Raw genomic sequence first — 57,671 nt, forward strand, 5'->3', positions numbered from 1 at the left:
GTCGCGACCTGGTCGAGACGGCAGTCACCCCGGTCGATGAGGTCCTTCAGCCGGCCCGGGGTCGCCACGACGACCTCGGCGCCGCCGCGCAGCGCACTGGCCTGGCGGCCGATGGGCATGCCGCCCACGACGGTGGCCAGACGCAGCCTCACGGCGCGGGCATAAGGGGTCAGCGCATCGGTGACCTGCTGCGCCAGCTCCCGGGTGGGCACCAGGATCAAAGCCAGCGGCTGGCGGGCCTCGGCGCGCTGTCCCGCGGTGCGGGCCAGCAGCGCCAGGCCGAAGGCCAGGGTCTTGCCCGAACCGGTACGGCCACGGCCCAGCACGTCACGACCGGCCAGGGAGTTCGGCAGGGTCGCGCCCTGGATCGGGAACGGCACCGACATCCCCAGCGCGGTCAGCGCGGCGAGCAGCTCGGCGGGCATGTCCAGATCGGCGAACGCCTCCACCGCGGGCAGCGCGGGAGTGATCGTCTTCGGCAGAGCGAACTCACCCTGCACCGCGGCGGGCCGACGGCCATAACCACCCGAACGACTCGGGGCGGCGGACCGGCCGGCGCTGCGGGCGGAGCCCGGGCTGCTGGTGCGGGTACGGGAGAAGCGGTCGTTCGTGCGTGTCCGGTTCATAACGGGACCTTCCTCGATGCGGCACGTATCAAGGAATTTTCCGTACGGAATACAACGGTACGAAGAATCGCAAGAATGAGCCGAATGAAAACGAAAGCGAAACCGCCCGGCGGGAATACCCACAGGAACGGACGCTGATGTCAGCGGCGCGCTTCGGACGAGAATCCGGGGCGTCGGCTGAGGAGAAGCTCTGACGGATGGGAACATCCGGAGCCTGGGGTGGGCGCCTGCGGCACACGGCGGGGCCGCGGGCCCCTGGAAGCCGGGCCGGCACAGGACGGGCTGCGCCCGGAAATGCGACGAGCTGGGGCCCGCACCCCAAGGTGCGGGCCCCAGCTCGTACTACGCGTCAGCGTCAGGCGGGAACGATGTTCTCGGCCGTCGGGCCCTTCTGGCCCTGCGCGATGTCGAAGTTCACCTTCTGGCCTTCCTGAAGCTCACGGAAGCCCTGGGCGGCGATGTTCGAGTAGTGGGCGAAGACGTCAGCGCCGCCGCCGTCCTGCTCGATGAAACCGAAACCCTTTTCGGCGTTGAACCACTTCACGGTGCCAGATGCCATGTCAATTCTCCTTTGGGGCAGTACACCGGAGCCCGCACCGTGCGGTCTCCGTGTCGCCGCGATGATTGCCCCGCCCGGAAAATGACCCGGAAATACAGAAGTGCTCCCGCCGGAAAGATCCGACGAGGGCACTTGAAGTTTTGGGAACCACAACTGCAACTGAGATCGACAGTAGCACGGCAGGATGGTCCGTGCACGGTGAAACATTCCGGTCGACTTGTTGCCGTAGAAATCCTGTTGGCGCGTCCCGCCGATATCTCATGCCACGGCGACAGATATTGATTCACTCGGAGTGCAGCGTTTTTGCACGGGCCGGTGCGCGTCGGGCGGCGCCCACCCGCCGGTCCGCCGGCTCAGGCCCGCTGCGGCATGGCCTCCTCCCGGCCGTCGACCTCCAGGGTGCAGCGGGGGGTACCGGCCGTGTGGGGCAGGTGGACGCGGACGCGCAGGGGCGTCGGCGGGTCGGTGGCCAGTTCGCCGTCCAGGATCCAACTGCCCGTGCGGGCGGCGCGGCGGCCGAGCTCCTTGCCGTCGACGAGCAGCTCGATCAGGTGGGGGTGCGCCCCGTGGACGGTCACCGTGACCGAATGGCCGGCCCGATCGGCGCTGAATTCGTGGTGCCTGGCCATCGTCGTCTCCCGTCGCCCGCGTCCCGCCCCCTCCCCTCCCAGTCTCCTTCCCCGCGGACGCCCGCGCCGGACGGCGGACGCCCGGTCGCCGGTCGCCCGGCCGTGCGGCCCGTACGGATCAGAGACGGACGGCCCGCCGGAGCGCTCCCAGGTCGACGAACTTGAAGTCGGTGTCGGTCCGGTCCTCCCCGTCGGAGCCGGGGGTCGCCGGCGTGTTGTGCCCGTCCTGGACGACGAGCAGGCCGCGCGGGAACCGCTTGCCCAGGGGTTCACCCGTCACGGCCGCGCCGTCGCTCTCCTGTGCGCCGTCGACCGCGCCGGGCCCGGTACCCGCGGCGATGCGGAAGCCCCGGACGAAGGCGTTGCCGCGGTCGCGGTCGAAGGCGGCGAAGGTGTCGTCGCCCTGGCTCGACGCGAGGAGGTAGCCGCCGCGCGCGGGGTGGCGCGGGTCGCGCCAGATGGTCAGGCCCTCCACGTCGGCGCTGATGTGCCGGCCGCCGAAGCCGCGGTCGGCGCCTGCCGTGCACTCCTCGGTCTGCGGGTCCCAGGTGCCCGGCACCCCGAAGGAGCGGACCTTCTCGATCAGGCGGGCCGGTGAGCGCAGATCGGCGTCGAGCTTCCAGATGCCGACGTCCTCCTGGCCGGCGTAGAGGTCGCCGGTGTCGGGATCCACGACCATGCCCTCCACCTGGGGCAGCTCGCCCGGTTCGCCGCACGGCGACCACCGCGTGCCGTCGGGCAGGGTGAAGGCGGAGGGCAGTACGGCCGTGCGGACCGTCCGGTAGCCGACCTTGCCCTGGGCGGTCGACGTGAGTTCCGCCAGTGCGAGCGCGGTGGTGTTGCGGCGGCTGGCGACCGCGAAGGCCCGGCCGCTGCGCGGGTCCGTGTAGGCCGCCAGGCCGTAGGCGGTCCGCTGTTCGTTGACCTCGTCCTGCCCGGTGGAGAACACCAGGGGTGCGGCGGCCTCGTCCGTGACGTCGACCAGGGGCGCTCCGCTCCGCCCGGGGTCGATCCGGTAGATCCGCAACCGGTCGCTGCCCCGGTCGGAGACGACGGCCACGTCGTGGCGCCCGCCGGGGAAGCGGAGGCCGGCGATCAGGTCGACGTTGTTGAAGCGTCCCGGCTTGTCGCCCTCCCTCGGCGGCGGAGGGGCCGGCAGGGACTGGACCTGGCGGCCGTCCAGGTCGTACACGCGCAGGCCGCCCTCCTTGGCGGTGGCGATCACCAGGCTGCGGTCGGGGTCCTGGGTGTTGCGCCAGATAGCGGGGTCGTCCGCGTTCGCGTTCCCGCCCGCCTCGTCGTCGAAGAGGGAGGGCGTCTCCACGGAGGCCGAGACCTGGGGCAGGGGCGGTGCGGCGCCGCGGTCCTCTCCGGCCTGCGCCGGCCCGGTCATCACACCGAGGACCACGATCGCCGCCGCGGCGATGACCGGCGTCCTCTTGCCCGGGATCACGCTCATGCTGTCTCCTGCTGGTCGGTGGGGGTTCGGCGCCGCCCACGCCGGTCGGAACCGGGAACGGGCCGTTCCGTGACGGACGCAGCCATCCTGGGCCACGCCCGGGGTGGCCACCGCGAAGCGGGCATGACGCGAGCATGACCACGGAATGAACCCCCGCGGCGGTTCGGGCCCGCACTCCGTCACCCGGATGCCTTGCCGGGTGATACCCGCATCCGCGCGGTCAGAGCCTTGACTGGACGCACTGTACGGAACGGTTCGAGGAGTCTGGGAGGCCTGATGGCGATCGTGTGGACGCGCGCCCTGACCGGTGCGGTCGCGGTGGTGCTGGCGTTCGGCGCGGCGGGATGCTCGGGGGACGGGGATCCGGGCAGTGCGGCCTCGAAGGCGGCTTCGGCCGTGGAGTCGGCCGGGGCCGCGGTCTCCTCCGCGGCGTCCGGGGCGGCGGACGCCGCCGCGTCCGCCGCCGCCGTGGCGAAGGACAGGCTCGGCGAGGTCAAGAACGGGGTGGACGCCAAGGCCGAGGTGACGCTCGGGGCAGTCGCCGCCGACGGGGAGGGGTACGCGACGGTGCCGGTCTCCGTGCGGAACACGGATGCGGCGACGAAGTCGTTCGCGGTGCAGGTGAACCTGAAGGACGAGGGCGGGAACCTGCTCGACACGGTCGTCGTGACGGTCTCGGACGTGCCCGGCAACGGCACGGGGCAGGCCACCGCGCGCAGTACGCACAAGCTGTCCGGCACGGTGGTGGCCGAGACCGGTACGGTCCTGCGCTACTGAGCCGCGCGGTCCGGCGGGACGGGCGCGGCGGCGTCCGCGCTGCCGTCCGCAAGGCCGTTCGCAAAGCCGCGAATCCGGGGAATTCACCCGAACGGCCGCGCTTCGGTGTCCCTCCCCCGACCCGTCCCCAAGGCTGGGAAGGCGCCTGAACCGGCGTTCCCCCCCCCAGCCAAGGAGGCCCCCGTGGCCCAGCAGACGACACCCCAGCCCTCCCGCCCCGGCGCCGACCGGGCGTACAACGGCGAGAGCGCCTGGGCGGCAGGCGGAACGATGTTCGCCGCCGTCCTGCTCCTCGTCGACGGCGTTCTCAGTGTGATCAAGGGCATCGCCGGGATCGCCAAGGACGACGTGTACACGCGACTGGGCGACTACACGTTCAAGTTCGACGTGACGGGGTGGGGCTGGATCCACCTCATCCTCGGCATCGTCCTGATCATCGTCGGGGCCGGGCTCTTCAAGGGAGCCCTGTGGGCCCGCACGATGGGCGTGGTACTGGCCGGCATCAGCGTGATCCTCAACTTCATGTGGCTGCCCTACACCCCGCTCTGGGCCATCATCTCGATCGCCATCGGCCTGTTCGTCATCTGGGCCCTGTGCACCGACGGCAGTCGTACGGCTTCCCGCCACGCCTGACCTCGACCGCCGGGCGCGAACACGACCACGCCGTCCGCATCCCCGCGGACGGACCCCCCGAGAGGACGGCGGCCCGGCCCGCGCGCGGACACCGGCCGCCGTCCCGGCCCGGCCTCCGTCCGGCCCGGCCGCCCGTGCGCGCCCTGGAGGGCCGATGCCGATGCGCCGCTACCCGCCCATAGCCGAGCACGGCCTGATAGGAGACCTCCAGACCTGCGCGCTCGTCTCCTCCGACGGCGTGCTCGACTGGTTCTGCACACCGCGCTTCGACGCGCCCAGTGTCTTCGCGGGCCTGCTCGACCACGACCGCGGCGGATACTTCGCCATCACCGCGGCGCCGCCCGGCCCGGTCGGCGAAGGGCCCCTCCCCGCGGCCCCGCCCCCCGTCACCGCCCGCCAGCTCTACCTGGCCGACACCGCCGTCCTCGTCACCCGCTTCCACACCCCCGACGGGGTCGGGGAGGTCGTGGACTTCATGCCGGTGCACGACCCGCACACCGCCACCGACCGCCACCGGATCGTGCGGTTCATGCGGGTGGTGCGCGGGACGGTCACCTTCGCGCTGGAGTGCCGCCCCCGCTTCGACTACGGCCGGTGCGAGCACTCCCTCGCGCTGGACGGCGACGGGGACACCGCGGGCTTCGACGCGGTGGACGCCGCCGCGTACCTCCAGTGCATCGGCCCCGTACGACTGGAGGCCGACGGCCGGGACGTGCGCGCCGACGTCACCCTCGCGGCCGGGGAGCACGCGGCCGTGGTCCTCACGGTCTGCGCCGCCGCAGGCGCGCCCCCGCCGCCGGCGGACCTGGCCGGCCTGGTGGAGGAGTTCACCGCCGTGCGGCGGTTCTGGCACGGCTGGATCGCGCGCTGCACCTACCGGGGCCGCTGGCAGCAGATGGTCAACCGCTCCGCCATCACCCTCAAGCTCCTGACGTACGCCCCCACCGGCGCGCCGGTCGCCGCCTCGACCATGGGACTGCCCGAGCAGGAGGGCGGGGAGCGGAACTGGGACTACCGCTACACCTGGGTCCGCGACGCCTCCCTCTCGGTCCGCGCCATGCGCGACCTCGGCTTCACCGAGGAGGCGAACGCCTTCCGCGACTGGCTCGGCCTGCGGCTCCAGGAGGGCCGCGCGCCCAACGGCGAGCCCCTGCAGATCATGTACCGCGTCGACGGCGACCCGTACCTGCGCGAGGAGGTCCTGGACCATCTCGAAGGGTGGCGGGCCTCCGCTCCGGTGCGCGCCGGGAACGGCGCCGCCGACCAGCTCCAGCTCGACATCTACGGTGAGGCGGTGTACGCCCTCGCGCAGTCCGGCCACGTCGCCAACGTCATCGGCTACGACGGCTGGACGCGCTGCGCGGAGCTGCTGGACTGGCTCTGCGAGAACTGGGACCGCCCCGACGAGGGCATCTGGGAGACCCGCGGCGGCCAGAAGGACTTCACCTACAGCCGCCTCATGTGCTGGGTGGCCTTCGACCGCGGCATCCGCCAGGCCACGGCCACCGCCCGCCCGGCGGACCTGACCCGGTGGACCGCCGCGCGCGACGCCGTGATGGAGCAGGTGATGACCAGGGGCTGGAGCCACGAGCGGAAGGCCTTCGTCCAGCACTACGGCTCCGACGTCCTGGACGCCTCCCTGCTGCTGATGCCGCTCGTCGACTTCATCGCGCCCCGGGATCCGCGCTGGCTCTCCACCCTCGACGCCATGGAGGGCGAGCTCGTCTCCGACAGCCTGGTCTACCGCTACGACCCGGCGGCCTCGCCCGACGGCCTGCAGGGCTCGGAGGGCACGTTCTCCCTGTGCAGCTTCCTGTACGTGTACGCCCTCGCCCGGGCGGGACGGCTCGAACAGGCCCGCTACGCCTTCGACAAGATGCTCACCTACGCCAATCACGTCGGGCTCTTCGCCGAGGAGATCGGCCCCACGGGCGAACAGCTCGGCAACTTTCCCCAGGCCTTCACCCACCTCGCCCTCGTCACGGCCGCCCTGGCGCTCGACACCGAGATCGACCTGGCGGTCAGCCGCCGGGACATCGTCTAGTGCGGTCACCGCACTAGCCGCCACGGCCTTACGCAACTGCGGGCCGGGTGTCGCGCAGCGCCGTGTACACCGACCAGGTGACCGAGACCATCGGGACGGCGACGACCGCGCCCACCACGCCGGCGGCGATGGCACCCGCGATCACCGAGATCGCCACGACCAGGGGGTGCAGCCGCACCGCCCAGCTCATCACCAGCGGATGCAGCAGGTGTCCCTCGATCTGCCCGATGACCACGATCAGCGCGACCACCACGGCGGCCGTGACGGGTCCCTTCGCGGCCAGGGCGACGACGGCGGCGACCGCCAGCGCGACCGGCGAGCCGACGAGGGGCACGAAGGCCGCGAAGAACTCCAGCAGCGCGAGCGGCACGGCCAGCGGGACTCCCAGGAAGTACAGGGCCACCCCGACCAGGACCGCGTTCGTCGCCGCGACCAGCACGATTCCGTGGGTGTAGCCGGTGAAGGTCCGCCAGGCCGCCCGCCCGGCGACCTCGACCCGCTCGCGCGCCGCGCCGGGCAACTGGGCGCAGAACCACGACCACTGGCGGTCGCCCCCGTGCAGGAAGAAGACCGAGGAGAAGACGGCGAGGGCGATGACGGTCAGGACCTCCACGAGGTGCCCGGCCCCGCTGAGCGCCGTACTGACGAGGGTGGACCGGTGGCTGGAGAGGTACTGCCCCATCCGGGACTGCACGTCCGAGAGCGCTCCGGGGGCCAGCCGGAAGGGCGGCCGCTCCAGCCACTTCTCGATGCTGTCCAGGCCGGTGCGGAACTCCCGCACGAGGGTGGTGCTCTCCCCGGCCACCGCTTCGCCCACGAGCGCCAGGCCGCCCGCCAGCACGACCGTGCTGGCGACCAGGCAGACGGCGACCGCCAACGGCCGGGGCATGACGCCTGCCAGCCGCCGGGCGGGGACGGCGAGCAGCGCGGTGATGACGAGTCCGAGGAAGAGCGCCACGGCGATCTCGTGGAACCGGCCCCGGACGGCGAAGAGCGCGTAGACGGCGGCGCCGACGACCAGCAGACGCCAGGCGTGGGCCGCGGCCGTGCGCAGGAAGGCCGACACCGGGGGCATGACCCATGGCTGCCACCGCGACGGCGTCCCGGCACGCGCCGGGCAGCGGATTCGCCCGTCCGGGGCGGGTGAACGCGTGGCCGGGGGCGGTCTCCGCGACGGACGACGGCGGCGGAGCGCTCAGCTGCGGCGCCAGAGGGCGGGGACGTTCGGGGGCTCCCAGCCGGGCGCGGCGGTGTGCGCCTGGACGCAGGTGTAGGCCGCCCCGGCGTAGGTGGCCCGGTCACCGGTCCGGTAGGAGGTTCCCGGTGCCCAGGTGCCCCCGGGCGGGGTGCTCGGTCCGGGCGGGGTCGCGGTGGGCGAGGGTGACGGTGTCTGCGGGACGTCCAGGACGAAGTCGAAGGTGCCCTCCTTCGCCGGGCCGGCCTGGCGTACGTTCATCAGCAGCCGCGCGTCGAAGATCGAGTCCGTGGCGTTGCGCGGCTCCCCCGGGAAGTACAGCTGGGTGGTCAACACCGGCCGGCCCGGGGCCTGGACCTTGACGTGGAGGTGCCGGGTGCGGCCCGGGTAGAGCCCCGGCACGATGGTGGCCAGCCGGAACGCACCCTGGGCGTCGGTGAACTGGTGGCCCCGGAAGGTGTAGCCGGTGTTGTCGTAGGCGCCGTTCACGTCGGCCTGCCAGAAGTCGAGCAGGGCGCCCTCGACCGGCAGGCAGGCCCGCCCGAAGACGTAGCCGCTGACGGTGAGCCGGGTCCCCGGGGTGGACGCGCTCACCAGGGAGGTGCGCCGTGGGGAGTTCGGCTTGAAGTAGGGGCCCTCCGTCTGGGGCACGGTGGGGTGGTCGCCGCCGTCGCAGGCCGGAGTCGGTTCGGGTGCGGCGCCGGCTCCGCGCCGGTCGCGGGCCAGGGCCGCTCCGCCGCCGATCAGCAGCGGGGTCGTGGCGGCGACGGCGGCGGCCTTGAGGAAGCTCTTGCGGCTCAGGCGGCTCGGCCGGTCGGCGGGGGTGGGGGCGGGGGTGGGGAGGTGTCCGTCCGGCAGTGCGGACCGCGACGGCTCGGTGTCCCGTTCTTCGGGGCTGGGCACGGGTCGGCTCCTTCACACTCGTGGGGCGGGGAAGGCGGGGTACGGGTCCGGGCCCCCGGGCCGCGGTGGGGCGCGGCCCGGGGCGGGGGGCGCACACCCGCTCGCCCGGACCCGTCGGCGTCAACCTACGGTTCCCGTCGCGGCGGCCGCGATGGACGGGATCCGGGGATCATGGTGAATTCCTCCGCCGTCCGGTTCGGCCCCCGCGCCGATGCCCGCCCGGTAGTCCCCGGGCGTCAGGCCGGTCTCGCGCCGGAAGAAGCGGCAGAAGTACGCCGGGTCGGCGAAGCCCGTGTCCCGTGCCACCTGGCGGATCGTGAGGTCGGTACGGGCCAGCAGCCGCTTGGCCTCCAGTGTCTGCCGGCGGCGGATCAGCCGGCCGGGCGTCTGGCCGGTGGCCTCCTTCACCAGTGCGTGCAAGTGGCCGGCGGACACTCCCAGCTCCTTCGCGCAGGAGGCCACGGAGGACTCCGTACCGCCCGGGGTGGCGATCAGGCGGGTGAAGGCGGCGGCCAGCTCGGCGGCCCGGCCGGCCGCGGCGGGCCCGCGGCCCGGGGCCGGTTCGCAGCTGCGCAGGGCCCGGACGATCAGGATGTGCAGGTAGGCGCGCAGCACCCCGGCGTACCCCTCGCGCAGGGTCCGGTACTCGTGCTCCATCTCCGCGAGCAGTTCCGCGATCCCGTCCCGGGGGTCGCGCAGGCCCAGCCAGGGCCGACCGGCCAGCAGGTCCAGCGCGGCGGCGTCGCCGGGGTGGGAGAGGAGGAAGTCCTCGTTGAAGAGCATCACCTGGCCGGTGAGCCCGTCGGCGTCCTCCCAGTGGTGGACCTGACCGGGCGTGATCACGCAGAGGTGCGGCGGGTCCAGCGTGCGGTGGGAGAGGTCGAGCACGTGCGCTCCGCGGCCGCCGGTGACGTGGACGATCTCGTAGAAGGCGTGCCGGTGGGGGAAGTTCGCGCGGGAGAGCGGCCCGATGGAGTCGAAGGACCCGATGGCGAAGGGCAGGAGGTGCGGGAGCGGGACCTCCAGCCGGTGCAGCGGCAGTCCGCCGGTCCGGGACGTGCTCACGGGGTGATCCGTAACGGGTTCATCGGGCCAGTCTGCGACCGCTCCCGCTATTGGTCCAGACCAAAGATCGGCCATCGGCCCGGGCGGGCGGCGGCCGGCCCGTTCACCCCGCGGACTACGGACGGCCGGTCGCCGGCCCCGCCCCGGGCGGGTCAGCCCGCCGCCGACGCGAAGCGGCGGACCACCTCGATGCTGAGGTTGTCGTGGACCGTGAAGAACGGGGACGCCGCCAGTTCGGTGCCGCCCGCGGCGTCCTGGGCCACGACCCGGGCCCGCCGGGCCGTCCGGTCGAGCTCCGGGGCGTGGTTGCGGCCCAGCCGCACCCGCCGGGTGACGCCGTCGGCCCGTACGTCCAGGAACGCGTCCCAGGTGCCCGGAGCGATCGGCCCGCCCGCGTCCACCACGGCCAGGTCCACCTCCACCCGGAAGCCGGCCGTGTCCAGGCCCTCGCCGAGCTCCGGGGAGGCGACCGCGACGGTCCCGGCCGTGTGCTCCCGGCCGCTGTCCCGCTCCCGCAGCACCAGCTCGCTCGCCATCCGCTCCGTGCCCAGCGACTCCACGTACACGTGGCCCGTCAGCCCGACCCGGCCGCCCTTCCAGGACATCGACGCGAGGTGGTGGCGGGCCCGGAGCTTCGCCGTGACGTCGAACAGCACGTCCGGCAGGCCCGCGGCCGGATCGCGGAACAGCGGGTAGCACCGGTATACGCGGCCGTTCTCGACCAGGTCCACCGGCGGTTCCTCCGCCGGGTCGTACTCCATCAGCCGCTCGAAGGCCCCCGGCCGGCAGCTGACGAACGCGTAGAGCCGGATCCAGTCGATCCGGGACAGCTCCTCGCCCATGTCAGGGGTCCAGTGGCGCTGGACGAGGGTCCGGCCGCGGGCGTAGACCTCGGCGGTGAACACCGGGTACGCGTGGCGGGCGGCCACTGCCGGCTGGAGCGCGGTGGCCAGCAGGCTGCGGAAGTGGCGGGCCAGCATCCGCCGACGGCCCACCGGGTCCTGCACCCGCTCGGCCACCATCGCCATGACCCGCTCGATGTGCTGCACCGTCTCGTTCGCCGACCGGCTGCGGGAGGTGATGTTCTGCCCGTCCTCCCGGCGGCGCAGGAAGTAGCAGTCGTAGTCGCCGACCACCGATATCTTGCGGGCGGCCAGGTAGACGGCGGTGACGAAGACCTGGTCCTCGCCGTACCAGAGGTCCTCGGGGTAGCGGACGGCCGCGGTGTCGAGGACCTGGCGGCGGATGAGCTTGGCACTGTGCAGCGACCGGTAGACCTCCGAGGTGTAGAGGTCGGCCTCCTGGGCGTGCCGGAAGGCCTTCTCCGACACCGTCCGGCCCAGTCCCACCTGGCGGGCGAGCACCACGTCGCTGCCCTGGGTGTCCGCCATCCGCAGCAGTCGCTCCAGGGCCTCCGGGCCCAGGTGGTCGTCCGCGTCCAGGGCGAACACGTACCGGCCCCGGGCCAGGTCGAGGGCCCTGTTGCGCGGGGCCCCCGGCCCGCCGGAGTTCGGCTGGTGCACCACCCGCACCTGCGGGTGCAGTGCGGCGAAACGCTCCAGCTCCGCGCCGCCGCCGTCCGTGGACCCGTCGTCGACCGCGATGACCTCCAGCCGGTCCATGCCCAGGCTCTGACCCGCGACCGAGTCCAGGCACTCGGTCAGGTAGGGCATCGCGTTGTAAACGGCGATGATCACGGATATGTCGGGTACACGTTCGCGGGACATGCAGGAGATTATGAACAACGCCCGCCCCGTCCGGGCCGCCGGGGGGCGCGGGGCTCCGCCCGCGCCGGCCGCCGGTCAGCGGCCCGGGCGGTGCGCGGTCGGCGGTGCGCGGTCGGCGGTGCGCGGTCGGCGGCCGCGGATCGGGGCGGGCCGGGGATGGCCGGGAGCGACCTAGATGATCCCCTGGGCGAGCATCGCGTCCGCGACCCGCTCGAAGCCGGCGATGTTGGCCCCGGTGACGTAGTCGCCGGGGCTGCCGTAGCGCTCGGCGGTCTCGTGGGCGACCGCGTGGATCGACCGCATGATGCCCGCCAGCTCCTCTTCGACCCGCTCGGCGCCCCACGCGATCCGGCCCGCGTTCTGGGCCATCTCCAGCGCGCTGACCGCCACACCGCCGGCGTTGGCGGCCTTGCCGGGGCCGAAGGCGACGCCGGCCGTCTGGAAGAGGTGCACGGCCTCGGGGGTGGTGGGCATGTTGGCGCCCTCCGAGACCGCCTTGACGCCGTTCGCGATGAGGGTGCGGGCGTCGTCGGCGCCGAGCTCGTTCTGGGTGGCCGAGGGGAAGGCCACGTCCGCCGGGACTTCCCAGACCCGCCCCCCGGGCACGAAGCGGGCGGACGAGCCGCGCCGGGCGGCGTACTCGCTGACGCGCCCGCGCTCGACCTCCTTGATCTGCCGCAGCAGTGCCAGGTCGATGCCCTTGTCGTCGACCACGTAGCCCTGGGAGTCTGAGCAGGTCAGCGGGTTGGCGCCGAGCTGCTGGAGCTTCTCGACCGTGTAGAGGGCGACGTTCCCGGAGCCGGAGACCACGGCCGTGAGGCCGTCCAGCGACTCGCCCCTGACCTTCAGCATCTCGGCGGCGAACAGCACGCTGCCGTAGCCGGTGGCCTCGGGGCGGATCGCCGATCCGCCCCAGCCGATGCCCTTGCCGGTCAGGACCCCGGCCTCCCAGCGGTTGGTGATGCGCCGGTACTGGCCGAAGAGGTAGCCGATCTCCCGGCCGCCGACACCGATGTCGCCGGCCGGCACGTCCGTGTGCTCGCCGATGTGCCGGTGGAGCTCTGTCATGAAGGCCTGGCAGAATCGCATCACCTCGGCGTCGGACCTGCCGCGCGGGTCGAAGTCGCTGCCGCCCTTTCCGCCGCCGATGCCGAGGCCCGTCAGGGCGTTCTTGAAGATCTGCTCGAAGCCGAGGAACTTCACCACGCCGATGTCGACGGAGGGGTGGAAGCGCAGGCCTCCCTTGTACGGGCCGAGCGCGCTGTTGAACTCCACCCGGTAGCCGCGGTTGACGTGGACCCGGCCCCGGTCGTCCGTCCACGAGACGCGGAAGACGATCTGGCGCTCGGGCTCCACGAGCCTTTCGAGGAGTCCCGCCCCGGCGTACTCGGGGTGTGCGGCGAACACCGGCGCCAGGGTGTCCAGCACCTCTCGTACGGCCTGGTGGAACTCGGGCTGGCCGGGATTGCGGCGCTCGATGTCGGCCCGCAGTGCGTCCAGCCTGTCCTTCGCGACGGTCACGGTGGTTCCTCTCGGATGGAGCCGGGCGGGCGTACGGGCCCGGCGGGGAGCGTAGCCTGCGTCCTGGTTCCAGGAGGGTGTTACAGCCCCGCCCCGCAGGTCCGGACAGGGTACGGGGCTCCTCCGTCGTCGCGGCGGACACGCGCGCCGGGGCGGTCCGCACCACCCTGCCGCACCGGCGCAAGACGGTCGCAAACGGCTGTCGCTCCCCCGGGGCCGGGTGGTCCTGCCAGGATGGGTCGAGCGTCGTGATGCCCCCTGCCGGAAGGCCGAGTCGACCATGCCCGAGGCCAAGGGGCCCAAGGTCCCGCCGTCTTACCCGCCGAAGACACCGCCGCCGCAGAAGAGGCCGGTGGAGCCGCCCCGGCCGAGACCGGACACCCTGCGGCGAGACCGGGCCCCCTGCGGGACGGGCGCCTCAGGACGGAATCGACAGCGACCAGCCGACGACGTCGGCGAGACGCCCTCGCCACAGCCCGTAGTGCATCGTCTGGTTCGGCGCTCCCGTCAGGAAGGTGGCGTCCCGCAGGTGGACCCACCGCGGGAGGGGGTCGGTGTCGTACTCCTCCCGCTGCTCTTCGAGGACCTGGTTGATCAGCCGGGGCAGCCGGGCGAGCGACTCCGCTCCGGCGCCGGGCAGGTCACGCAGTGAGGCTTCCCACTCCATCGCGTAGGCGCTGCGGCTGATCACCTGTCCGTAGATCACTCCGCCGGGAATGTTCAGCGACACACCGAAATGGGACCGGTTCTCCTCGTCCTTGTTCACCAGGTTGATCAGCATGCGCAGCTCGAGGTCCAGGAGCGGTTCCACCGTCTCCGGGGACCACAGCCTGCGCTCCCCGCCGGCGCTCGCTTCGGGCTCTTCGACCATCAGGCATCCTCTCGGCAGCGGCCGCCCCGCGGGGCGGCCCCCAGGACTGGAACCCGGGCTCCCCGTCCGGCTGCCCGCGCACGCACGACCCATGCCACCGGCGCCCCGTGCGGCCGAAGCGCCCGGGGGAACGCGGGCCGCGCGGCGGCGGGGGCGGCCCGTGCCGGTTCGGTGCTCGGGGCGGGCCGCCCGGGCGGTCTCTATGATCGAGCCGTACCGGTCGTGGCGAGTGGAGGAAGTTGCACGTGTTCTCGGTAGACGTCAAGCGCACCGAGCAGTCCTGTGTGTTCGCCCTGCGCGGCGAGCTGGACTTCGACAGCGCCGTTCAGCTGCAGGAGGCGGCCGACCTGGTGCTCACCGGGCCGCAGCAGCCGCGGCTGGTCGTGGTCGACTGCACCGCGCTCGCGTTCTGCGACTCCTCCGGGATCGGCGGCCTCGTCAAGATCTACCAGCGGCTGTCGGCCCACGGTGGCGCGCTGCGGATCGCGGCGGTTCCGGGCTCGGTGGCGCGGGTCCTTGCGCTGACCGGCCTGGACCGGGCGATTCCCGTGCACCCCACGGCCGAGAGCGCCCTGTCCGCCGACGGCGGCGCGCGGGGGCCCGACGGCGGCGAGGGCGCCCCGCCCGCGGCGCGGCGGGCGGGCGAGAGGTCGACAGGGCGATGAACCACTCCCATTCCCACTCCCATTCCCCGGAACGGCTCCCTGCGGCATCCGGCTCCGCACAGGCCGTCGTCGGCAAGGACAATGGGACAGACGAAGACATAGTCGCCTTGTTCGGGCAGTCCGCGGGCATCTTCGCCTCCCTGGCCGGACCGGCCCACGTGGTGGAGGACGCCAATGCGGCCTTCTTCACGGCGATCGGCGCCGAGGGCCGCGCGCGCACCGGCGTGCCGCTGGGGCAGCTCCTCCCCCGCGACGTCGGCGAACGGGGTCTCCTCTCCCTGCTGGACCGGGTCTACCGGTCCGGCGAGCCCCGTACCGGACCGGACACCCGCATGGTCCTGGGCGAGGGGGCCTCCCGCCGGGAGGCGTTCTTCGACTTCGGCTACGAGCCGAGACGGGACGCGGGCGGCAACGTCACGGGCGTGTTCGTCACCGGCGTCGAGACCACCCAGGTCAAACAGGCGCAGCGGCTGACGGCCGAACACCGGGCCCTGCTGGAGCAGATCGCCCGGCAGGCACCGCTGGACCAGGTGCTCGACGGCATGGCCCGTACCATCGAGGACCTCGCGCCCGAGGAGGTCCTCGTTTCCGTCCTCCTCGCCACTGCCGACGGCCGCCACCTGCGCCACGGCGCGGCCCCCAGCCTGCCCGACTTCTACAACCAGGCCATCGACGGCATCGCCGCGGGCGAGGGCGTCGGCTCCTGCGGCACCGCCGCGCACCGGCGGGAGCCGGTCATCGTCAGCGACATCGCCACCGATCCCTTCTGGGACGACTTCCGCGACCTGGCCGGCAAGGCGGACCTGGCGGCCTGCTGGTCCACCCCGATCCTGGCCCGGGACAGGTCGCTGCTGGGCACCTTCGCGATGTACCACCGCGCGCCCCGCGCACCGCAGGAGTCCGACCTGGCGCTGGCCCGGGTGTTCGCCGACACGGCCGCCCTCGCCATCGAGCGGCACCAGGCCGAACGGGCCCGGGCCGCCGCCGAGGCCCGCGAGGAGGCCGCGCGCCGGGACCTCGCGTTCCTGCTGGCCGCCAGTACGTCGCTCTCCGCCGACCTGGACTACAGCGAGACCCTGCGCCGCCTGGCCGCCGCCTGCGCTCCGGCGCTCGCCCCGCTGTGCACGGTCGACGTCGTCGACGCCGGCCGTGTGAAGCGGGTCGCCGCCGTCGCCCCCGACGCCCGTGAGGAACGGCTCCTCGCCTCGCACCTCCCGGTGTACGACGCAGTCGACGACGCCGTGGTCCGGGTCCTGGCGACCGGGCTGAGCGAAGTCGCCCGCCGCGCCCCCACCGGCCCGGGACCGTGGCAGGACCTGGGGGTCACCGGCTACCTGTGCGTCCCGCTGCTCGACCGCGGCGAGGCCTTCGGCGCCATGACCCTGCTGACCACCGGTGAGCACGCCGTCGACGGCCACACCGTCGCGCTGGCCGAGGAGCTCGCCCGCCGGGCCGCCTCCGCAGCCCTCAACGCCCGCCAGTACACCCAGCGCGCGGCCCTCGCCCGCGACCTCCAGTCCGGCCTGCTGCTGCCCCGGGTCCCGGCCGTTCCGGGCACCGACATCGCCGCCCACTACCACCCCGCCGGCGAAGGGCTCGACATCGGCGGCGACTTCTACGACGTGTTCCCCCTCGATGACGGCACCTGGGCGTTCATGCTCGGCGACGTCTGCGGACGCGGAGCCACCGCCGCCACGACCACCGCCCTGGTCCGCCACACCGCCCGCGCCGTCGCTCCCCTGCTCCCCGGTCCGGAAGCCGTGGTCCGCGCGGTCAACAAGGCGCTCCTGGACCGGCCCAGCAGCCACGGGACCGGCTTCGTCACCCTCGTCTACGGCCACCTCACCCCGGTGGCCGGCGGCGGCCTCGACCTCACCTTCGTCCGGGCCGGCCACACCCACCCCCTCCTCATCGGCGCCGGGCACACGCCGCGGGCCGTCGCCAGCGACGGCCTGCTCCTGGGCATCACCCGCGCCCCGGACCTCACCGCCCGCCACATCCGCCTGCAGCCCTCCGAGAGCCTGCTCCTCTACACCGACGGCATCACCGAAGCCCGCGGCGGCGACGGCGAGCAGTTCGGCGAGGAACGCCTCGCCGAAGCGCTGGCCACCACCCCCCGCCCGCACACCGCGGCGGACGTCATCACCTGCCTGACCCGCGCCGTGCGGGCCTTCACCGGCGCAGGCGGCATCGACGACGACCAGGCCGCCCTCGTCCTGACCGCGACCGCGGCGTCCGACCGCTAGTGCTGTGACCGGGGGGCGGGTCGGCCGACCGGGAGGCCTTCGGGACGGCCCGACCGGGGCGCGCGGGAGGGGCCCGCGCCCCGGTCGCGTGTCGCACGTACGGGCCCCGGGGTGTGCGGTCCGTTCGCGGCGGGCAGCGTAGCGGTGGCCCGCAGCGGGCCGAGCCGACCGTGAACCTCCCTCCTGGAGCAGCCCATGGCAGTGAAGATCCTCATCGTGACCGGTGACGCGGCCGAGTCGCTGGAGGTCCTGTACCCGTACCAGCGCCTGCGCGAGGAAGGGTACGAGGTCCACATCGCGGCCCCGTCCGTGAAGAAGCTGCGGTTCGTGGTCCACGACTTCGAGGACGGCTTCGACACCTACACCGAGAAGCCGGGCTACACCTGGCCGGCCGACCTGGCCTTCGCCGACGTGGTCACCGAGGACTACGAGGCCGTGGTCGTCCCGGGCGGCCGGGCACCGGAGTACCTGCGCAACGACCCCGAGGTGCGGCGAATCCTGGCCGCCTTCGCCGAGGCGGACAAGCCGGTCGCCCAGATCTGCCACGGCCCCCTGATCACGGCCGCGACGGGCGCCCTGTCCGGCCGCCGGGTGACCGCGTACCCGGCGCTGGAACCGGACATGAGGGCGGCCGGGGCCGCGTTCGAGGACGCCGAGACCGTGGTCGACGGCACGCTGGTCTCGGCCAGGGCCTGGCCGGACCACTCGGCCTGGATGCGGGAGTTCCTCACCGTCCTGCGCGCCAAGGCCCCCGTGGTCTGACCAGTCCGCCCGTGGCGGGACGGGACGCGGAGGACGGCGTCCCAGCGGCGGACCCGCGGCCGTGGACCCGCGGCACCGGGTCCGCGGCCGTGGAACCGGTGCCGTACGCCGTGCCGGGTCCACCCCACCGGCGGCGGTCACGGCTGGATGAGGGAGTCCTTGTAGTAGACGGACGCCGTGCGCCGGCCGCTCGTCTCGCCGGAGGCGAAGCCCATGCAGAGGCGGTACACCTCGCGGTCGCCGGCCCGTGGGATCTGGATCGCCAGGCCCTCGGGCTCGCGGAAGGGCAGGGTGTGGCCCGCCTTGGAGTGGAAGGTCGTGATGACCCGGCCGGTGTTCAGGTCCACGGACGTGAGATGGGTGTTCCCCTCGCCGGGGGGCGAGATGACGAGCTCCGGGGTCTCCTCGTCCTCGTCGTGGTCCTGCGCCGTGCCGTACGCGTTGCCGTGCAGGAGGTACAGGTGGCTCCCGGCCGCCGCGTAACCCTGGAACGAGGGGCGGCCGAACCGTGCGCGGTCGATGGAGATCGCGGGCTCGGCGATCTCGGCCAGCGGGGTGGTGAAGTCCCCGGCGCGGGCGGCGGCCAGGTCGTAGACGCGGTAGCGCATCCCGCCCAGGGAGTAGCGGACCACGAGGCGGTGGGTGACCGGGTCGACGCTCGCCGTGTTGTTCACGCTCCCCGGTACGGGGGTGAACTTCTCGAGCGAGGGACTCGTTGCGTCCAAGGGGGTGGCGGAGCCGGCGAACTTGAACCGGCAGAGCCGCATGCCGCGGCTGGTCTCGTTCGCCTCGTCCCGGACGGCGTCGACCTCGGTCCACAGGTACGTGCTGCTCCCGGAGGGCTCGACGCCGATGCTCACGCCGTGGCCGAAGCCGCGCAGGTACATGGAGCCGGTGATCCTGCCGGTGCTGCTGCCGTCCGCCGCGTCGGCTCCGAGCGTCCACTCGGTGATCGACAGATCGCCGTGGAGGTCACGGGCGCCGCCGGAGAGGGCCGCGGGCTCGCCCGCGAGCTTGCGGCCGCCCTGAATGACCTGGGCCGTGTAGAGGCGCCGGTTGACGTTGTCGAAGCCCAAGGACTGCAGGACGGTGCCCTCGTGCAGGGTTTCCTCGCGGAAGTAGGCGGGACCGGTGTTTCCCTCGACCCGGATCAGCTTCGACGCGGGCAGGCCGTCGGCCGCGCGCGCCGTCCCGGCCGCGGGGCCGAGGCCGACGGCGGCCAGGGCGGCCGCGCCCGTCAGGGAGAGCAGGTCGCGCCGACTGATCTGATGTTCGTTCATGCGGTGGCCGGTTCCTCGTGGTTGACGGAAACGACGTCATCATTCCAGGGGAAGGGGCGACGGCATCTACTGCCCGCCAGGAGGGATAAAAAACAAATAAGATCGAATGCATGGGCGGGGTCCGGCCGGGCACACGATGCCTCGGAGGTTGATAACTATGGTTCCCCTGCTTCTCGTTCTGCTCCTGGCCCTGATCCTCTTCGGCGCGGGTTTCGCGGTGAAGATTCTCTGGTGGGTCGCCATCGCGGTCCTGATCCTGTGGTTGATCGGCTTCGTCGCACGCCCGAAGGGCGGCAGCGGTCGTTGGTACCGCTGGTAGCAGGACCGCGACAGCGCGGTCCGCGCTGCGCACAGGTGGCCTGCCCCCGTCCGGGGGGCAGGCCACCGGCATGCTCGGCTCAGATTTCCCGCTCGTCGCGGGTCAAGGAGATCCTCTTCCCGCCCGGGCTCGACGACCGCGACCGTGCCACGCCGGTCGGACGCTTAACCGGCGAGGCCCGCGCGGCGGTCACTCTCAGCCGTCCCGGGATCGTCACCATCCACGACGTCGTGGAGCACAACGGCGCCCCCCTGATCGTCATCGAGTTCATCCGGGGCAGCCCCGCCGTTCGACGCCGAGGCACTGCACGCCCTCACCGTGGCCGTCTTCACCCGCCCCCACCGGCCGCCGGCCCACGCCGGCCCGCTGGCCCCGCTGCCCCGGGAGGCGAAGCCCTCGCCCCTGCCGACGCCGACGCCGACGCCGAGGACTCCGGGGGCGGTGAGGCCGGGACCGGTGGGGCGGCGTCCGGTGCCGCCACCGTCCGCGGTCCCGTACCGGACCGCCCCGGCCATGAGCCCACGCTCGTACGCCCCACCGAGGATCTGGTGACGCTCGACGGCGCAGAGCAGATGTCAGCGCGCCGCAGAATTCTGTCAGTGTGTCCTCGTGGTATGCGGAGCCGTAGCCGCCCCGTTCTCCTTCGGTCAGCGAGGTGATCCGAGACAGACGGCCAGCACGTCAGTACTTCGGCATGGGAGGCAGTTCGGCATGCCTGACCGTGTAGCCGCCCTGGGTCACCGGCGCGAACGCGGCGGGGGCCATACAGGTGCCGACCGGGGCCACCGCGGGAGCGGCGTCGCCGCTCGGCAGCAGGTTCACGACGCTCCACGAGAGGCCCACGCGGTCTCGGGAGCGCCCCTTGTCCTCGCCGCCGTCGTAGACGCTGAATCCGAGCCGCTTGCCGATGTCGTCCACCGGGCCGCCGTCGCTCACCTTGGTGATGACCGCCGTCAGCGTCGCGGTGCGAGGGCCGGTGACCAGGCAGTCCACGAGGCCTTCGGAGGTGTAGGTCTTGTTCCGCTCGGCGGAGTAGTGGGAGACGGTGACCGTGCCCCGGGCATCCGTCGGAAGCCCCGTGGGGATCCCGGGCAGCGGCCGACTGTACGGAGCCGCCTGCGCGTCGAAGCCGAACGAGCGGATGTCGTCGTCCGGGTAGTAGGGAAGGACGAACGCCGCGCTCCCCTTGACGCTCGCATACGCGGCCTTGTCTGCGCGCTGCTCGGCGGAGGCGACGGGGGCGGCGCTCAGGGGTAAGCCGGCGACGAGGGCGGCGAGCAGAGCCGGGACGGCCATCGTCCTGGGGCGGGGCATTGCGGTCATCGGACTCTCCGGGTGGTTGGCCGAGGCCCCGTTGAGGGGGTCGCCCCATCCTTGCCTTCGTACCCGTCCGGGCCATCCGCCCTGATCCGTAACTCCTCATGGGTTCGCCTCAGACCCGAGACCGACCGGCGTCAGCCGCACGTCGCACGCACATGCCACCGTCTTCTCCCACTGGCTGCAGACGAAGGCCAGCTGTAGGGCGACATGGATATGTCAGCGGGTCGGCGACACGTGAGGTGTCAGTGGCTCTGGATCGGCGGGCGGTCTGGTCTCATCCCTGGCGAGCGAATTGGTCGAGGGCCTCGAGTACATGGGCGCGGGTCGTGTCGCTGCCCAGATGGCCTGCGTTGCCGACGACGGTCAGCTCGGCATCGGGCCAGGCGCGGGCGAGTTCCCATGCGGTATCGAGCGGGCCGGCCAGGTCGAGTCCGCCGTGGACCAGCACGCCCGGGATACCGGCCAGGCGGTGCGCATCGCGCAGGAGTGCGCCTTCCTCCAGCCAAGCGCCGTGGGAGAAGTAGTGCGAGCAGATGCGGACCAAGGCCAGTTGCGCGGCCGGCGGGCGGTCGCCGTACGGATTGGAGGCGCCGTTCGTTTCCCCGGACAGGACCGCGTCCTCCCAGGCGCACCAGTCGGCCGTGGCCTGCTCCCGTACCGCGGGGTCCGGATGTTCCATCAGGTGTGCGTAGGCCGCGACGATGTCACCGTCCCGTGGTGTGCTGCCGGCTCCTTCAAGGAAGCGTTCCCACTGCTCGGGGAAGAACCGGCCCGCACCTCGGTAGAGCCAGTCGATCTCGGAGCGCCGAGTGGTAGTGACGGCGGCGATGACGATCTCCGACACCCGCTCCGGGTAGGTCTCGGCGTAGGCCAGGATCAGCGTGGAGCCCCATGAGCCTCCGTAGAGCAGCCAGCGGTCGATACCCAGGTGATTCCGAAGCCGCTCCATGTCGGCGATCAGGTGCCGGGTGGTGTTGTGGCGCATGTCGGTCGTGGGTTCGCTTGCGTGGGGGGTGCTGCGGCCACAGCCGCGCTGGTCGAACAGGACGACCTGGTAGCGGTCCGGGTCGAAGTACTGGCGTGCCCCGGTCCCGCATCCTGATCCAGGTCCGCCGTGGACGACGAGTGCTGGCTTGCCGCCCGGGTTTCCGCAGACCTCCCAGTACACGAGGTTGCCGTCGCCGCCATCCAGCATCCCCTTCTCGTACGGCTCGACCGGCGGGTACAGCTCGCCCATCTTCCAGACCTCCTGGCAACCAAATGCACCATGAACAAGGCCTTGTAGTAGACAACACGGCTGAGGTGACACCGTCGGCAACTCCGGCACCTGCCCGATCGGCGGGCTGGGTTCTCGGCTGGTCACCGGCGGTTGTCGGGCGGCACGACGCGGGATTCGGTGGCGTCGTGGCGCGCCGGACGCGACGGCGAGCATGTCGCCGTCGACGGCGGGCGGGCGGCAGCCGTGGTTGCCGTTGGCCGCGGCGGTGTCCAGGCCGATCAGGGTCCGCTCGTGAAGGAAGCTCCCGCTCGGCCGCGGCCATGGCGGCGAATACCACGAACAGGACCTTACCGGCGCCTCGGCTTGCGGCCGGCCAGAACGACGCCGCTACCCCCGCGCTGTTCGAGCCAGTCGGCGACGATCTGCCGGTCCGCCGACCAACTGGCGAGCGGCCGCTGGCAGGCCTCGACCCCCATCACGGCGGCGCCCATGGACGGGTACCGCGCGTCGTGGGGGACCAACACGTAGCGGCCGTCGCCCAGGTGGTCCGCCATGTCGTTGCCCACGGACAGAGCGCGGAGTGCGGGCCAGAGAATGACAGGACTTCCTTCGGACGCGAGTGGGCGGGGCAGGGGGGCCGGGCAGTACCACGATGGCCGCTACGCCGCACCGGTACTGGTGGTGTCCGGCGTTCCCAGATGGATCGGGTTGCTCCAGGCGCGGCCCCCGGCGGCGTCCTCGACGGTGACCCGGCAGTACCCCTGGCCGAACATCGCCACCGGCAGGGTGCCTTCGGTCAGAGCGTCGCCCTCCAGCACCTGCAGGCCGGGGGCGCCGCCGGTGACCAGGATCTTTCGTACGGGCGAGCAGTGCACCGCGATGCGGCCGTCGCCGAGGCGGATCCCGCGCAGTTCGGGCCCGGTGCTGGAGTAGTAGTGGCCGGCCTTGAGCGCCGAGAGCAGGGCGTCGGGGTCGAGGGACTCGGCCCGGACCTGGACCCACGCCACACAGCCGGGCGGATCCTGGGGCTGGAAGTGGGCGTCGTCGGCGGCGTAGGCGTTCAGCCGGTGCCCTCGGTTGAGCAGGACGTCGGTCAGGTGCCAGCTGTCGCCGCGGTGCTCACGGTCCGCGAGCGCGTTGTAGACCTCGACCGCGTGCGCCGCGTCCAGGCTCTCGGCGTCGTCGGCGCTGAGCAGTGAGGCGGCCGGGTGGGCCATGCCGACGAACGCACCCGCGTCCCGTGCCCGGCGCGCCAGTTCGGGCCCGGTCTCGGCGGGCCCGGGAGCGGTGAATCCCAGAGGCAGCCCGACGGCGACGATGTGCCACTTCGGCCCGGCCTCGGTACGCGGGGCGTGCAGCTCGGCGCCGAGCAGCGTGGTGAAGCCGGGGGTGCGCAGGGGACGGGTGTCCGTCAGGGGAAATCCGTACTCGGCGCGGAAGTGATCGGTGACGGCAAGGAAGTCATAGCCGGCCTCCCGATAGCGGCGCACCACCTCCGCCGGGGACAACGCACCGTCGGACTCGTCCGAATGGGTGTGCAGATTTCCCCGCCAGAAGCGGCCGGGCTGATCGAACGGCAGATCCGGCACAGACAGCCCCTCGTGTACGACGACGTCACCAAGTCACGTTCACTGTAGGAGATTCCGACAATAAGTATGCCAAATTTTGCCTGGTGGGACGGTGTGCCGAGGCCTCAAGCCAGGACTGTTCGGCGTTCACCACCGCTGGGTAGGCCTCAGCCAGGGTCTCGATCTGGCGGGGGGTGTACGGCGTGGAAGCGCCGGCCCGGGTCGAGGCCGGCGGGCCGGCAGTCCGCGGAGTCTGTGACCAGCCCCGCCTCGGCCCCGGCGGACGACCCACGGGGCGGCGGCGGCCATCTGCCAACCGGTGGCCGAGAGCCGGTACGCAGCAGCGGCCAGGCCGCCCGCTCCTCCGGCGTCCGCTGCGAGGTCGGCGGCCCGTCACGGTGCTCCGGGCGGTTGCTCGGGCGTCCACTGCGGCCCGAACAGCAGCCGGCCCAGCCGTACGACGCTGGTCCGGGAGATCACCGCGGCGGGATGGGGGTCGGTGGACGGCATCCGCGCGACCTTCCCCTGTCGGACCTGCTCGTACCCCGGTAGGGGCAGCTGCGGGTGTTCTCGTAGGTCTCCCGTGTCCACGACGCGGTGCCCGGCCCCGGCCTGCAACCCGCGCCCCCGGCTTTCGGCGGTCCTGAACCCTCGCAGATCATCGACCCGGGCGAGTTCCTGTGGGTCAGTGACCGGATGTCGACCGAGTCCGGGCTGCGGCTGCTGAACACTCCGCGCGCCCGGCACCGCGAGATCCGCCCGACGGCCGCGTACGGGACGGCCGCTCTCGAGGAAGTCGCCAAGTTCCTGCCGGAGGGCGCCGCCCGGATCCCGGAGGACCGGTTCACCTCCGAGCGGGGCCGGGAGATGTACGCGAAGGACCCGACGTGGTTCACGCGCAAGGACATCACCGCCGCGCTGGAACTAGACCGGAAGGTCCTCGCCGGCATCGACCGGTACAGCCCGCCGCAGGGCTGAGCGGCCCTTCCGGTAACCCCTCCGCGACGGCCCCAGCGGCCCCGCGGAGTGTTTCGCGGCTCAGGCCTTCAGGTCCAGCAGGAGCGCCATCACGCCCACCAGCGTGGCGCTGCTGACGATCTCCCGTCGGGCGATCATGCCGGGGATGTCGGTCAGCGGTATCCACTCCAGCCGGTCCGACTCGTTGCGTTCCGTGGGCTCGCCGATCCGCCGCGCCCCGTCCGCGCGGAACACGAAGTGCTGTGAGTCGGTGATGCCGGCCGCCGGCTGCGCGTAGATCAGCTCCCGTACGGCCTCCGGACGCCATCCGGTCTCCTCTTCCAGCTCCCGGGCGGCGGCGGCCGCGGGGCTCTCGCCGTCCTCGACCAGGCCCATGGGCAGCTCCCTGGCCCAGGTGTCCGTGACGAAGCGGTGGCGCCACATCATCAGAACACGCTGCCGTTCGTCAACGGCCGCCGTGACGGCGAGGTCCCGCAGCCGTACGACGTGGTAGTCGGTACGGGCGCCGTCCGGCTGCTCCACGTCCAGTGAGCGCAGCCGCACCCAGGGGGTGTCGTGAAGGGTGCGCTCGCCGTGAACGGTCCATCGCATGTCGTGCCTGCTCTCCATGGGGGTGGGGCCGGGTCGGGGCCGGGTCGGGGGTCGGGGCGCCGAAGGGGCGTCTGTGTCAGCCTCCGGCGGGGTAGCTCGTCAGGATGCCCTCGCTGAGCACGAGTCCACCGAACTCGTTGACGAGGATCGGCGCGGCCTCGGGCCGGGTGGGCATGTCCCTGCCGGTACGGGCGTCCAAGGCGACCGCGCCCCCGGCGGCCGTCCCGTAGACCCGGCCGTGCCAGACCGCGGTCACGGTGGGGGCCTTCCGGCCGTCCTGGTCGTCCCGGAGCTGCCAGAGCTGCTGTCCCGAGGCGGGATCGACCGCGACGACCGCGAAGGGACCGGAGCACACCAGTGTCTCCGCCTGGTCGTGAGAGCAATCCATGCCCTTGAGCGCTGAGGGCAAGGTCCTGCTGGACCTCCCCGGTGTCCGCCTTCACCAGCTGGTGGTAACCCTGGCCCTTGAGATGGCCGCGAGCCCTGACAAGGGAGGGACCCGCCGGGTCCAGGCTGGTGCCGAAGCTCTCCTCGCCGCGCCACTTCTCCTTCCCGTTCGCCAGGTCGTAGCCGGCCAACACCTCGTAGGCGCCGCCCTTGACCTGGACCAGGCCCACCGCGGTGCCGGTGGTGACTGCCCTCACCTCCACGTCCGGCTGTATCCAGAGCAGCTGGTGGGTGGCCAGGTCGATGCCGTACGAGACCGCGTGCTCGCCGTCGTCGCGTACGGCCACCACGGCGACGCCGCTGCCGGCCCCCACGGCGGAGACCTGTACCCGGCTGTAGGAGGTGGTCACCCACTCGGGGAGCCGTACGGTCGTCCGCCACGACGCCGTCCCCGCCTCCGCGGAGAGGGAGACGACCTCCAGCGTGGCCGAGGAGGACTGCGTCCCGGACCCGGGCTCGGTCAGCAGGAACGGGGCGAGTACCGATCCCCCGCCACCGGCGACGACCAGAGGCGCCTTGGCGTCCTTGTCACCGTCGCTGCGGAGTGGCTTGCCCTGCGGCTGCACCGCCGCACGTACCCGCCCGGTCGTCAGGTCGATGGCCTGCACGCGGTCGGAGGAGACGACGTAGGCGGAGGTCCGGTGCAGCGCGACGGGCAGGTCGCGCAGCCGCTCGCCGAGGAGGTTAGGCGCCCCCGGGTGACCTCCGGCGGCATGGCCACCGCGCCCCGGGCGTCGAACCAGGACGGCGGATCGTGCGGTACGCGGACCGACTGCGGACTCGCCGTCGGGCTTGCGGAGGGGGCAGCGCGGGGTGCGCCGTCGTCGGGCCCCCGGTCCCCGGCCGACGAGCAGCCTGCCGACCCGAAGGCGGCGAGAGCGGCGACTAACGCACGTTTCCGCACCGCAGACATGTGCCCCACTCCCCTACTCCCGAAGGCCGGCGGGCCCGCAGCCCAGCGCGTGCTGCCGCCAGTGATCTTGCGGCAGGATCTCATGCCGCAAGATCAGCCCCGCCGGGCACCCAACTTCTGCCCTACGGGTCAGCCCTCTGACTCGTAGGGAATTCGATGTCATCCCCGGGGTGACACCCTGTGGGTGACCAGACACACAGCCGGTGCTGATGACCGATCCATCACTTCGGGGTGCCTTCAGCGGAGAGGAGCTCGGGTCCGAGGCAGTTGCATCCGACGACGTCGGCGGGACCCTGTGCGGGGACTTCGAACGTGGCCGTGACACTCCGCCGCACCACAGTGCGCAGCCAGTTCTTGTTGTCCCCCAGCAGCGTCACCACCTGTCTGTCGGAGGTCGAGAGGCTGCCGTTTGTGAACCATGCGTCCGACCCGGACTTGCCCTCCCTGCGGTCGGTCCGTACGAACGAACACGTCACCAGGGACTTTCCGTCCGCGAGGCGCAGCACCGGCAGTTCGGCGCCGGTGACCTCGAAGGCGTACCGGTGCCGGATCAGCCCGTTCCAGATGTCCCTCCCGTCCTCGTCGTTGTAGGCGCCGACGACCCCGCTCGTGAGCTTGCCCGCAGCGAAGTGCTCGCTCTCGGGTATCCCGTTCGGCGCGGTGAAGGTCAGGTAGTCCGCGTACCGGGCACACGCGCCCCGGTCGGCTGCGGCGGTCGGCGACAGCGTCGCGGATCCCCCCTCGCCCCGGGCCGGCGCGGCGATCGGCTTGTCCCGCACGTCGAAGCCGAAGCCCCCGTAGCGACGGTCCTCGAACTGGCCGCGACCCGGTGGCGAGGCGGGCTTGTCGGCCGCCCACGTCTTGGCCGCCGCCTTCCACGGCCCTCCGGCCTCAGCCTGGACGAAGTAGTACAGCCCGGCCGCACGGTCCTGTTCCGGCTTCTCCGTCATCCGGAACAGCACCACGAACGACCGCGGATAGGCGGGCTGATCCCGCTCCGCCGGAATGAGGTACTCCATCCGGTAGGCCCCGTTGCGTATAGACAGGGCGCTCGCCGTCAACTGCAGGCGGAGCTGCGTCACGCTCTCCTCCAACAGCGCCCCGGTCTCCACCTTGGCCAGCGCATCCCGGTGGGTCGCGTAGACGGCCCCCCGCAGCTGGTCCTCGAAGACCTTCTCCGCCTGCGCCTGGCTGATCACCAACGGCACCTCCGGGGGAGCCGAAGTGGCCGGAGCAGCGGAGGCAGGGGAGGGCGCCCCCACGGTGGCCGGCGAACAACCGCTCGCGGCAAGGGCCACGACCAATCCGGCCGCGGCCGCCCCCGTGCGCCTTCGCCACCGTTCGGTTGAACGTCCCATCTCCGCACATCCCCCACAGGTATTCAGAAGCCGGCTCTGGCGCCGATGAAACCACGCTCGCGATCCTCACGATCCATCGCCCTGACATTGGTGTGGGGGTGCGCGGCGTCCGGCTGCCGTCAGGTTCGGAGGGGCGAGGGCGCTGCCCGGAGCCCGACGTCGGCTGAGCGGATCGAACGCGGCAGCGGCCGCCTGCCCGGTGTCGGGTAGGCGGCCACTGCTCTCGTGTCGTGGTGCGGGTGGTCAGGGAGTGGGGACGGGGAGGGGGGTGGTGCCGAGCGTGGGGATGGTCCAGCGCTGGGGATCGGAGCGGTTGCAGTCGTAGAGCCAGAGCTGGGTGCCGGGGGTGGTGTTGCCGTAGTTCAGGTCGACACACCGTCCCGAGGCGGGGTTGTGGATGCTGTTGTCGGCTCGGGGCAGGAACTGCTGGCTGCCGCTGCTGTCGCAGGTTCCGAGGACGATGAGGGTGCCGTTCGCGATGCCGGCGTTGGCGGCGGTGAGGCACTTGTCCTGGACGCGGATGGTGCCGTCGTTGCGGACCTGGAACCTCTGGGCCTCGGTGCCGTTGCAGTCGGCAATCTGGATCTTGTTGCCGTCGTCGGTGCGTGAGTAGTCGTTGTCGGCGCAGTGGGTGGCCGCGGAGGTAAGCGCGATGGGGCCGGTCGCTCCGGGGGCGGTGACGGACGCCGCGTACGGGTAGACGGCGAGGTTGCTGACCGCGCCCGTCATGCCGCCGAGGTGGTCGGGGGCTCCGTTCACCTTGTACCGGCCCAGGACGAGCGGACCGGTGGGGGCGGGGCTGGTGGTGGCCTGGTGGTGGCCGGTGCCGGCGAGGATGCCGTTGACGTACAGGCTCATCAGGCCCGTTTCGGCGTTGTAGACGGCGCTCAGGCGGGTCCAAGTGCCGGGTACGACGCGGGCTGCGTCGTTGACCGCGGCGTCGGACCAGTCGTACGCCCAGCCGTCGGTATCGCCCTTGGCCAGGGCGAACCGCCAGGTGCCGTTGTCGGCGTAGAGGGTGAAGGCGCTGCTCCTGTTGCCGTCCTGGCTGGCGATGAGGCCGCTGGGCCCGTCGGTCTTGGCCCAGGTGCTGAGAGTGAAGCTCTTGCGGGTGTCGACGGCCGGCTTCTTCGTCGTGATGGTCGACTGGGCGCCGCCGAAAGCGGCGTACGTCGTCGTGATGCCGTTGACGGGTCCGGTGGCCCAGGTGATGCCGGCCGGGGTCGCGGGGTTGTTGTTGGCCACCGCGTCCTCGGTGAGGCCGCCGGTGTTCTGGCCGGCGAGCTTCCATTGGCCGGTGGGCCTGTTGAGGTTGCCCACGGGGATCGCGGTCGTCGAGACGCCGGTGGCGGTGGGGTGCAGGACGGTACCGCCGTTGGGGGCGGTACCGGTGCCGCTGAAGGAGACGAGCTGCCGGTTGGTGTCGACGGCCCACAAGTCGGGGATGCCGTCGCCGGTGGTGTCACCGTCGGAGCCGACCTGGGGGTAGGTCCTGGGGTCGATCCTTCCGGTGATCGGGCCGGCGGCCGGATTGGTGAAGCTGGTGAGGTCGGGGGCCTGTGCCGTGCCCTTGACGGAGAACGCGTGCATGCTGCCGTCGGTGCGGGAGCGCGCCCACAGGGTCGGCAGATCGGTGCCCTGGGCGCGGCCGGGTGCGATCAGGTCGTAGGAGTCCCACTTGTTGTCGTTCGCGGAGAGGAGGATGGCGCGGGTGGAGAGCCGGTCGGTCTCGCCGGCGACGCTCAGCCAGAGGCGTCCGTTCTCGACGTACAGCAGGGACGAGCGGGGCAGGCTGTTCTGATCGGGTCCGCTGTCACCGGTGACCGAGCCGAAGGCGGCGATCTGGGTCACCTTGGCCCAGTCGGTGCCGTACCCGTTCGCGGCGCAGTCGATCGTGGCGTAGGCCGTGGTGGTGCACTGGGTGGGCTTGGCGACTGAGATGGGGGCCTTGCCGTCGAACCAGCCGCCGTTGTTGTCGTTGGGGTAGAGGTACAGCTTGGGCTGGTTCGCCTGGTGGGCGAGGAGGTCGTCGACGTTCTTGTAGCCCAGGCTGCCGCGATGACTGATCTGGATGTTGTTCCAGTCGCTGCTGTTGCCGGGTGCGGCCTGCATGCCCGCCTTGGGGGCGGCGTACGGGTCCTCGCCGCCGGCGATCTTGCGGAGGTCCCCGGCTGTGTCGGGGAGCAGGATGTCGGGCTTGTGGTCACCGGTGATGTCGCCGAAGACGGGCTTGCCCGCGTCGGGGTTGGAGGGGGCGTAGTAGCTGTAGACGGACGGCTGGGACATGTTGCCCGCGTTGTCCTGGGTCTGCAGGTAGACGAAGTTGGTGCCCCAGCGCGGCGGTGTGGTCTTGATCGTCGCCTTGCCGCCGGTCAGCTTGACGATGCCGGGGCCGGTGTCGGTGCACTTCCACCCGGTGGCGGCGGCCTTGACGGGGTCGGTGGTCCAGCGTGCGCAGGCCAAGCCGGAGGTGCGGCCGCCCCCTGCCGGGGCGGGGTCGGCGCCGGTGAGAGTGAAGGCGCCCTCCTGGCCGGCGAGCTTGGGGTGTGCGCCGATCGTGCCCGAGGCGGGGAAGTCGCTGGAGGTGACGGTGGCGGTCGGCGGGGTGCGGTCGACGCGGAAGAAACACACGTCGGTCGTACCGCTGGTAAGCGTTCCGTCCGTGGTGTTGGCATGCCAACCGTACTGGTGACCGTCGGTCAGCTGACCGATATCGATGGTCGCGTCGCCGTAGCTGCCGTTCCAGCCCGTCGTTGCGAATTCACTCTTGCCGTTGTTGTCGTCGTCCCAGTACTGGAAGCTCGACGCCAGCTGCTGTCCGGTAGGAGACCAGGTGGCGGTCGTCAGGGTGATGTTGTTGTTGGCACCGACCCAGCCGGGGCTGTCCCAGGGGTTCGCGGTGCCGGGCGTGCGGCAGTCGGCGTAGGAGGCGGTGTCGGCGAAGCCGGGGGTGGGGCGGGTGCGGGGGTTCCAGACGGTGGGCGTGATGTCGTACTCGACGACGATGTGCGGGGTGTTGTTGAACCGCTGCCGGTAGTACTTGTTGTTCTCGTCGTCCGGTGCGAGGCCGAAGGTGAAGCTCTGCCACTTGTCGCGGGCGGCGGCCTCCATCTGGGACTTGACGTCGAAGGAGATCTCACCGGATCCCCCCATGTTGATGCCTCCGATCTTGGGGCAGCCCGCCATGCGGGAGGCGGTGCCGCAGGGCTGGTGGTTCCAGCTGGTCGGGTTGCCGATCGGACCGGTCCAGTAGAGGCCCATCGGGGTGGACGTGCTGGGACTGGAGGAGGAGACGACCGTGGCGTAGAGCCGGGCGTTGAGCACCGTGGTGTTGTGGATCGTGGAGTTGATCCCGACCTGGAAGTACGCGCGGGTCCGGCCGATGCCGGTGCAGGGAGGGTTGCCGACGTTGTAGCCGCAGTAACCGGTGGCGGGCCGGTCCTGCCCGTACTGGGTTCCGTTGTACTCGTTGACGTCCCTGTATTCCGGCGCTTCCTGGACCTGGGCCCAGGCCAGGTTGGTGTTGTCGGCGGTCGGATTCCAACCGGGGTCGATGTACCAGGGGCCGGTGCCCTGGCCCAGCAGAGTGGCGTCGGGAACCAGCTGGATGCCCTGGGAGTCGACCGTTGTGCCGATCTTCTGCACAGTGGCGCCTGCGCCGGGGCCATCCGTGCTTGATGCCGCCGGTCCTGCCACGGTCGCAGCTGCCTGCCGCGCCTGGACGCCTGCCGACGCCGTCTTGGCGGCGGCGGGGGCGGCGGCGCCGGTCGAGTCCCACATGAGCGGGGTGGGCGCCGAGAAGCGGGGGTTGCCTTGGGCGTCGGCGGCCTTGAGATTGCCGACGCTGTCGGCGGAGACGACCAGCCCCTCCGCCTCCACGGGAAACCGCAGCTTCTTCACGGCGGGGTTCGCCGCGGCCTGGGCGGTGTGGACGATCAGAATCTGCCGCCAGCCGCCGACCGGGGTTGCGCTCAGCTCGAGGTCCACATCGGGGAGGACGGATGTGTAGAGGGCGCTGTCTCCGTTGAGGGAGGGCTTGGGCAGGGGGAAAGGGGCCTTGATGGCCAGTCTCTTGCCGTCCGCGGTGGCCATGGTGGCCATCGGTCCGGTGCCGCCCCCGGAGAAGGCGAGCCCGGAGGAGGCGTGCATCGGGGTGATGGTGCCGTCCGGGGCGGCGAACAGGGTGGCGTCGAGGGCCTTCCAGGTTCCTTCCGCCGTCTTGGCCCGCTGCGGCACGGGGGCGGTGTCGGTGGTCAGTGTGCCGCTCGGATTGGCGAAGGTCTGCGAACTCGCCGTCGTCAGGTGGTCGATGACGACCGCGGTGCCGCTCTCTTGGCCCGAGCCTTTGCCGTGTCGACGGCTTTGCCCGCCGCGGTCGGAGTGGGGGGAGGCGCCGGCGAGGGCCAGGCGCTGTCAGCCGAGCCGTGCCCGCGGGCATCGTCCGCGACGGCCGACGGACTGGTGAGGAGCCCGGCGCTCAGGGCCAAGACGGCCATGCCGGCGACGGGAAGCGCGAGTGCACGTGCCCTTCCTGGCCTGAGGAGGGCGGTGGGGCTGGAAGGGAGTGGCGGAAGGGGTGGGTTCACGGGCGCAGGTCCTCGCTGTCGGCGGTCGGAGGGCAGGAGTCAGGCGCACAGTCCCTTCCGGTCTGCAAATTTGTCAACGGGGTATCAGATATCGGTGTCCATTTGGTGGCGTGTGGTGCCACCTTGTCCATCCAGTGACATTGGCCACCTGAGAAACTTAGAAATCTCTTACGCGTCGAACACCTGCTCCATAGAGTGCGGTTGATCTGGTCCCGCAGGGCCAGTCTGTTCTCGTTTTCTGTTTCCTGTGGGGGGATCCAGTTGTCTCGTCGGGGTACGTCCGTCGTGCGCTCCAAGCGCGCCCGAGCGCGGCTCGCGGTGGTTGCCACGTTCGCGGTGCTCGTCTCTGGCCTGGGTCTTCCTGTGGTTGAGGCGGCGGATAAGCCGCCAGAGGTGTGGGTGCCGCCGAATACCCCGCTCTCCCAGCCAAAACCCGTCAAGGGGTCGGATGCGGAAGTCACGCCTCCGCCTGCACCGGCTGACCGGAAATGGGCATTGTCGCCTCAAGCGAAAGTCCCGGCCGGTTCTGCAACGGTTGACCTCTATCCCCAGGCCCGCCCGAGTCCCGTCACGGGCCCGGGGTCTGTCCAGGCCGGCGATCTGCCGGTATGGCTCGCAGTTGGGAATGGCGCAAATCTGCCGTCCCCTTCCTCGGCGCCTTCCGATGACGAGGGGAGCACTCTGCGGGTCGAGGTGAAGGATGAGGCTCGGACCCGCGCTGCCGGCGTCAACGGTGCGCTCGTCGCCCTCACCGATCCGACCGGCACGGCCACACCGTCGGGCAAGGTCGAGATCGCGTTCGACGTTTCCCGTTGGGCGCAGTCGGCGGGCGCCAACTGGGCGGACCGTGCGCGGCTGGTGCAGCTGCCCGCCTGCGCGTTGACGACGCCCGGCGCCTACGGCTGCACGACCCGTACGCCGGTCCTCTCGCGCCGGGACGCCTCGGGGCGCCTCGTCGCTCAGGTCGCCGCACCCAAGAATCCCGCGGCGTCGTCGTCTGCCTCCTCATCCCTGTTCCTGCGGTCGCACTCCGACGCGAAGGCCGCGCCTGCGACATCCCCTCAGGTCCTGGCCACGCAGGGCGTGGCTCTGGCCGTGGAGGCCGGCGCCTCCGGTTCGAGCGGTGACTTCAGCGCGACCCCGCTGCTGCCGTCCGCGGCCTGGCAGGCCGGCACCAATGCCGCGAACTTCACCTACGGCTACACGGCAGAGGTCCCCTCCGCCATCGCCGGGGCGGCCCCGAGCGTCGTGCTCGGCTACGACTCCTCCTCGATCGACGGACGCACAGCGTCCACCAATGCCCAGTCCGGTCCGATCGGCGAAGGCTGGGACTGGAGCCCCGGCTCGATCTCGCGGACCTACAAGGGCTGCACGGACGTCGGCATCAAGGACTCGGGTGACGAGTGCTGGGCCGGGGACATCCTCTCCCTGAACCTGGCGGGCCACGCGGGTCAGATCGTCCGCGACGACACCACCTGCGTCTACCGCCTCCAGGGCGAGGACGGCACCAAGATCGAGCGGCTGACCGGCCAGCGCAATTCCGCCTGGAAGGGTGAAGGCTTCAAGGTCACCACCACCGACGGCACCCAGTACTACTTCGGCTCCAACCGCCTGCCCGGCGGCGACGGCACCGATCCGGAGGCCAAGTCCGTCTCCACCGTCCCCGTCTACTTCAACAGCGGCCAGGACAAGTGCCTCGGCGCCACCACCCCCGCCAACGGGACGTGGCAGCAGATGGGCTGGCAGTGGAACCTCGACTACGTCGTGGACCCGCACCAGAACCTCGTCTCCTACCGCTACGAGCAGGAGAACAACCACTACGGGCGCGGCGGCGGCCAGAACAACGGCACCGGCACCTCCACCCTCTACCAGCGCGGCTCCCACCCGACCTGGATCGGATACGGCCAGCGGCTGCCCGACCAGATCGCCTCCAAGGGAACCGCCAAGCCGGCCGCACAGGTGTGGCTGCGGACCGCCGAACGCTGCTTCCCCGGCGGCGCCATCACCTGCGACCCCGCCCAGCGCACCAAGGCCAATGCCAAGTCCTGGCCCGACACCCCCGTCGACCAGGAATGCGCCGCCACCGGCCAGTGCCTGAACCTGTCGCCCACGTACTTCTCCACCAAGCGCCTGACGAAGATCGACACCGAGGTCCTCGTCGGCACCGACTACCGCGCCGTCGACTCCTACACCCTCCAGCAGTCCTTCCAGGACCCGGGTGACGGCACCTCTCCGACGCTGTGGCTCGACTCCATCCAGCGCAGCGCCACCAACAACAGGACCCCGCAGACGCTCCCGCGGGTGTCCTTCTCCCCCCTCCAGATGGCCAACCGTGTCGACGGCGTCGTCAAGCGCCCCGACGGCACCGAGGCCTCCGTCTCTCGCTACAACCGCCCCCGGATCCAGACCATCACCACCGAGACCGGCGGCCGCATCAACGTGGTCTACAAGCCGACCGAGTGCTCCCGCGCCAAGGGCACGATGCCGTCCTCCGAGGACGCCAACACGATGGCCTGCATGCCGGTCAAGTGGTACTTGCCGGGCCAGTCCTACCCGGACCCGGTCAACGACTGGTTCAACAAGGTCGTCGTCCAGTCCGTCACCCAGCAGGACATGGTTGCCGGACAGACGACGACCGTGACGGACTACGAGTACGGCGGCGGCATCGCCTGGCACCGCAACGACTCGGAGTTCGCCGACCCCAAGACCCGCACCTGGGACCAGTTCCGCGGCTACGCGACCGTCACCACGAGGACCGGCAGCGGCAACGCCGCCGAGGCGCCGCGGACCAAGAGCGTGACCACGTACCTGCGCGGCATGGACGGCGACGTCCTGGCCAACGGCACCAAGCGCAGCGTGACCGTGGCGGACGCACAGGGCGGCAGCATCAGGGACGAAGACGTCCTGTCCGGATTCGTACGCCAGAGCGAGACCTATGACCGTGACGGCGGCACCGTCGTCGGCGACGAGGTCTCCACCCCGTGGCTCGGTGCCGTCACCGCGACGCGCGCCCAGTCCGCCGGTATGCCGGCGATCACCGCCCGCGCGATGAACACGGCCAAGGTCACCAGCCGCGCCAAACTCGCGGACGGCACCTGGCGCACCAGCGAGCGGACCTCCGAATACGACAACACCCTCCTCTCACGGCCGACCCGAGTCGACGACAAGAGCGACGTGTCGCGCGCCGACCAGCGTCTGTGCACGACCTTCGAGTACGCCACCGGGCCGGGCGGCGCCGTCACCCAGCTCGCCTCCCGCACCCTGGTTCTCTCCGGAGCATGCGGTCAGACAGCGACCACCGCGAACACGGTCGGCGACACCCGCGCCTACTTCGACAACCTGCCGCTCGGCCAGACGGGCGGGACCGCCGACCAGACCACCACCGAGGTCCTGGAGAAGTACGACGGCGCCGGCAAGCCGGTCTACCGCGTCAATATCGCTTCCGCCTACGACGCCTACGGCCGCCTCACCACCTCCACCAACAAGGTCCGCAAGGACGCAGCGCACCCTGACGGCGCCGTCACCACGACCGAGTACAAGCCCGCCACCGGCGCCCTGCCCACCTCCATCACCCACACCAACCCGTTCGGCTGGAAGACGGTCACCACCCTCGACGTCGGCCGCTCACTGCCGCAGAAGACAACGGACGAGAACGGGCACGTCGCCGAGCGCGCCTACGACTCCCTCGGCCGCGTCGTCTCCATCTGGCAACCGGGGCAGGTCCGCGCGACCGACCCGCCCGTACGCAAGTTCTCGTACACGATGAACGGCACCAACGGGCCGTCCACCGTCCTGAGCCAAGCGCTCATGAACGACGACTCGTACACCTCCACCTACACCCTCTACGACGGCCTCGGCCGGGTCCGCCAGACCCAGGCCAAGACGCCTTCCGGCGTCCAGGGCCGCCTCGTCACCGACGCCCTCTTCGACTCCCACGGCTGGCAGGTCAAGACCAGCTCCCCGTACTACAACGACGAGCGGGCCCCCGGCGGAGCACTCTTCCTCCCCAACGGCGGAGTCAACCCCGACAGCAAGATCCCGGCCCAGAGCATCTCCGTCTTCGACGGCCTCGGCCGCACCACCGCCTCTGTCTTCCAGTCCTACGGCGTCGAGCAGTGGCGCGCCAAGACCGAGTACCCCGGCGCCGACGAGGTCCGCACCATCCCCCCCGCCGGCGGTTTCGCGACCGCGAGCATCACCAACGGCACGACCTCCGTGCTACGCCAGTACAAGGGCAACACCCCCACCGGCGCCTACGACGAGACGACCTACGAGTCGAACACGCAAGGCCAGGAACTGCGCCGCAAAGACCCCGCGGGCAACGAGTGGACCTTCACCTACGACCTCCTCGGCCGCACCGTGAAGACCACCGACCCTGACTCGGGCACGGCCACCACGGTCTACGACGACAGCAAGAACCTCGTCACCGCCACCGACGCCCGGGGCAAGAGCGCCACCACCGTCAGCGACCTCCTCGGCCGGCCCACCGCCACCTACGAGGGAACCTCCGTCGACCCGGCCAAGCAGGTCGCATCCTCCACCTACGACACCAAGGCGCTCGGCAAGCCCAGCACCAGCACCCGGTACGTCGGCGGAGCCGCAGGCAGCGCCTACGTCTCCGAGGTCACCGGCTACGACAGCGGTTACCGCCCCCTGGGCACCAGGACGACCATCCCGCAAGCCGAGAAGCAGCTAGCCGGCACCTACACGACCACCAACACGTACGACAAGTACGGGCAGCTCGACAGCACCGAACTGCCCGCCATCGCGGCCGCAGGCCTGGAAGCCGAGACCCTGACCTTCGGTACCGACATCGCCGGCAACTTCACCAGCCTGGGCGGCGTGACGGGCCCCCTGGAGACCCGCACGCCCTACGTCGTGGACATGCGCTACGACGCGTACGGCCGCGCCCTGCGCACCACCATCGGCAACACCGGCAAGCAGATCGTCTCCACCGTCGATTACGACGAAGCCACCGGACGGCCGGTCCGCTCGACCCTCGACAAGCAGACCGCGGCCACCGCCAGCGTCGACGTGAACGACTACACCTACAACCGGGTCGGCCAGCTGACGTCGCTCAGCAACACGCAGGACGGGGCCACCCGTGACCTGCAGTGCTTCACGACCGACTACCTCGGCCGCCTCACCCAGGCCTGGACCGACACCGGCGCCACCACCACCGCTCCCGCGCCCAGCGTCCGGGGCATCGGCGGCTGCGCGAACGCCACCGGCCCCGCGGTGGACGGTACCGGCAAGCCCAGCGTGGGAGGCCCGGCCCCCTACTGGCAGAAGTACGAGTACGACAAGCTCGGCAACCGCACCAAGCTGGTGCGCAAGGACGTCACCGGCAACACCGCCAAGGACACGACGGTCACCCAGACCTTCGGCGCCGGTCCGAACACCCCGTCGTCCGACCCCAAGACGGGCGGCGGCACAGGCGGCCCGCACGCGCTGATGACCTCCACCGAGACCGGTCAATCCGGCACCAAGGTCACCTCGTACACCTATGACGCGGTCGGCAACACCGCTTCCATCACCAGCACCCCGGGCACCAAGACCCTGACCTGGAACGGGCAGGGCAAACTCGACAAGATCACCGGCACCGGCGAGAGCGCCGGCACCAGCTACCTGTACGACACCGGCGGCAACCAGCTCATCCGCCGCGAGCCCGGGAAGACCACCCTCAACCTCGGCACCGACCAGATCGCCCTGGACACCGCCACCGGCAAGGTCTCCAACGTCCGCACCTACGGCGCCCCCGGCGGCCTGTCCATCACCCGCACCACCACCGGCGGCGCCTCCAGCCTCGCCTACCAGTCCTCGGACCACCACGGCACCAACGGCGTCCAGTTCAACGCGTCCGACCTCACCCAGGTCCGCCGCCCGGCGGACCCCTTCGGCAACGAACGCGGCACCCAGCCCGCACCCGGAGCCTGGGCCGGCGACAAGGGCTTCGTGGGCGGCACCAAGGAGAAGTCGACCGGCTTCACCCTCCTCGGCGCCCGCGAATACGACCCCACCACCGGCCGCTTCATCAGCCCGGACCCGATCATCGACGCGAGCGATCCCCAACAGTGGAACGCCTACGCCTACTCGAACAACGACCCGATCAACAAGTCCGACCCCAGTGGGCTGGCCTGGAAGTGCGAACGGGGAGAGAAGTGCTCTCCCGGCACCTATGACGGTGCCACCGGCAACACGGTGGGTTCCAGTGTCTCCAGTGGCGGTGGCGGCGGAGGAGGCGGAGGCGGCGGTAGTGGCAGCAGCAACAGCAAGTCGACTCAGGCCTCGAAGGAACTGAACAGCGCCAACGACGAGGTCACCAAGACCAAGAAGCGCCGCGAGGAACTGAAGGCCGCTGTCGTCGACCTGATAGGCGACCTGATCGGCTACAACGACGCCCGTGACTGCTTCACCAAGGGCGATGTCATGGCCTGCGTCAGCACGGCTCTTGGCGCCGTCCCCTGGGGCAAGATCGCCAAGGCGATCAAGGTCGGCATCAAGGCCGTCAAGATCTACAAGGAACTCAACAAGACCTACGACGCGATCAACGCCGCCGAACGCAGAGCGTCCCAAGCCATGGAGGCCTTCACCAAGGCCAAGCGGGCCGAGGACGAAGCGGCCGCGGCAGCGGCCAAGGTGGCAAAATCAGGTGACGTAAAAGCCTCGAAGGAATCAGCCAGCGACAGCGCCGGCACGGAATCCAAGGCGAGCAAGGGCGAGGCCGACGCCGAGTCCCGTGGAAACGGGTCGGACGCCAAGACGAAGTCCGAATCCTGCGAGACCAACAGCTTCCCCGCGGGAACCCGCGTCCAGATGGCCGACGGCAGCACCATGGCCATCGAGGACATCCAAGTCGGCGACACCGTGATGGCAACGGACCCGCAGACGGGCGAAACCAGTCCCAAGAGGGTCACCGACACCATCACGACCCCCGACGACAAGGACTTCACCGACCTCACCCTCACCGACGACGCGAACCCCCGCGGACCGCCCGTCACCATCACCTCGACGTACCACCACCCCTACTGGAGCGAAACCCGCCGCCAGTGGAGCGACGCCGGCACCCTCACCCCGGGCGAACAGCTCCGCCAGCCGAACGGCTCCACCCTCACCGTCCAGAACACGCGCAACTACGCGTATGCCGTCACCACACACAACCTGACCGTCAACGACTTCCACACGTACTATGTGCTCGCAGGGGCAACGCCAGTCCTCGTCCATAACTGTGGCGAGAATCTGGATTTCGTCCATGGCACGACATCAACGCATGCAGACAACATTCAGGCGAACGGGTTGAGTGGGACTGCGGCACGAGAGAACGCCCATGGAGGATCTCTAAACCGGCCCGGAAGTCTGTTCACATATCGAGTGACGCCGAGTGATAGTGAGACTCTGAGTGCTACCGCGTCGTTTGCTGCTACTCGCACGGGTCCCGGAGAGCGCCCGGCCATCCTGATCTTCCAGATGTGCCGATGTGAGTATGACCGACTGTCAGCCGCCGGTCACATCGCTACTCGCGTAACTGACGAAATGAGCGGAAGGGTTGAGCATATATTTGGCCCTGAGGCAATGTCTTTCCTGAGACGGGTCCACCGGATCGACTTCTGACCGGCCGAAACGCGGCCCTGGCGGGTCCGGAGTGGAGCAAGGAAATGTCAACTGCTGGTGAGTACGACGCGGCCATGCCGCAGGTTAAAAGGTACCTGGAGAGATATCAGAGGGCGCTTGAAGTTGTCCGGATGGCCCATCGGGGACGACCGATTGAAGAGGTGCGCAGCGCCCTTGTGGAAGCATTCGAGGCCGAAGGTCTTGAAGTGTGGAGTGAGGTTGCCGAAGATGCAGCTCACCTGATTTCCGGAGAGGAAGGATAGCGAGTTTCGGCTTTCGCTAATTGGCGGAGTGGCGTTCCAGATCTAGCGACGGGTTCGAGCACCTCATTCCCGTAAATTTTCCCTTGCTGGGCAACCCGCCAAGCGCGCCAGAGCCCTCACCGTTCAGGACTGACGGTGAGGGCTCTCTGCGGTGTGACGGCAACGGTGACGGCAACGTCAGCGGACGGCTGCTGTGGCAGGTGGGTCGTCGGGCTGACCGAAGGCCTTGTTGAGGGTGTCGACGGCTTGGCGTTGGAGGTGGAGCCTTACGTGGGCGTAGACGCCGGCGGTGACGCCGATGTGGGCTTGGCCGAGGAGTTCTTTGATGACGACGAGGTCGACGCCCTGTTCCAGAAGCAGGGTGGCTGTCGAGTGTCGTAGGTCGTGGAATCGGATGCGGCGTAGCCCTGCGCGGTCGAGGAGCCCGCGGAATCGGCGGGTGAGGTTGGCGGGGTCGAGGGGGCCACCGGTTTGGGTGGTGAAGACGAGCCCTCGTTCCTTCCAGCCCGTTCCGGAGACCGTGCGTTCTTTCTCTTGGCGTTCACGGTGGCTCTTCAAAGACTGGATGCGGACATGCCCCCATCGTGGCCCATAGCGACGGAGGGGCAGGTATCCGACGAGTACATCCCGCTATCCAGGGAATCCTCGACTCCATCCCGACCGCTGCGCGCGGGAATAATCATGGAGGCTGCGGTTTGGTTCAGTGTCTGACGGAAGCCTTGGACGCTGGACTCGATCCGACTGGAGCCACCGCCGCAGCCACCCTGGGACGCACCAGAACGAACAAGAACTTCAAAAATCTCATTGGGCCTTGCGAGAGTTGCCAGGTTCTAGTCGAGCACTTCGATATCGATTTCAGGATGGCGCGGCAGATGCCTCGATCCCAAGAAGTAGAGGGTGCCCTTCGGATCGCCGGCTGGGTACCGGATCGCAGGGTTGACCTCGATCAATGGAAGGCGTCACTGTCAGAGTTCTCCTGGCATGCCGCAGCGGAGGAGTTCCTTCAAGAGTTTGGTGGAGTCCGAGTAGACATCAGCGGCCCTGGAATCACATGCGCGAGGGAGCCGTTCGAGTTCGATCCGGAGCTCGCAATCGGAGAGGGGGAAAAGTTTGCAGAGCTTTCTGAATTATTCGGTCACAAATTCTTCCCCTTGGGGGAAATTGGTCAGGGGGAATTCTTCCTGGCGATCGATGAAGACGGCGCCATCTATCTCCTTGGTGCTTGGGCGCTAAGGCACGGCGTGGGGGATGCAGCCCTGGAGCATCTCGTTACGGGAGTTGCACCGGAAAGGCTTAGCCCGCTCACCTGAAATATTTCGTAACCAGGTCGCATCAGTACGGTATAGAGGCCACTGGCGAAGTTCCGTACGATTTGACGCTTGGGAATGCCGCAGCGGCCCCTCCGGATCTGTTTCCGGCGGGGCCGCTGGGGTGTCTAGCGGCATTAGTTGCACGCGCAAGCGTCACCGGGTGAGCCTTGGCGGGCCCCGGAGAACCCTGGGACGGCGAAGCTGCCCGACCGACGAGGGAGCTCTCCCACTCAGGCCCCGATCCTGCCGATGCCCCGGCCTGTTTGCGCAGCACCAAGCCGGTGGTAGGTCACCGCTTCGGGCAGGTATCCGCCGGCCAGGGCTTCCTTGCGGGTGGTGCCGTAGACGCGGAAACACGCCAGGGATCGGTGCCGCCGTCGCCCGAGGCGGACTTGGCAGCCGGGCTACAGGCCGATGCCGAAGAGCGGGTTGAGGTCCTCGTCGAAGGCGGCTGCGCGGTCGTGGTAGCCGGCGAAGGCTTTGGAGCCGTCGACCCAGCCGCCGTGGCGGGCGGCTTCGAGCATGTCCTTCTTGGCCTTGCGGGTGGCCTCGGCGTAGCCGCGGCGCAGGGCGTGGCCGGTCCAGCGGGCGGGGAGGTCGGGCAGCAGCGCGTCGGGGCGCTGGAGGAGGCCGGCGCGGCGGGCGGTACGGGTGACGATGTCGCCCACGCCTTCACGGGTCATGCGGCCGGAGGGATCGCCGATCCGGTGGCCGTTGCGGAACACGGGCGGGTTGACGCGGCCGTGGAGGTCGATGCGGACCAGGAGCGGGCCGGTGGGTGAGTGCCCGTGGTCGAGCAGGGCCTGGCCGTAGGCGCGCAGGGTGCGGACCGGGCAGGAGGAGGGGTAGCTGCCGCACGGGACGCCGAGGGGCTGCTCGTTGGTGACCTTGGGCCGGTAGACCTCGACGGCGATGCCTTCGTCGTCCTCCGGCTCGATGATGTCCTCCCAGGCGAGGAGGGCGGCTTCGGAGCTGTGGGCGGCGATGGCGAAGCCGAGGAGCCGTGCAGTGGCGTCGCGCAGTCCGATGAGGGTGGTGGGGTCGGTGGCGGCGATCATCCGGCGCAGGACGGCAGGGGTGGCGGCGTTCGCCCTCCTCTTTTTGCCGCGCGGGTCCTTGGTCAGTTTGAGATCGGCCTGGTAGCCCTTCAGGACGAGGCGGGCGTCGGTCTGCCCGGGCGGGGTACGGCCAGCGGCGTGGTGGGCGACGACGATGGCGGCCAGAGCGCGGTCGATGCTGCTCGGCTTGTACGGGCGGCCGGTGCGCGGGCGGAGCGTGACGGTCAGCCAGGTGGCGTACTCGGCCAGCGTCTCGGCCCTCGCCGGCATCGCCGGGAAGCCGGCGCTGAGCGCCCACTCCTCGAACCGGGCCCGGTCCCCCGCGTACCCGCGGGCGGTCTCGGCAGGGATTCCCTCCGCCATCGCGGCGCGTGCCGCCGGCGACAGGTCTTGGCACGGGCCGGCCACGGCGGCGGGGCCGGGAACCGGGACCGGGACCGGGACCGGGGTGAGCGTGCCGCCGAGCCCTGCCGCGGTCCCCCCGCCCGCCCCGGACCCCCTGCGCGCCACGGTCCCGCCCACGTCTTCTCCCCCATTCCAGATGGCTCTTGGTAAAACGGCTTATCAAGAGCCAGCCGGGAAACAAACAGCCTCCGCCGAGGATGGGGCACCGGCCCCAGTGAGCGCACCCACGGGTGTGCTCACTGCAAGTCCCGGAAGACGCAAAGGAAACCGGACCCGCCAGGTTTGCGGGGCTAACCCCCCGGGCCCGCACTCTGCCGCCAGGACGCGATGCAACCCTGACGTCCTTTCCTGCCCCGCCTCTTCTCGAAGGACACCGACATGCCCACCGACGTGCTCGCCGGCTGGACCGCAGAGACCCTGGGCGGCCTGACCGTGCTCACCGCGGCCGCCGTGTGGAGCCGGCTCCGCCGTCGCCGACAGGCCCCGCCGGACAACGCCGCTCCCCCCATCTCTGCGGGCGGCGGGATGGTCCGTACGTACACTCTCCTCGGCGCCCGGGCCGCCGACGGCCAGCCCGTCCACCTTCTCAGCAGCCGTCCCGGCGGAAGGGTCCCGGCCTGGCGCAACGGAGCCGGCGCCAAGGCGGAACGGTTCGAACTGACCGAGGCCCTGCTGCCGGACAGCACGTACGCGGCCGAGCGGGTGGAGCTGTACCGGCGGCGGTAGTGCGTGCGAGGACATACCCATGGACGTCTCGCGGGCCTTCGCCGGAGCGGCCACCGTTCGGTTCGCCACCGAGTAGCGGCCCTTGGGGAGGAACGGACCGGTGAGAAGCGACTTCGCTAAGCGGTGGCGGGCGTAGCCGTCGACCGATGGCGCAACGCGGCGAAGTCGGCCTGCGTTGCCTCGACGCCGCGTGCGGCCGTCGAGGCCGTCCGTCGGCAGGCGGGCGCGCCGGGTGGCAAGGCGGCGCGGTCACATTTTTTCCGGACGTGCGCAACCGTTCCGCCGTCCTGCATGTCCCACCATGCAGGAGCGACCAACTCCGACGACCACCAGGGGGAAACATGAGATTGACCCGTTCCGTCCTTGCCACCACCGCATTCGCCGCCCTGGCCCTGGGGGCCACGACCGCGCTGGCGGCGCCCGCCACCGCCGCGCCCAACACCACGCCGCAGAAGGTCTGCGGAAGCGCCTACAAGACCGTGAACTCGGCCGCCATCGGCTCGCTGGGCACCGTCTACCTGACGTACAACGCCTCGAACGGCAAGAACTGCGTCGCGACGATCCGCAACAACCCGGGTGCGGCCGTGGACATGGCCCTCTGGATCGAAGTCCCCGCAACCTGGGAGCGGGGCGAGGACTACGGCCGGTACACGTCGTACGCGGGCCCGGCCTACGTGTACGGCAAGGGCCACTGCGTCGACTGGGGCGGGGGCATCAGCAACGTGCACGTGCAGGTGTACAACTCCAACTGTGGCGCGCGCAAGGAGCACCGGGTCACCGAGGTCCGCTGACCCGAGCTCCTCCTGACCGCCACGTTCTGCGCCGTCGTGCGGCCGTGCGGTCGTCGGGGGCAGGACCTACGACCCGACGACCGCACGGGAACCGCCGTGGTCCGGCTCGCCCCGGCAGACTCGACGAGTTCTGCCGGGGCGAGGGCGCGTCTCCGGCCTCCTCCCTCGGGTGCGCGGCCGTCCGGTCGGCGCGTCGCCGCAAGCGGGGCACCTGGAGCAGATGCGGCCCTGGTTCGCCCGACAGCACTCGCCCGGCCCGACATCCAGCTGCTCGGCGGCGAAGCGGACCACCGCCACCGGGACCACGGACAGGTCCGCAGCGGGGAATACCCCGAGCGTCCGTACACAGCGAGGGCCCTGTCACCGGGGCCCGCAGCTGCGCGATCCCGGCGGTGACGTGCGCGCCTCCACCGACGCGATCGGATCGCCGGCTCCTATGCGGATCAAGCGTTGGGGTCGAGGGGCCAGCGGCTGTACGCCTCTGTACGCGTCTGTACGCGTCTGTACGCGTCTGTACGCGTCCTTCCGCCTCATGAAGGAGGTCGCCACGTGGCTGGCCCTGCGCGTACTCAGCAAGTGGGCCCCGACAAGCGCCTGCAGTCCGGGGTGTTCCTCTACGGGGACGCGCGAAAGGAGCAGTTCGGCCTGCGGCGCGACGTCCGGGAGGACGGCTGTCAGCGGCTGCTCGCCTTCGGCTTGTTCCGCTTCGGCCGCTCCGTGAAGGACGGGGAGTCCGACACGCTCCCCACCGCCAACGGCTGGTTGATGGACTTCGTCGAACCTGATTCCCGGGAGCGGGAAGAGCCGTACCGCTACCAGGTCACCGACCACCGCCTGGACCAGGACGCCCTCGAGGTCTGCCGCAGGGAGCTCAGGGAGCTCACCATCCGCCAGCACGTCCTCGACCGCCGGGCGGCGGAGGTCCGGCGCGCCCCTCCCCCGCGTAGCACCAGAAGGGCAGTCGGGCACCACCCGGATAGACCCGTCGGCCCCAACCCCCCGGATTGTCGTCGCGCGTCGCCCCATCGGACCTCGTCTGCGGGGTGCCGCCCGGGGCCCTCGTCCCGGGCGGCGGTACCCGCACCCACCCGCACCGTGCTGGTCTGCGGCGCGGTCAGTACGTGGGGCAGAGGTTGGTCTGTACGGCGGCGAGGATGAAGGCGGCCTTGGTGGGGCCGAAGCCGTCCGGGTGGTTGGGGCTGATGAAGCGCCGGTTCGTGGACTCGACACGCTTGGTCGGGTCCTTCTCGTCCTTCATGGACTGGCACTGACTCAGCCCGCGGCTGACGGCCTTGTCGTCCTTGCCGTTGACGATCTCGGGGTCGATCTTGTTGAGCGCGGCGAGGTAGATGGCGCGCTGCTCGGGGGCGGGGCTGGGCGGGATGCCGGCGGCCGCGGCGGCGGAGCCGGACGCCTCAGGGGCGGTGCCTGACTGCGATGCGGATGGCGAGGCGGCGACCTTGTCGTCGGGCTTGGGCTCGCTGGTGAGCGCCTCGGAGCAGCCGGTGAGGGCGAGGAGGCCGGCGGCGGCCAGGAGGGTGATGGTGCGGTGTGTGCGCATTGCGTCATGGTGTCGGCGCCGGGGCCGGTGTGGGTGGGCTGTGACTGATCTGTGACGCGCGAAAGCCCCGCACGTTGGCGGGGCTTCTGTGTCCTGGCACGTGGTTCCCCGCCGGGCACTGCTGAAGTGGAGCGTGCGAGAGCTCGACTGCTTGTGCGTGCCCGCCCGGGGCGGCGGTGTGGCAGTGCGACCAAGGTCCCGTGTCGAAGGACCGAATCGGCATGACCGCTGCTCAGAAACGTTTCTGCACAACGGATTTCGTTGAAGTGACCCATGTCTCGCCCACGACTTGCCATGTGGGGATTCCGTGTTCAGGGTAAGAGCCTTATGGCTCCTTGGTCCTTACGGGGGTACGGAATCCGAACGGGATGATCGATCGCCCCTAAAAAGCAGGAAAGTGGCGGCATCCCTCATTTGACAGGGACACCGCGACTCCACGTGCAGGCTCGATCATGATGTGTCACCTCCCGGAGAGGCTCGTACGTCAAGCGTCGGGCGGCCCCGAGGGCACCACCCCCCGGGGCTGATGCCCGACTGCTGCGCCAGACCCGATCAAAGTTCCAACGTCAGCGCCCTCAATGTAGGGCGCGAGATCCTCGAAAACGGCGGTTACTCCAGAGTAGAGCCGCAAATGCCTACGTGATCAAGGAATTGCCCCCAGAGAACCCGATGTGATCCCGAAGAGCTTCACCCACTCGTTCGGGTGGCGGGCTGCGTCCATCCGTGGGATATCGTCGATTCCCCCGAACAGCTCGATAGCACTCGGGGGGCGGGGAGTTGACCGGACCCACCAATCCGGTCGGCCTTCGCCAGAAGAACAACTGCACGGCGCCAGACCCGATCTCGTTCTTCGACGAAAGCACAGGAATCATGACGTTCCTTCTTGCGGCTGTTCTGATCGTCGCGATCATGGCGGCCACCATCGCCTACACCGTGCGCACGCTCAAGTCCACCCCCGCTCGCATCGCCACAGTGCTTGTGGCGATCATCGGACTTGTGATCGTGCTCCCCAAGACGTTCGAAGCCCTCCAGCCGGCCCAGCCTGCGGTGACGGTCCCCGCAGGCCCCAGCCCCGGTCCGGGGGTGAAGTGATGGCGTTCTGGAAGCGGAACGAGCCCCTCCAGGTCGGGTCCCGTTTCTACGAGATCGACATCAGCACCGGCCAGATCGACCGCGACAAGGAGCCCTTCCAGCTCAACACCGCGTTCGAGCGCAACCCCTTCATGCGTGAGCTGCCCGCCGAGCTCCGCGCCAGCTTCCAGGAGAGGGAGCCGACCGAGCCGGCCAAGTTCAGGCAGCACCCTCGACACAGCGAGCTGCGCGGGCCGGAGGGCGGCACCGACGTGTACGTAGTCCTGCGTGGCTGCGTCGCAGAGCGCACCCAGGTCGGCGCCTCCACCACGTTGCGCATCCTGGGCGCCGGCGCGGTCCTCGGCTGCATGGAGTTCTTCGACGAGAAGATGGCGACCCCGACCGCGATCTGCCTGAACGACACCTGGACCATCCGCATGCCGATGGAGCGGATGCGCACGATGGCCGAGACCGCCCCGGCCCTGATGAAGGCCATTGGCATATCGGTCACCGACCGCATCGAGGCCACCGAGCGGATCTACAACCGGCACAACCTCAAGGCCGTGGAGCGCCTCGCCGGTCTGCTGGGTCACCTCGTCATGCACTGTGCGGTGCCGGGTAAGAAGTTCGACTTCAGGCTCGAGGGCCCCTCCCAGAGTGAACTCGCGGAGGCCCTCGGCCTGAGCATCGCCTCCGTGGAGTCCGCGATGAAGGTCCTCCGCAACGCGGAGATCGTGATCAGCGGCTACAGGAGTTACGAGTTCCCCTCGCTCCGACGGCTGCTGGAGGCCAGCGAGATGGCGTTCCCGCCCGAGTCCCTCGCCGGCGCCCTCGCGAAACTCTGACCGGAGGTTCTGTCGCCCTTCGCCCTTACGGTGCTGGTCACGGACACGCGTCCGTGACCAGCACCATGGGCTCCCCCGGGCGGGTGGCGGACCTCGGCATTCCCCGGCCTCGCCGCTCCGAAGTCCGTCCGCCCTGGGTGATGCGGTGACTTAGCGCAGGACGTGGGGCCAGTAGGTCGGCGGTCTGGGCCCTGCCGGTCCGTGTCCCTGACAGGCGCGGTGCGGACGGACCCACCTCTTTGCTGCGAGAGCCGGTTGGTGGCCGGCCTTCAAGCGTGTGAGGGGTTGGTGCGATGATCCCCGAGGCGGGTGTGCGCTCGCCGAAATCTCGACTCGGGGGGCTCGGTTCTGGACGCGTGGCAGGAGTTGTCGGCGGCGGTGGAGGATCGCCTGGCGGCCATGTCGTCGAGGGAGCGCGGAGTGTTCGCCGCTGGAACGGCTGAGCGGCTCATGAGCTGGCATGAAGCACTACCCGAAGGGGATCGGGCGCCGTTCACGATGAGCCTGCGACCCCTGCTGAACGCCGTATGGGAGGGTTCCCTCGGGGACTCGACAGCTTTCACCGCGGTGAAGCGGGGTGTGGCCGAGTACATGCTCAGCGAGTACTGCCACAACGATGGCCAGGACGGCCCCGACGATGCGGACGAGAACGCGGCGGCCACGACGCTGTATGCCGCGCACGCCTACCTGTTCGAGTGTTGTGACTTCGCGGTCTGGGCGAGCCGACGGGCCGTGGACGCTGTGGACGAGCACCTTGAGCACCTTGCCGAGCAGGAAGAGGAAGTACCCGACCTCGACGAGGCAACCGTTGCCGAGCTCCAGCGGCAGCTGCGGGATCTCGACCTCATCGCGACACACTCGAAGGACCTGCGGCTCGCCGGCCTTGGACTGCCCATCGACACTTCGATCCGGCTTCGCGTGGAACTGCGGACGCCTCTTTCCAGCCGGGACTGACCCTCTTCGCTCTGGGTGGCGGTCATGCGTCGCCCGGGGAGCCGCGGGGCACGGCATGTCCACGTTGATGTGGACATCACGCATGCGTACAGGGGAACGGCTTGTTTTCCCTGGTCACCGTGACGGCCCGCCGGCAGGCGGCCGCGGTCTCGACTCGATGTCGAGGAGTGAAGAGCAAGCTCAGCCGGTGAGCGGCGCCAGTTCCAGAATCTGCTGCTCCCCTTCGCCCGGCTGCCGAACCGGGTCTGTCCCTTTTCCGGACGTGGTTCCCCCGTCCACTCCAGCCCGTCCGGGCCCGGTGGGCCATGGTGAAGGAGACGACTGTGAAGCTTGCCCGTTTCGCGACCGCGACCGCTCTCGCCGCGGCCCTGGCCGGTGCGGCCGTCGCACCGGCAGCAGCCCAGCAGACCACCACCACGCACCCCTACTCCTGCTCCAACGTGGGCAGCGGCGCCGGCCACACCGTCAACTGCTCCGGTCTGATCACGGTGAACACCGTGCTCAACGGCACCACCGTGAACACCGGAGACCTCAACGGCCTCAACGGCACCCAGATCAACGACCTCCAAGTGACCCTGGCCAGCGTCGCCGACAACAACGTCAACGCCCCCGTCGCCGTGGATCGCTCACGTCGTGGCAGGACCGGAGCCGGCCGGGGGGCACGATCCGTACCTCTTTGCACCAAGACGTCTCGTCTGCCGGAACTGCGGGACGGCGAAGGAACGGAGCCGTGGAGGTGTGGCCCTGCCAGCTCCTGAAGCTGGAGACCGCCGCGATCACCACGTACCTGACCAAGTTCGGCATCACCGTCCTGCCCGTCAACATCGGCATCTGCGCCGGCAGCATTTGCGTCTGACCCGCCCCCGGCGTCCCGGACGGGCAGACCCCCTCCGCCCGCCCGGGAGCCGCAGCGGGCAGGCCTACGGCGGCCGCCGCCACCAGGTACCGGCGGGCGTCACCCGGAAGCGCCCCGCTCGTCGCGGGCCCGGCACGACGGGGAGATCCCGGGGACTTGTTGTTGAGTACGGGCTCCTCCGAGCACTTCGGCCAGTCCGGTTGACCAGCTTGCTGTGCACGTGCCGACGAGAGCCCCGGATGTTCGGTCGGGCTGCAAGAAAATTCTGCAAGGTCTCCTTCAGACGCCGCGGGCGGGCGCCGGGCACAGGACGCGTTACCGGTACCGCCGCCGGCCCAAGGCCGTTCCGATCCTCCCTCGACCGCTGAAGCACGCCTTGTCGGCGCCCCGTTGACGCACCGTACGGTGCCCCGGGACACGGCCCGGGGGCACCGCGGCTCCACCCCTTCGCGGGCACGCTCCATCCGCTGATCCGCCGTGCCGCTGCCGAATCCCGCCTCCTCCCCGGCCCGGCGCTTTACCCGGTGACGCCGAGCATGTTGTCGGGGCTGCAGTACGGGCAGGGCTCGATCCCCTCGGCGAGCATCCGGCGCACCTGCTCGGCGTCTGTGGGCTTCCCGCGGCCCATGCTGCAGTCCCCGGCGTGGACCCGGAGCCCCTTCACTCCGCTGCCGGTCCGGATTCCCTCGACCTTCCACTCCGGCGGCGGGGGAGGCGGCCGCCGGGCCTGGACCTCGGCGAGCTCGGCCTCCAGGGCGGCGATGGTCTGCGCGGCCTGCCGCTGCTGCCAGGCCAGCCACGCCGCCACGGCCCGCCAGCTCTCCAGCCGCGCCTCCAGCTCACCCACCACGACCACCCTTCTCCGGCTCGACCACGACCGTCCCGCCGACCAGCCGCACGACGCCCTCCGGCTCGCCACCCGGCTCGCCACCCGGCGCGTCCTGGACAGTCCGCCACAGCCGCGTACGCCCTACCCGGCCCGGGTCCCCGTCACCCCAGTACGGGTGGGAGCCGCGCAGCTCGGCGCCGGCCGCCCGGGAGCGGCCCGGCGTAGCCCAGTACGGATGGGTGTGGTTCGAGCTCGACGGCCTTGACGCCGCCTCGTTCTGGACCTGGGACATCGTCCCCGGCACGACGGTGGCGGGCGTCGGCGCCCGGCATGGTGATCGCCGCCCTGTTCAGCTTCATCCTGGCCGCGGTGGACGACGACGAGATCGGCTCCGCCTCCGGTGTCCTGTCGGCAGTCCAGGCCGTCGGCGGCTCCATCGGCGTCGCGGTCTTCGGTTCGGTGTTCTTCGCCCAGGCCAAGACCGGTGACTTCACCGGCGGCTTCCACCGCGCGCTGATCGTCCAGGCGTGTCTGCTGGTCGCTTTCATCGCGATCACCTTCCTGCTGCCCAAGAAGGGCCGCCCCGAAGAAGAGCAGCACGGCATCACCCCCGAGGCGACGGCCGACGACTCCGGCACCTCGCAGCACCTCATCGTCTGAGACCCGGCCGGGGGCAGGCCCCCAGCGTCGCGAGCATCTACTGCGCGCTTGCTCGCCGAGCACGAGAAGAGGGAGGCGTACCGCGAAGTCGCCGCGGCGGCCCGCGCCGACTTCGCGGACCTCCAGGACGCCGACGAGTTCCTGCCACCTCACCGAGTCCGCATCCGGCGGCCGGACGACCCGCTCACCCCGACGCCAGCCAAACCATGATCAATCTCAGCGGCACTTTCCGTACCGTAACGACTCACACCTGTGGGCCCCGTGGGTTCAGGGAAGCTGAAGCTTGTCCAGTGGGAACCCGGGGCCGGTCCGTGTGCATCACGTGTGCATCAGGTGGGGACTTCCGTGGGTTCGGCGGGAACGCGGGGGTGGACTGCGGCGAGGCGGCGGGCTTCGGCTATGACCTCAGCATCGATCCGAGCCACTGCTTCGTCGCTGCCGTATTCGAGGAAGGCGTACTCGTCATCGAGAGCGGCGAGCCGTGCTGTCAGGGGCAGTTCATGCCCGTAACGCTGGTTGATCCGGAAGGTGAGCTCCCAGGGTTTCAGCTCGCCGGCCAGCATGCGTCGTGCGAGCGCTCGCGCGACGGCTTCTTGGCCGGCCTCGTCGGCGGCCGGATAGAGAACGAGGCCGAGATCATCGAGCGCTTCGGGGAGCAGGTCGTGCACGTCGTAGTCCGCCTCGGCGCGTGTACAGGCTGCCAGCACCCGAAGTCCGGGGCTGTCCAGGCCGGCGACGAGCGCGTCACAGGCCGCGCTGACGACATCGCCGGCCGGGATCTCGCCCACGCTCCAGAGAGTGGCGCGGTCCTGGAGTTCGATGGCTGCTGCTTCGGTCGACGGCATCTGCCCATGTTCGCTTCCCTCTCGGGTCCCGGTCGACCAGGTTTCACTGGTGCTTCTGCTCGGCAGATTGCTCCAGCAGGGCCCGCGGGGAGTCTGCATAACGCATTGCGGTCTACTCGTCTAGCCCGAACACCTGGGCGAGGTGGAGCGGATGGGGCCCGTGGGTGAGGGTCTCTTCGCGTGCACGATGTCGCCCGGTAGATGCCGGATGGGTCGGGGCCGCGCCCCTCGCGACGGGTTGATCAGTCCTGCGTCGCCTTCGCCGCGGTCACATTCTCGATCACGCGGCCGAGTTTGGTCTGGGCCCGAGTCAGGTCCTGGATGCGTGCGGCGATGCGGTCGCGTTCGATGATGAGCTGGTCGAGCATGGCGGGGGTCGCGACGCCGGTGCTCACGCACGGCAGGAGTTCGACGACGGTACGGCTGGAGAGGCCGGCCGCGAAGAGGTCCTGGATGAGCTGGACCCGCTCCAGGGCTTCGTCGGGATAGTCGCGCTGGCCACCGGACGTCCGCGCCGAGTCCAGGAGCCGCTGTTCCTCGTAGTAGCGCAGGGCCCGCACGCTGACCCCTGACCGCCTGGCGAGCTGTCCGATGCGCATGACCAGATCGCTCCCTTCCCGCTCATACCTCACGTTGATGTCATGTTCAGGCTAGCAATACCGGCTCCGGGGGCAGCCCTGGGGGCCGATCGAACCGCGTTGGCGGCGCCAAGATTGATCACGACCCGGTGGTGGACCCGAGGCCGTTCACGCGGTTCACGTACGCACGGCAGCCCTCGCGTCGTACCGGGATCGCCGAGCCCGCCCGAGGGCGCACGGGTGTCGACCGTGACGGGCGGCGTGACCCCTCGTAGGGGCGCAGGCCCCCACTCTCACCCCCGCCTGCTCGGCAACCTCGCCCATCCGCGCCTGCCCTCCTCCGGCCGGGCGGCAGTTGGGGCTTGCACCTCACGTCAACGTCAGGTTCTAGAGTGACGGGCGTCGGATGAACACGTCATTCCGGCCCGTCAAAGTAAGGCAGACCACTATGCGCGCAGCCCGGTTCCACGCATACGGCGGAGCGGAGAGTCTGGTGATCGAGCAGGCCCCCGACCCCCACCCCGGACCCGGTGAGATCCGCGTCCGCGTCGCGGCGGCCAGCGTCAATCCCATCGACTGGAAGCTGCGCGCCGGCGCCCTGCACCAGCTGCTCCCCCTGGAGCTGCCCGCCATTCCCGGGCGCGACGCCGCCGGTGTCGTCGACGAGATCGGCGACGGGGTGCAGGGGGTGAGCACCGGTGACCGCGTCTTCGGGCTGGGCGGCGTCACCGGCGCGACCGCGGAGCTGCTCATCCTTTCGGCCTGGGCGCACACCCCGGCCTCGTGGAACGACGAGCAGGCCGCGGGCGCCGGTCTCGCGTCCGTGACCGCGATGTGTGGGCTCGACGCGCTCGGCCCCCTCGCGGGGCGCACCCTCCTCGTCGAGGGCGCCGCCGGAGGCGTGGGCAGCGCGGCAGTCGAGATCGCCGTGGCGCTAGGTGTCGGCACCGTGATCGGGACAGCCAGTGAACGCAACCACGAGTTCCTCACCTCTCTCGGCGCCGTTCCCACCACCTACGGCCCCGGCCTCGCCCAGCGCCTCACCACCCTCGCTCCGCACGGCGTCGACATCGTGCTCGACACCGCGGCCTCCGGTTCGCTGGACGACCTCGTCGCGATCGCGGGCGACCCGAGGCGCGTCGCGACGGTCGCCGACCACGCGGGCGGGCACCGCCTGGGCACGCATGTGGCCAACGCGGTGAACGACTCCGCTCTCCTGTCCGCGGCGGCGGAACTGGGCGGGCAAGGCCGCTACACACCTCACATCGAACAGGCCTACCCCCTGGAGCGGATCGCCGACGCCCACGCGCACGCCGAGCGCGGACGCACCCGAGGAAAGATCGTGATCTGCATCTGAACAGGCTGATCTGCATCTGAACAGGCCCACGAGGTGGATAACCCGCAACGTGCGGGCCTGCGTGGCGAGCGTGCCCTCGGCGAGATCGCTCGACCTTCGGTGCGACGGGACAGCAGCTGCGACTGAGCGCCATGGCTGGCCGGTGAGCGCGATGGTCGGCCGACAACTACTGGCCAGAGCGGAGCGCGGCGGACCAGGCCGACTACGTCCGCGCCGGAATTCCGCTGCAGGAGGCGTTCACAGCGAATGCCGCCATGGTCATGATGGTCACCCTCGGTGCCATCGGCGCAGTCGCGATCTCCGGCGAGTACAGCACTGGCACCATTCGTACGACGCCCATACGTCAGCGCGTCAACCCCGCTGATGAGGGGGGTTTAGCCGGCGTTGCAGCCATGGGCCACCAGAGCGCCGCGACGGTGACGGGGAGGTCCTTGAGCCGGGCCTCGCCGCCGGTGACCGAGGTGAACGCCTGGTCGGCACCGGTCCAGGAGAACACCTCCAGCAGCACCTCCGGAAGGTCGACGCGGGACAGCATCGCGTTCACCGCAGCCCGCAGACCGAGCAGGGAGGCCGGTTCCGGCTCCGGTTCCAGCGCGGCGAAGTGCAGGCGGCCGCCATCGTCGAAAGAGATCTACGCGTTCTCCGGCAGGCGGCCCGAGACCTCCCGGCAGGTACCGTCCAGAGGCGCGGCCCGCGCCGCCAGGTGTTCGCCCGCGCCCTCGGGCAGGCCCAGGGACGCAAGGACGGTGGACTTCTCGACCCTTCTCAACGGACCGACGCATCAGCTGCATTCATCCTGACCTTGCAGCGCTAAAACGTTACCTCTTGCCTGTCCCCTTTCGAGGAAGCGAAAGTGCTGCAACTGTCGTAGCGCCTCGGGTCTTACCGAGTTCCGCTGGTGAGGAAATGCGACGGGCATCTCCTCGCCTATCCCAGGGGGTGTCATGGGGAGTACCAAGCGATTGGCCAGGGCCATTGCCGCAGTGGCTCTGACGGGGCTGACCTTCGCCTCGACCGGCACGGCTTCGGCGCTGCCCGCTCAGGCGGGCGCGCGCGCTTCTCATGTGCAGGTGGCGCCGCTCGCGGACCCGGGCCTCACGGGAACATTGCAGGCCGGCAAGTGGAAGAAGGTGCTGTGGGGGTGGGGGTGGTACGACATCGCGTATGCGGCGAGCATCAGCTCGGCCGGGGGCAAAGTCGACTGCTACACGACGCCGAATCCCTGGCCCAGGACGTACAGGACGCCCGCGACGGTGTGGTTCTCGGTCAAGGGCTACGGTGACTGCTGGCTCTACTCGCCGGTCAACGCGACGTACAGCCTGAGGCCGGTAACGTACTGAGTCGGCTTTACGGCTCGAAGACCGGGGGCTCCGGCCGAGCCGGAGCCCCCGTGATCTACGCGCCCCACCGATCCGGCATCCCCGCGCAGCGGGGCGCTGGAGCAGTGGACGATGTTCCTGCTCGACCCGGCCCGCAATGCCCTGGAGTTCAAGGCGTTCGCCGACGACTCCCAGGTGTTCGCCGCCTGACATCTTCTGCGGCCGGTGTAGGAGGGGTAGCGCCGAGGTAAGCCCAAGAGCCGCCAGTACTTGATCTTGGCGGGGTGGTGCTCGGTCCGCTCAACCTCAACGCAGGCTGGCAGCCGGGAGTGCGTTGACGCGGTTCTCGTACTCGCGGCGGGCTGTGAACGGCCCGCCGAATGAGCCCCCGCCGCCCTGGCCGACGTGGCGGCAGCGCCCTTCCCCGACGCCGACACCCTGCTGCTGCGGGTTCCGCTCCGCCCTCCCGCCGGGCGGTGGCCTGTGACCGCTGCGCGACTCGGCCACGGGCGACGGCGACGATGACGGCGTCGAGGAGGACGGCGCAGGTCACCGGTCCTGGGCGGGGGTGCGGTGCATGAGGCCGGAGTGACCGGTGGCCGCTTCCGCGTGGGTCCGGCCGGCGCGGGGGTTCCACTGGAAGCCGCTGCGGGCTTCGACGGTGGGCAGGAGCCGCTGGTCGGGTCCGTAGTCCTCGCGAGGGTGCATGAAGAGGGGGACGGTGGTCTCGATGGTGCGCAAACGCTCGGCGTAGGCGTCGAGACACTCTTTGCGTTCCTGCTCGGTGGTCAGGCGGGGCGCGAAGGCGGTGAAAGGGGGCAGAGGTGTGAAGCCCATGTAGTGGAAGATTCCGTTGTTGACCGGCCAGAGCAGATGCAGGATGTCGCCTTCGATGCCGTCGGGGGCGTAGGTGTCGGCGGAGGTACCGGTGGTGCAACAGACCATGGCCTTGCGGCCGAGGAAAACGCCTCTGGCGTGTTTGCGTCCGCCGCCGTAGGCGAAGCCGCGGGCCATGACGCGCTCAACCCAGCCTTTGAGGATGGCGGGCATGGAGAACCACCAGATCGGGAACTGAAAGATCATCAGGTCGCACCACTCCACCTTGGCCTGCTCGGTGGCCACGTCGGGCGGGAAGGTGCCGGTCTCGTGCTGGTGCTCCTGTTCGATGTCGATCCGGAGCCGGTCGGGGTCCTTGCGGGCCGCGGTGAAGTCGTCGGCGTCCGGGATCGCCTTGAAGCCCATCGCGTACAGGTCGCTGACCTTCACCTCGTACCCCTGTGCGGCGAGGGTGGCCACGGCCGTGTCCTTCAGGGCAGCGTTGAAGGAAGCGGGCTCGGGGTGTGCGTGGACGATGAGGACCTTCACGTCGTACTCCGGTGGGTGGTGGGACGGTGTGCGGTGGAGACGGCGACGGTGTTCGCGCCGACGATCATGGCAATGGCGAGCCAGGCGAGGGCATCGAGCTGCTGTCCGAGGAGGGTGAGGCCGGCCAGGGCTGCGAAGACCGGGTTCACACTCATGAACACGCCGAAGAAGTGTGCCTGGATGCGGCGCAGCGCCAGCAGATCGGCCAGGAACGGCACCGCGGAGGAGAGCACCCCGGCGGCCAGCGCACAACCCAGCGCTGTGGCCGTGGGCGGGTGGTGCCACAGCACCCACACGCCGACGGGCAGGTAGAGGGCGCCGGAGACGGCCGCCGCGGCGGCCGAGCCTTCCAGGCCGGGCAGGCGGGCCCCGACGGTTCGGTTGAGCAGGATGTAGCAGGCCCAGCATGCCGCGGCCAGCAGAGCCAGGCCGATGCCCAGGTAGTCGGTGGAGGGTGTGGGGCGCGTGAGGACCACCACCGCTGCGGCAGCCGCCACCGCGGCGACCAGGTCGACACGGCGCCGGGAGCCGGCCAGGGCCACGGCCAGCGGGCCGAGGAACTCCAGCGTGACGGCCAGCCCGAGCCCGATCCGCTCGATCGCCGCGTACAGGGACAGGTTCATCACCGCGAACACCAGCGCCAGGCCCAGCACGGGACGCCACTGCGCCGCGGTGAAGTGCCGCAGCCGCGGCCGACCGACCGCCCCGAGCACCACGGCCGCCACCCACTGGCGCACCGCCACCACCCCGACAGGCCCGAGGACCGGGAACGCCAGCGCCGCGATCGAGGCCCCCGTCTGGTTGGACAGGCCGCTGCCCAGCATCAGCGCCACCCCGGCCCCGCGCCCCGTTCCCCGGGCAGAGCCGGACCCGTCAGCTGCAGTGCCCCGGGGTGATGCAACAGGGGAGGAATCGAGCTTCATGGCCTCCACGATGAGCGCACCATCGGTATACGCAAAATGCATCCCCACACTCAGCTATACGCTGGATGCATGGATGAGACGCG

The 57,671-nt window shown here is 70.6% G+C and carries 49 protein-coding genes and 3 pseudogenes (1 of these 52 running past the window's edge); 23 read left to right on the forward strand and 29 right to left on the reverse strand.

Translation table 11 applies throughout. The annotated features are described in order from the left end of the window. From ACFWU6_RS00005 to ACFWU6_RS00020, 4 genes are all read right to left on the reverse strand, one after another. On the reverse strand, positions 1-626 hold a 626-nt coding region (locus ACFWU6_RS00005; RefSeq protein WP_383976879.1), incomplete at its 3' end, for a DEAD/DEAH box helicase. 355 nt (positions 627-981) lie between these two features. Continuing rightward, positions 982-1,185: a cold-shock protein gene (locus ACFWU6_RS00010; RefSeq protein ID WP_014047008.1), complete on the reverse strand. Its 204-nt coding sequence runs from the start codon at positions 1,183-1,185 to the stop codon at positions 982-984. A 353-nt stretch (positions 1,186-1,538) separates the two neighbouring features. Continuing rightward, positions 1,539-1,814, reverse strand: a complete 276-nt coding sequence (locus tag ACFWU6_RS00015; RefSeq protein ID WP_383804071.1) for a hypothetical protein — start codon at positions 1,812-1,814, stop codon at positions 1,539-1,541. Positions 1,815-1,932: 118 nt separating this feature from the next. Then, entirely contained in the window at positions 1,933-3,273 is a 1,341-nt protein-coding gene (locus ACFWU6_RS00020; protein ID WP_383976882.1) for a phytase, read from the reverse strand. Between the two features lie 276 nt (positions 3,274-3,549). Between ACFWU6_RS00020 and ACFWU6_RS00025 the strand changes: the two genes are divergently transcribed. The 3 genes from ACFWU6_RS00025 (at position 3,550) to ACFWU6_RS00035 (ending at position 6,727) form a co-directional block, all read left to right on the forward strand. After that, a complete protein-coding gene (locus tag ACFWU6_RS00025) occupies positions 3,550-4,050 on the forward strand; it encodes a hypothetical protein (RefSeq protein ID WP_383976885.1) in 501 nt (166 codons plus the stop codon). A 183-nt stretch (positions 4,051-4,233) separates the two neighbouring features. Beyond that, positions 4,234-4,683: a hypothetical protein gene (locus tag ACFWU6_RS00030; RefSeq protein WP_383804076.1), complete on the forward strand. Its 450-nt coding sequence runs from the start codon at positions 4,234-4,236 to the stop codon at positions 4,681-4,683. Positions 4,684-4,843: 160 nt separating this feature from the next. Continuing rightward, positions 4,844-6,727, forward strand: coding sequence for a glycoside hydrolase family 15 protein (locus tag ACFWU6_RS00035; protein ID WP_383977236.1), 1,884 nt, complete (start codon positions 4,844-4,846; stop codon positions 6,725-6,727). Positions 6,728-6,755: 28 nt separating this feature from the next. Here the strand turns inward: ACFWU6_RS00035 and ACFWU6_RS00040 are convergent, their stop codons facing one another. From ACFWU6_RS00040 to ACFWU6_RS00065, 6 genes are all read right to left on the reverse strand, one after another. Next, complete coding sequence (locus ACFWU6_RS00040) at positions 6,756-7,802, reverse strand: AI-2E family transporter (RefSeq protein WP_383976888.1); 1,047 nt, start codon at positions 7,800-7,802, stop codon at positions 6,756-6,758. 120 nt (positions 7,803-7,922) lie between these two features. Next, positions 7,923-8,780: a carbohydrate-binding protein gene (locus ACFWU6_RS00045; protein ID WP_383977245.1), complete on the reverse strand. Its 858-nt coding sequence runs from the start codon at positions 8,778-8,780 to the stop codon at positions 7,923-7,925. A 165-nt stretch (positions 8,781-8,945) separates the two neighbouring features. Further along, on the reverse strand, positions 8,946-9,890 hold the full coding sequence (locus ACFWU6_RS00050; protein WP_383976891.1) for an AraC family transcriptional regulator: 945 nt from the start codon (positions 9,888-9,890) through the stop codon (positions 8,946-8,948). Between the two features lie 152 nt (positions 9,891-10,042). Next, positions 10,043-11,617 carry a glycosyltransferase family 2 protein gene (locus tag ACFWU6_RS00055; protein ID WP_383804082.1) on the reverse strand — a complete coding sequence of 525 codons (1,575 nt, stop codon included), beginning with the start codon at positions 11,615-11,617 and terminating at the stop codon, positions 10,043-10,045. 171 nt (positions 11,618-11,788) lie between these two features. Then, on the reverse strand, positions 11,789-13,138 hold the full coding sequence (gene gdhA, locus ACFWU6_RS00060; protein WP_383804083.1) for an NADP-specific glutamate dehydrogenase: 1,350 nt from the start codon (positions 13,136-13,138) through the stop codon (positions 11,789-11,791). Between the two features lie 418 nt (positions 13,139-13,556). Then, entirely contained in the window at positions 13,557-14,009 is a 453-nt protein-coding gene (locus ACFWU6_RS00065; RefSeq protein WP_383804085.1) for a hypothetical protein, read from the reverse strand. Between the two features lie 245 nt (positions 14,010-14,254). On the opposite strand from ACFWU6_RS00065, the gene ACFWU6_RS00070 reads away from it, so the two are divergent. From ACFWU6_RS00070 to ACFWU6_RS00080, 3 genes are all read left to right on the forward strand, one after another. Continuing rightward, positions 14,255-14,674 (forward strand): STAS domain-containing protein, encoded by a 420-nt coding sequence (locus tag ACFWU6_RS00070; RefSeq protein ID WP_383804087.1) that lies wholly within the window; start codon positions 14,255-14,257, stop codon positions 14,672-14,674. A 107-nt stretch (positions 14,675-14,781) separates the two neighbouring features. Further along, on the forward strand, positions 14,782-16,920 hold the full coding sequence (locus ACFWU6_RS00075) for a SpoIIE family protein phosphatase (RefSeq protein ID WP_383976894.1): 2,139 nt from the start codon (positions 14,782-14,784) through the stop codon (positions 16,918-16,920). A 195-nt stretch (positions 16,921-17,115) separates the two neighbouring features. Next, the gene (locus tag ACFWU6_RS00080) at positions 17,116-17,682 is read left to right on the forward strand and encodes a DJ-1/PfpI family protein (protein WP_383976897.1); all 567 of its coding nucleotides are present in this window, start codon (positions 17,116-17,118) and stop codon (positions 17,680-17,682) included. A 137-nt stretch (positions 17,683-17,819) separates the two neighbouring features. Here ACFWU6_RS00080 and ACFWU6_RS00085 read toward each other — a convergent pair whose 3' ends face one another. After that, entirely contained in the window at positions 17,820-18,962 is a 1,143-nt protein-coding gene (locus ACFWU6_RS00085; RefSeq protein WP_383976900.1) for a hypothetical protein, read from the reverse strand. A 157-nt stretch (positions 18,963-19,119) separates the two neighbouring features. On the opposite strand from ACFWU6_RS00085, the gene ACFWU6_RS00090 reads away from it, so the two are divergent. Next, positions 19,120-19,281: a hypothetical protein gene (locus tag ACFWU6_RS00090; protein WP_031140725.1), complete on the forward strand. Its 162-nt coding sequence runs from the start codon at positions 19,120-19,122 to the stop codon at positions 19,279-19,281. A gap of 681 nt (positions 19,282-19,962) precedes the next feature. Here the strand turns inward: ACFWU6_RS00090 and ACFWU6_RS00095 are convergent. From ACFWU6_RS00095 to ACFWU6_RS00110, 4 genes are all read right to left on the reverse strand, one after another. Continuing rightward, positions 19,963-20,604, reverse strand: a complete 642-nt coding sequence (locus tag ACFWU6_RS00095) for a hypothetical protein (protein WP_383976903.1) — start codon at positions 20,602-20,604, stop codon at positions 19,963-19,965. A gap of 271 nt (positions 20,605-20,875) precedes the next feature. Further along, complete coding sequence (pip, locus tag ACFWU6_RS00100; protein ID WP_383976905.1) at positions 20,876-21,838, reverse strand: prolyl aminopeptidase; 963 nt, start codon at positions 21,836-21,838, stop codon at positions 20,876-20,878. 329 nt (positions 21,839-22,167) lie between these two features. Then, positions 22,168-22,386: a hypothetical protein gene (locus ACFWU6_RS00105; protein ID WP_383976908.1), complete on the reverse strand. Its 219-nt coding sequence runs from the start codon at positions 22,384-22,386 to the stop codon at positions 22,168-22,170. A 93-nt stretch (positions 22,387-22,479) separates the two neighbouring features. Then, complete coding sequence (locus ACFWU6_RS00110; protein WP_383976911.1) at positions 22,480-23,409, reverse strand: CehA/McbA family metallohydrolase; 930 nt, start codon at positions 23,407-23,409, stop codon at positions 22,480-22,482. 675 nt (positions 23,410-24,084) lie between these two features. Between ACFWU6_RS00110 and ACFWU6_RS00115 the strand changes: the two genes are divergently transcribed. After that, positions 24,085-24,366, forward strand: coding sequence for a hypothetical protein (locus ACFWU6_RS00115; RefSeq protein WP_383976914.1), 282 nt, complete (start codon positions 24,085-24,087; stop codon positions 24,364-24,366). A 60-nt stretch (positions 24,367-24,426) separates the two neighbouring features. On the opposite strand, the gene ACFWU6_RS00120 is transcribed toward ACFWU6_RS00115, so the two are convergent. Both ACFWU6_RS00120 and ACFWU6_RS00125 read right to left on the reverse strand, forming a co-directional pair. Beyond that, on the reverse strand, positions 24,427-24,957 hold the full coding sequence (locus ACFWU6_RS00120; RefSeq protein WP_383976917.1) for an NUDIX domain-containing protein: 531 nt from the start codon (positions 24,955-24,957) through the stop codon (positions 24,427-24,429). 76 nt (positions 24,958-25,033) lie between these two features. Continuing rightward, a complete protein-coding gene (locus ACFWU6_RS00125; RefSeq protein ID WP_383976920.1) occupies positions 25,034-25,312 on the reverse strand; it encodes a PQQ-binding-like beta-propeller repeat protein in 279 nt (92 codons plus the stop codon). 242 nt (positions 25,313-25,554) lie between these two features. Between ACFWU6_RS00125 and ACFWU6_RS00130 the strand changes: the two genes are divergently transcribed. After that, positions 25,555-25,743, forward strand: coding sequence for a hypothetical protein (locus ACFWU6_RS00130; RefSeq protein ID WP_383976923.1), 189 nt, complete (start codon positions 25,555-25,557; stop codon positions 25,741-25,743). Positions 25,744-26,538: 795 nt separating this feature from the next. Here the strand turns inward: ACFWU6_RS00130 and ACFWU6_RS00135 are convergent. Together ACFWU6_RS00135 and ACFWU6_RS00140 are read right to left on the reverse strand one after the other, a co-directional pair. Beyond that, positions 26,539-27,516 (reverse strand): hypothetical protein, encoded by a 978-nt coding sequence (locus ACFWU6_RS00135; protein WP_383976925.1) that lies wholly within the window; start codon positions 27,514-27,516, stop codon positions 26,539-26,541. Between the two features lie 402 nt (positions 27,517-27,918). Continuing rightward, the gene (locus ACFWU6_RS00140; RefSeq protein WP_383976928.1) at positions 27,919-31,911 is read right to left on the reverse strand and encodes a ricin-type beta-trefoil lectin domain protein; all 3,993 of its coding nucleotides are present in this window, start codon (positions 31,909-31,911) and stop codon (positions 27,919-27,921) included. A gap of 1,043 nt (positions 31,912-32,954) precedes the next feature. On the opposite strand from ACFWU6_RS00140, the gene ACFWU6_RS00145 reads away from it, so the two are divergent. After that, positions 32,955-39,872: a polymorphic toxin-type HINT domain-containing protein gene (locus ACFWU6_RS00145; protein ID WP_383976931.1), complete on the forward strand. Its 6,918-nt coding sequence runs from the start codon at positions 32,955-32,957 to the stop codon at positions 39,870-39,872. A 440-nt stretch (positions 39,873-40,312) separates the two neighbouring features. Here the strand turns inward: ACFWU6_RS00145 and ACFWU6_RS00150 are convergent. Next, positions 40,313-40,702 (reverse strand): annotated as a pseudogene (locus ACFWU6_RS00150) (tyrosine-type recombinase/integrase); the annotation flags it as partial. Between the two features lie 17 nt (positions 40,703-40,719). On the opposite strand from ACFWU6_RS00150, the gene ACFWU6_RS00155 reads away from it, so the two are divergent. Continuing rightward, positions 40,720-41,445 carry an SUKH-3 domain-containing protein gene (locus ACFWU6_RS00155; RefSeq protein WP_383976934.1) on the forward strand — a complete coding sequence of 242 codons (726 nt, stop codon included), beginning with the start codon at positions 40,720-40,722 and terminating at the stop codon, positions 41,443-41,445. 404 nt (positions 41,446-41,849) lie between these two features. On the opposite strand, the gene ACFWU6_RS00160 is transcribed toward ACFWU6_RS00155, so the two are convergent. After that, the gene (locus ACFWU6_RS00160; RefSeq protein WP_383976937.1) at positions 41,850-43,025 is read right to left on the reverse strand and encodes an integrase; all 1,176 of its coding nucleotides are present in this window, start codon (positions 43,023-43,025) and stop codon (positions 41,850-41,852) included. A 261-nt stretch (positions 43,026-43,286) separates the two neighbouring features. Here ACFWU6_RS00160 and ACFWU6_RS00165 point away from each other — a divergent pair, with 261 nt between their 5' ends. Together ACFWU6_RS00165 and ACFWU6_RS00170 are read left to right on the forward strand one after the other, a co-directional pair. After that, on the forward strand, positions 43,287-43,634 hold the full coding sequence (locus ACFWU6_RS00165) for a hypothetical protein (protein ID WP_383976941.1): 348 nt from the start codon (positions 43,287-43,289) through the stop codon (positions 43,632-43,634). Positions 43,635-43,975: 341 nt separating this feature from the next. Then, on the forward strand, positions 43,976-44,425 hold the full coding sequence (locus ACFWU6_RS00170) for a spore-associated protein (protein WP_383804112.1): 450 nt from the start codon (positions 43,976-43,978) through the stop codon (positions 44,423-44,425). A gap of 1,114 nt (positions 44,426-45,539) precedes the next feature. On the opposite strand, the gene ACFWU6_RS00175 is transcribed toward ACFWU6_RS00170, so the two are convergent. Continuing rightward, positions 45,540-45,986, reverse strand: coding sequence for a DUF732 domain-containing protein (locus ACFWU6_RS00175; protein ID WP_383976944.1), 447 nt, complete (start codon positions 45,984-45,986; stop codon positions 45,540-45,542). A 777-nt stretch (positions 45,987-46,763) separates the two neighbouring features. Between ACFWU6_RS00175 and ACFWU6_RS00180 the strand changes: the two genes are divergently transcribed. From ACFWU6_RS00180 to ACFWU6_RS00200, 5 genes are all read left to right on the forward strand, one after another. Beyond that, the gene (locus tag ACFWU6_RS00180) at positions 46,764-47,078 is read left to right on the forward strand and encodes a hypothetical protein (RefSeq protein ID WP_383976947.1); all 315 of its coding nucleotides are present in this window, start codon (positions 46,764-46,766) and stop codon (positions 47,076-47,078) included. Continuing rightward, positions 47,078-47,902 (forward strand): Crp/Fnr family transcriptional regulator, encoded by an 825-nt coding sequence (locus ACFWU6_RS00185; protein ID WP_383976949.1) that lies wholly within the window; start codon positions 47,078-47,080, stop codon positions 47,900-47,902. Before ACFWU6_RS00180 ends, ACFWU6_RS00185 begins: the two co-directional genes overlap by 1 nt. A gap of 378 nt (positions 47,903-48,280) precedes the next feature. Continuing rightward, positions 48,281-48,856 carry a hypothetical protein gene (locus tag ACFWU6_RS00190; RefSeq protein WP_383976952.1) on the forward strand — a complete coding sequence of 192 codons (576 nt, stop codon included), beginning with the start codon at positions 48,281-48,283 and terminating at the stop codon, positions 48,854-48,856. Positions 48,857-49,179: 323 nt separating this feature from the next. Continuing rightward, positions 49,180-49,614 (forward strand): hypothetical protein, encoded by a 435-nt coding sequence (locus ACFWU6_RS00195; protein ID WP_383976955.1) that lies wholly within the window; start codon positions 49,180-49,182, stop codon positions 49,612-49,614. After that, a complete protein-coding gene (locus ACFWU6_RS00200) occupies positions 49,587-49,712 on the forward strand; it encodes a hypothetical protein (protein ID WP_383976958.1) in 126 nt (41 codons plus the stop codon). The genes ACFWU6_RS00195 and ACFWU6_RS00200 overlap by 28 nt, the downstream gene beginning before the upstream one ends. A gap of 517 nt (positions 49,713-50,229) precedes the next feature. Here ACFWU6_RS00200 and ACFWU6_RS00205 read toward each other — a convergent pair. After that, positions 50,230-50,559, reverse strand: coding sequence for a DUF6233 domain-containing protein (locus ACFWU6_RS00205; protein WP_383976960.1), 330 nt, complete (start codon positions 50,557-50,559; stop codon positions 50,230-50,232). Then, on the reverse strand, positions 50,552-50,833 hold the full coding sequence (locus ACFWU6_RS00210) for a hypothetical protein (RefSeq protein ID WP_383977269.1): 282 nt from the start codon (positions 50,831-50,833) through the stop codon (positions 50,552-50,554). The genes ACFWU6_RS00205 and ACFWU6_RS00210 overlap by 8 nt, the downstream gene beginning before the upstream one ends. On the opposite strand from ACFWU6_RS00210, the pseudogene ACFWU6_RS00215 reads away from it, so the two are divergent. Both ACFWU6_RS00215 and ACFWU6_RS00220 read left to right on the forward strand, forming a co-directional pair. Next, positions 50,781-51,201, forward strand: a pseudogene (locus ACFWU6_RS00215) (MFS transporter); the annotation flags it as partial. The gene ACFWU6_RS00210 and the pseudogene ACFWU6_RS00215 sit on opposite strands and share 53 nt — an antisense overlap. A gap of 48 nt (positions 51,202-51,249) precedes the next feature. After that, entirely contained in the window at positions 51,250-51,411 is a 162-nt protein-coding gene (locus ACFWU6_RS00220; protein WP_383976963.1) for a hypothetical protein, read from the forward strand. Positions 51,412-51,530: 119 nt separating this feature from the next. Here the strand turns inward: ACFWU6_RS00220 and ACFWU6_RS00225 are convergent, their stop codons facing one another. Together ACFWU6_RS00225 and ACFWU6_RS00230 are read right to left on the reverse strand one after the other, a co-directional pair. After that, the gene (locus ACFWU6_RS00225; RefSeq protein WP_383976966.1) at positions 51,531-52,046 is read right to left on the reverse strand and encodes a hypothetical protein; all 516 of its coding nucleotides are present in this window, start codon (positions 52,044-52,046) and stop codon (positions 51,531-51,533) included. 242 nt (positions 52,047-52,288) lie between these two features. Then, the gene (locus ACFWU6_RS00230; RefSeq protein ID WP_383976969.1) at positions 52,289-52,645 is read right to left on the reverse strand and encodes a MerR family transcriptional regulator; all 357 of its coding nucleotides are present in this window, start codon (positions 52,643-52,645) and stop codon (positions 52,289-52,291) included. A 427-nt stretch (positions 52,646-53,072) separates the two neighbouring features. Here ACFWU6_RS00230 and ACFWU6_RS00235 point away from each other — a divergent pair, with 427 nt between their 5' ends. Then, complete coding sequence (locus ACFWU6_RS00235; protein ID WP_383976972.1) at positions 53,073-53,981, forward strand: NADP-dependent oxidoreductase; 909 nt, start codon at positions 53,073-53,075, stop codon at positions 53,979-53,981. A gap of 377 nt (positions 53,982-54,358) precedes the next feature. Here the strand turns inward: ACFWU6_RS00235 and ACFWU6_RS00240 are convergent. Next, positions 54,359-54,735 (reverse strand): annotated as a pseudogene (locus ACFWU6_RS00240) (Tn3 family transposase); the annotation flags it as partial. 190 nt (positions 54,736-54,925) lie between these two features. On the opposite strand from ACFWU6_RS00240, the gene ACFWU6_RS00245 reads away from it, so the two are divergent. Next, entirely contained in the window at positions 54,926-55,321 is a 396-nt protein-coding gene (locus tag ACFWU6_RS00245) for a hypothetical protein (RefSeq protein WP_383804126.1), read from the forward strand. A gap of 528 nt (positions 55,322-55,849) precedes the next feature. Here the strand turns inward: ACFWU6_RS00245 and ACFWU6_RS00250 are convergent. Next, positions 55,850-56,665 carry an NAD(P)H-dependent oxidoreductase gene (locus tag ACFWU6_RS00250; RefSeq protein WP_383804128.1) on the reverse strand — a complete coding sequence of 272 codons (816 nt, stop codon included), beginning with the start codon at positions 56,663-56,665 and terminating at the stop codon, positions 55,850-55,852. Then, positions 56,662-57,489, reverse strand: a complete 828-nt coding sequence (locus ACFWU6_RS00255) for a DMT family transporter (RefSeq protein ID WP_383804158.1) — start codon at positions 57,487-57,489, stop codon at positions 56,662-56,664. Before ACFWU6_RS00255 ends, ACFWU6_RS00250 begins: the two co-directional genes overlap by 4 nt. 168 nt (positions 57,490-57,657) lie before the next feature. Here ACFWU6_RS00255 and ACFWU6_RS00260 point away from each other — a divergent pair, with 168 nt between their 5' ends. Further along, positions 57,658-57,671 carry the start of a LysR family transcriptional regulator gene (locus ACFWU6_RS00260; RefSeq protein WP_383976976.1) on the forward strand. The gene runs 898 nt beyond the window's last position, so only the first 14 of its 912 coding nucleotides appear in the window; its start codon is at positions 57,658-57,660; its stop codon lies beyond the right edge, outside the window.

Source organism: Streptomyces sp. NPDC058674, from assembly GCF_042716505.1.
Classification (GTDB): domain Bacteria; phylum Actinomycetota; class Actinomycetes; order Streptomycetales; family Streptomycetaceae; genus Streptomyces.

Coding starts and splice junctions, on each gene's coding strand:
- ACFWU6_RS00010 (WP_014047008.1), bottom strand. CDS start 1,185: ATGGCATCTGGCACCGTGAAGTGGTTCAACGCCGAAAAGGGTTTCGGT.
- ACFWU6_RS00015 (WP_383804071.1), bottom strand. CDS start 1,814: ATGGCCAGGCACCACGAATTCAGCGCCGATCGGGCCGGCCATTCGGTC.
- ACFWU6_RS00020 (WP_383976882.1), bottom strand. CDS start 3,273: ATGAGCGTGATCCCGGGCAAGAGGACGCCGGTCATCGCCGCGGCGGCG.
- ACFWU6_RS00025 (WP_383976885.1), top strand. CDS start 3,550: ATGGCGATCGTGTGGACGCGCGCCCTGACCGGTGCGGTCGCGGTGGTG.
- ACFWU6_RS00035 (WP_383977236.1), top strand. CDS start 4,844: ATGCGCCGCTACCCGCCCATAGCCGAGCACGGCCTGATAGGAGACCTC.
- ACFWU6_RS00040 (WP_383976888.1), bottom strand. CDS start 7,802: ATGCCCCCGGTGTCGGCCTTCCTGCGCACGGCCGCGGCCCACGCCTGG.
- ACFWU6_RS00055 (WP_383804082.1), bottom strand. CDS start 11,617: ATGTCCCGCGAACGTGTACCCGACATATCCGTGATCATCGCCGTTTAC.
- ACFWU6_RS00065 (WP_383804085.1), bottom strand. CDS start 14,009: ATGGTCGAAGAGCCCGAAGCGAGCGCCGGCGGGGAGCGCAGGCTGTGG.
- ACFWU6_RS00080 (WP_383976897.1), top strand. CDS start 17,116: ATGGCAGTGAAGATCCTCATCGTGACCGGTGACGCGGCCGAGTCGCTG.
- ACFWU6_RS00085 (WP_383976900.1), bottom strand. CDS start 18,962: ATGAACGAACATCAGATCAGTCGGCGCGACCTGCTCTCCCTGACGGGC.
- ACFWU6_RS00090 (WP_031140725.1), top strand. CDS start 19,120: ATGGTTCCCCTGCTTCTCGTTCTGCTCCTGGCCCTGATCCTCTTCGGC.
- ACFWU6_RS00095 (WP_383976903.1), bottom strand. CDS start 20,604: ATGACCGCAATGCCCCGCCCCAGGACGATGGCCGTCCCGGCTCTGCTC.
- pip (WP_383976905.1), bottom strand. CDS start 21,838: ATGGGCGAGCTGTACCCGCCGGTCGAGCCGTACGAGAAGGGGATGCTG.
- ACFWU6_RS00115 (WP_383976914.1), top strand. CDS start 24,085: ATGTCGACCGAGTCCGGGCTGCGGCTGCTGAACACTCCGCGCGCCCGG.
- ACFWU6_RS00120 (WP_383976917.1), bottom strand. CDS start 24,957: ATGCGATGGACCGTTCACGGCGAGCGCACCCTTCACGACACCCCCTGG.
- ACFWU6_RS00165 (WP_383976941.1), top strand. CDS start 43,287: ATGCCCACCGACGTGCTCGCCGGCTGGACCGCAGAGACCCTGGGCGGC.
- ACFWU6_RS00170 (WP_383804112.1), top strand. CDS start 43,976: ATGAGATTGACCCGTTCCGTCCTTGCCACCACCGCATTCGCCGCCCTG.
- ACFWU6_RS00175 (WP_383976944.1), bottom strand. CDS start 45,986: ATGCGCACACACCGCACCATCACCCTCCTGGCCGCCGCCGGCCTCCTC.
- ACFWU6_RS00185 (WP_383976949.1), top strand. CDS start 47,078: ATGGCGTTCTGGAAGCGGAACGAGCCCCTCCAGGTCGGGTCCCGTTTC.
- ACFWU6_RS00210 (WP_383977269.1), bottom strand. CDS start 50,833: ATGTCCCAGGTCCAGAACGAGGCGGCGTCAAGGCCGTCGAGCTCGAAC.
- ACFWU6_RS00225 (WP_383976966.1), bottom strand. CDS start 52,046: ATGCCGTCGACCGAAGCAGCAGCCATCGAACTCCAGGACCGCGCCACT.
- ACFWU6_RS00230 (WP_383976969.1), bottom strand. CDS start 52,645: ATGCGCATCGGACAGCTCGCCAGGCGGTCAGGGGTCAGCGTGCGGGCC.
- ACFWU6_RS00235 (WP_383976972.1), top strand. CDS start 53,073: ATGCGCGCAGCCCGGTTCCACGCATACGGCGGAGCGGAGAGTCTGGTG.
- ACFWU6_RS00245 (WP_383804126.1), top strand. CDS start 54,926: ATGGGGAGTACCAAGCGATTGGCCAGGGCCATTGCCGCAGTGGCTCTG.
- ACFWU6_RS00255 (WP_383804158.1), bottom strand. CDS start 57,489: ATGCTGGGCAGCGGCCTGTCCAACCAGACGGGGGCCTCGATCGCGGCG.